The 56,164-nt window shown below is 72.8% G+C and carries 53 protein-coding genes and 2 tRNA genes (1 of these 55 cut by a window edge); 36 read left to right on the forward strand and 19 right to left on the reverse strand.

The annotated features are described in order from the left end of the window. The 5 genes from dnaA (at position 1) to ACQP2H_RS00025 (ending at position 6,607) form a co-directional block, all read left to right on the forward strand. The gene (gene dnaA / locus ACQP2H_RS00005; RefSeq protein ID WP_357532688.1) at positions 1-1,812 is read left to right on the forward strand and encodes a chromosomal replication initiator protein DnaA; all 1,812 of its coding nucleotides are present in this window, start codon (positions 1-3) and stop codon (positions 1,810-1,812) included. A 784-nt stretch (positions 1,813-2,596) separates the two neighbouring features. After that, positions 2,597-3,730 (forward strand): DNA polymerase III subunit beta, encoded by a 1,134-nt coding sequence (dnaN, locus tag ACQP2H_RS00010; RefSeq protein ID WP_208565178.1) that lies wholly within the window; start codon positions 2,597-2,599, stop codon positions 3,728-3,730. A gap of 41 nt (positions 3,731-3,771) precedes the next feature. Further along, the gene (gnd, locus tag ACQP2H_RS00015; protein ID WP_208565179.1) at positions 3,772-4,644 is read left to right on the forward strand and encodes a phosphogluconate dehydrogenase (NAD(+)-dependent, decarboxylating); all 873 of its coding nucleotides are present in this window, start codon (positions 3,772-3,774) and stop codon (positions 4,642-4,644) included. Between the two features lie 16 nt (positions 4,645-4,660). Next, positions 4,661-5,794, forward strand: coding sequence for a DNA replication/repair protein RecF (recF, locus tag ACQP2H_RS00020; protein ID WP_219465394.1), 1,134 nt, complete (start codon positions 4,661-4,663; stop codon positions 5,792-5,794). A gap of 285 nt (positions 5,795-6,079) precedes the next feature. After that, positions 6,080-6,607, forward strand: a complete 528-nt coding sequence (locus tag ACQP2H_RS00025; RefSeq protein WP_219465396.1) for a DUF721 domain-containing protein — start codon at positions 6,080-6,082, stop codon at positions 6,605-6,607. Between the two features lie 31 nt (positions 6,608-6,638). Here the strand turns inward: ACQP2H_RS00025 and ACQP2H_RS00030 are convergent, their stop codons facing one another. Continuing rightward, entirely contained in the window at positions 6,639-6,866 is a 228-nt protein-coding gene (locus tag ACQP2H_RS00030) for a hypothetical protein (RefSeq protein WP_208565181.1), read from the reverse strand. A 91-nt stretch (positions 6,867-6,957) separates the two neighbouring features. Between ACQP2H_RS00030 and ACQP2H_RS00035 the strand changes: the two genes are divergently transcribed. Next, the gene (locus ACQP2H_RS00035; RefSeq protein ID WP_372443949.1) at positions 6,958-7,449 is read left to right on the forward strand and encodes a MarR family winged helix-turn-helix transcriptional regulator; all 492 of its coding nucleotides are present in this window, start codon (positions 6,958-6,960) and stop codon (positions 7,447-7,449) included. 52 nt (positions 7,450-7,501) lie between these two features. On the opposite strand, the gene ACQP2H_RS00040 is transcribed toward ACQP2H_RS00035, so the two are convergent. Next, positions 7,502-8,086: a hypothetical protein gene (locus ACQP2H_RS00040; protein WP_219465400.1), complete on the reverse strand. Its 585-nt coding sequence runs from the start codon at positions 8,084-8,086 to the stop codon at positions 7,502-7,504. 529 nt (positions 8,087-8,615) lie between these two features. On the opposite strand from ACQP2H_RS00040, the gene gyrB reads away from it, so the two are divergent. The 6 genes from gyrB to ACQP2H_RS00070 all read left to right on the forward strand — a co-directional run bounded on the left by gyrB (position 8,616) and on the right by ACQP2H_RS00070 (position 16,036). Further along, positions 8,616-10,562: a DNA topoisomerase (ATP-hydrolyzing) subunit B gene (gene gyrB, locus ACQP2H_RS00045; RefSeq protein ID WP_219465402.1), complete on the forward strand. Its 1,947-nt coding sequence runs from the start codon at positions 8,616-8,618 to the stop codon at positions 10,560-10,562. Positions 10,563-10,683: 121 nt separating this feature from the next. Then, on the forward strand, positions 10,684-14,466 hold the full coding sequence (gyrA, locus tag ACQP2H_RS00050) for an intein-containing DNA gyrase subunit A (RefSeq protein WP_433230278.1): 3,783 nt from the start codon (positions 10,684-10,686) through the stop codon (positions 14,464-14,466). 4 nt (positions 14,467-14,470) lie between these two features. Further along, positions 14,471-15,379 carry a DUF3566 domain-containing protein gene (locus tag ACQP2H_RS00055; protein WP_208565186.1) on the forward strand — a complete coding sequence of 303 codons (909 nt, stop codon included), beginning with the start codon at positions 14,471-14,473 and terminating at the stop codon, positions 15,377-15,379. 287 nt (positions 15,380-15,666) lie between these two features. Next, positions 15,667-15,740 (forward strand) — tRNA-Ile (locus tag ACQP2H_RS00060). A gap of 49 nt (positions 15,741-15,789) precedes the next feature. Further along, positions 15,790-15,918 (forward strand): DLW-39 family protein, encoded by a 129-nt coding sequence (locus tag ACQP2H_RS00065; RefSeq protein WP_218108253.1) that lies wholly within the window; start codon positions 15,790-15,792, stop codon positions 15,916-15,918. A gap of 42 nt (positions 15,919-15,960) precedes the next feature. Then, positions 15,961-16,036, forward strand: a tRNA-Ala gene (locus tag ACQP2H_RS00070). Between the two features lie 224 nt (positions 16,037-16,260). On the opposite strand, the gene ACQP2H_RS00075 is transcribed toward ACQP2H_RS00070, so the two are convergent. Genes ACQP2H_RS00075 through ACQP2H_RS00090 form a run of 4 tightly spaced genes read right to left on the reverse strand, consistent with a single transcriptional unit; the run spans position 16,261 to position 17,911 of the window. Then, positions 16,261-16,761 (reverse strand): hypothetical protein, encoded by a 501-nt coding sequence (locus ACQP2H_RS00075; RefSeq protein WP_357532694.1) that lies wholly within the window; start codon positions 16,759-16,761, stop codon positions 16,261-16,263. Further along, positions 16,758-17,348, reverse strand: coding sequence for a CDP-alcohol phosphatidyltransferase family protein (locus tag ACQP2H_RS00080; protein WP_433230282.1), 591 nt, complete (start codon positions 17,346-17,348; stop codon positions 16,758-16,760). The genes ACQP2H_RS00075 and ACQP2H_RS00080 overlap by 4 nt, the downstream gene beginning before the upstream one ends. Next, positions 17,345-17,569 carry a hypothetical protein gene (locus ACQP2H_RS00085; RefSeq protein ID WP_219465406.1) on the reverse strand — a complete coding sequence of 75 codons (225 nt, stop codon included), beginning with the start codon at positions 17,567-17,569 and terminating at the stop codon, positions 17,345-17,347. Before ACQP2H_RS00085 ends, ACQP2H_RS00080 begins: the two co-directional genes overlap by 4 nt. Next, on the reverse strand, positions 17,570-17,911 hold the full coding sequence (locus ACQP2H_RS00090; RefSeq protein ID WP_219465407.1) for an ArsR/SmtB family transcription factor: 342 nt from the start codon (positions 17,909-17,911) through the stop codon (positions 17,570-17,572). It lies immediately after the preceding gene. 117 nt (positions 17,912-18,028) lie between these two features. Between ACQP2H_RS00090 and ACQP2H_RS00095 the strand changes: the two genes are divergently transcribed. After that, positions 18,029-18,364: a DUF952 domain-containing protein gene (locus ACQP2H_RS00095; RefSeq protein WP_433230286.1), complete on the forward strand. Its 336-nt coding sequence runs from the start codon at positions 18,029-18,031 to the stop codon at positions 18,362-18,364. 237 nt (positions 18,365-18,601) lie between these two features. Here ACQP2H_RS00095 and ACQP2H_RS00100 read toward each other — a convergent pair whose 3' ends face one another. Beyond that, positions 18,602-19,363 carry an HAD family hydrolase gene (locus ACQP2H_RS00100; protein WP_433230288.1) on the reverse strand — a complete coding sequence of 254 codons (762 nt, stop codon included), beginning with the start codon at positions 19,361-19,363 and terminating at the stop codon, positions 18,602-18,604. Positions 19,364-19,679: 316 nt separating this feature from the next. Here ACQP2H_RS00100 and ACQP2H_RS00105 point away from each other — a divergent pair, with 316 nt between their 5' ends. Continuing rightward, entirely contained in the window at positions 19,680-20,645 is a 966-nt protein-coding gene (locus ACQP2H_RS00105) for an L-threonylcarbamoyladenylate synthase (RefSeq protein WP_433233766.1), read from the forward strand. 222 nt (positions 20,646-20,867) lie between these two features. Here the strand turns inward: ACQP2H_RS00105 and ACQP2H_RS00110 are convergent, their stop codons facing one another. After that, entirely contained in the window at positions 20,868-25,271 is a 4,404-nt protein-coding gene (locus ACQP2H_RS00110) for an HAD-IC family P-type ATPase (protein ID WP_433230290.1), read from the reverse strand. Between the two features lie 200 nt (positions 25,272-25,471). Between ACQP2H_RS00110 and ACQP2H_RS00115 the strand changes: the two genes are divergently transcribed. The 6 genes from ACQP2H_RS00115 to ACQP2H_RS00140 all read left to right on the forward strand — a co-directional run bounded on the left by ACQP2H_RS00115 (position 25,472) and on the right by ACQP2H_RS00140 (position 29,693). After that, the gene (locus ACQP2H_RS00115) at positions 25,472-25,732 is read left to right on the forward strand and encodes a hypothetical protein (RefSeq protein WP_091249246.1); all 261 of its coding nucleotides are present in this window, start codon (positions 25,472-25,474) and stop codon (positions 25,730-25,732) included. Positions 25,733-25,821: 89 nt separating this feature from the next. Further along, positions 25,822-27,192: an MFS transporter gene (locus ACQP2H_RS00120; protein WP_433230293.1), complete on the forward strand. Its 1,371-nt coding sequence runs from the start codon at positions 25,822-25,824 to the stop codon at positions 27,190-27,192. 50 nt (positions 27,193-27,242) lie between these two features. Then, entirely contained in the window at positions 27,243-27,884 is a 642-nt protein-coding gene (locus ACQP2H_RS00125; RefSeq protein ID WP_433230295.1) for a GAP family protein, read from the forward strand. A 103-nt stretch (positions 27,885-27,987) separates the two neighbouring features. After that, positions 27,988-28,794: an SDR family oxidoreductase gene (locus ACQP2H_RS00130; protein WP_357532706.1), complete on the forward strand. Its 807-nt coding sequence runs from the start codon at positions 27,988-27,990 to the stop codon at positions 28,792-28,794. Positions 28,795-28,831: 37 nt separating this feature from the next. Further along, on the forward strand, positions 28,832-29,026 hold the full coding sequence (locus tag ACQP2H_RS00135) for a hypothetical protein (RefSeq protein ID WP_208565192.1): 195 nt from the start codon (positions 28,832-28,834) through the stop codon (positions 29,024-29,026). 118 nt (positions 29,027-29,144) lie between these two features. Next, complete coding sequence (locus ACQP2H_RS00140) at positions 29,145-29,693, forward strand: YbaK/EbsC family protein (RefSeq protein ID WP_433230298.1); 549 nt, start codon at positions 29,145-29,147, stop codon at positions 29,691-29,693. 262 nt (positions 29,694-29,955) lie between these two features. On the opposite strand, the gene ACQP2H_RS00145 is transcribed toward ACQP2H_RS00140, so the two are convergent. The 4 genes from ACQP2H_RS00145 to proS all read right to left on the reverse strand — a co-directional run bounded on the left by ACQP2H_RS00145 (position 29,956) and on the right by proS (position 33,491). Further along, positions 29,956-30,588: a DsbA family oxidoreductase gene (locus tag ACQP2H_RS00145; protein WP_433230301.1), complete on the reverse strand. Its 633-nt coding sequence runs from the start codon at positions 30,586-30,588 to the stop codon at positions 29,956-29,958. A 20-nt stretch (positions 30,589-30,608) separates the two neighbouring features. Beyond that, positions 30,609-31,034, reverse strand: a complete 426-nt coding sequence (locus ACQP2H_RS00150) for a SufE family protein (protein WP_219465416.1) — start codon at positions 31,032-31,034, stop codon at positions 30,609-30,611. Between the two features lie 138 nt (positions 31,035-31,172). Further along, positions 31,173-31,592 carry a CBS domain-containing protein gene (locus ACQP2H_RS00155; protein WP_328341649.1) on the reverse strand — a complete coding sequence of 140 codons (420 nt, stop codon included), beginning with the start codon at positions 31,590-31,592 and terminating at the stop codon, positions 31,173-31,175. A gap of 63 nt (positions 31,593-31,655) precedes the next feature. After that, positions 31,656-33,491 carry a proline--tRNA ligase gene (gene proS / locus ACQP2H_RS00160; RefSeq protein WP_433230303.1) on the reverse strand — a complete coding sequence of 612 codons (1,836 nt, stop codon included), beginning with the start codon at positions 33,489-33,491 and terminating at the stop codon, positions 31,656-31,658. A 213-nt stretch (positions 33,492-33,704) separates the two neighbouring features. On the opposite strand from proS, the gene ACQP2H_RS00165 reads away from it, so the two are divergent. Beyond that, positions 33,705-34,439 carry a class I SAM-dependent methyltransferase gene (locus tag ACQP2H_RS00165; RefSeq protein WP_433230305.1) on the forward strand — a complete coding sequence of 245 codons (735 nt, stop codon included), beginning with the start codon at positions 33,705-33,707 and terminating at the stop codon, positions 34,437-34,439. A gap of 47 nt (positions 34,440-34,486) precedes the next feature. Here ACQP2H_RS00165 and ACQP2H_RS00170 read toward each other — a convergent pair whose 3' ends face one another. Continuing rightward, positions 34,487-34,681 carry a DUF397 domain-containing protein gene (locus ACQP2H_RS00170; RefSeq protein ID WP_433230307.1) on the reverse strand — a complete coding sequence of 65 codons (195 nt, stop codon included), beginning with the start codon at positions 34,679-34,681 and terminating at the stop codon, positions 34,487-34,489. Next, a complete protein-coding gene (locus tag ACQP2H_RS00175) occupies positions 34,672-35,475 on the reverse strand; it encodes a helix-turn-helix domain-containing protein (RefSeq protein ID WP_091249281.1) in 804 nt (267 codons plus the stop codon). The genes ACQP2H_RS00170 and ACQP2H_RS00175 overlap by 10 nt, the downstream gene beginning before the upstream one ends. Positions 35,476-35,695: 220 nt before the next feature. On the opposite strand from ACQP2H_RS00175, the gene ACQP2H_RS00180 reads away from it, so the two are divergent. From ACQP2H_RS00180 to ACQP2H_RS00195, 4 genes are all read left to right on the forward strand, one after another. Next, positions 35,696-36,040 (forward strand): hypothetical protein, encoded by a 345-nt coding sequence (locus ACQP2H_RS00180; protein ID WP_433230309.1) that lies wholly within the window; start codon positions 35,696-35,698, stop codon positions 36,038-36,040. Positions 36,041-36,181: 141 nt separating this feature from the next. Then, a complete protein-coding gene (locus ACQP2H_RS00185; protein WP_363672344.1) occupies positions 36,182-36,952 on the forward strand; it encodes an SGNH/GDSL hydrolase family protein in 771 nt (256 codons plus the stop codon). Positions 36,953-36,954: 2 nt separating this feature from the next. Next, positions 36,955-37,542 (forward strand): imidazolonepropionase-like domain-containing protein, encoded by a 588-nt coding sequence (locus ACQP2H_RS00190; RefSeq protein ID WP_433230313.1) that lies wholly within the window; start codon positions 36,955-36,957, stop codon positions 37,540-37,542. Positions 37,543-37,719: 177 nt separating this feature from the next. Further along, complete coding sequence (locus tag ACQP2H_RS00195) at positions 37,720-38,622, forward strand: sulfurtransferase (RefSeq protein WP_433230316.1); 903 nt, start codon at positions 37,720-37,722, stop codon at positions 38,620-38,622. A gap of 124 nt (positions 38,623-38,746) precedes the next feature. Here the strand turns inward: ACQP2H_RS00195 and ACQP2H_RS00200 are convergent, their stop codons facing one another. Then, complete coding sequence (locus ACQP2H_RS00200) at positions 38,747-39,301, reverse strand: TetR family transcriptional regulator (protein ID WP_219465423.1); 555 nt, start codon at positions 39,299-39,301, stop codon at positions 38,747-38,749. A 101-nt stretch (positions 39,302-39,402) separates the two neighbouring features. Between ACQP2H_RS00200 and ACQP2H_RS00205 the strand changes: the two genes are divergently transcribed. Together ACQP2H_RS00205 and ACQP2H_RS00210 are read left to right on the forward strand one after the other, a co-directional pair. Beyond that, positions 39,403-40,581, forward strand: coding sequence for an FAD-dependent oxidoreductase (locus ACQP2H_RS00205; RefSeq protein WP_363817839.1), 1,179 nt, complete (start codon positions 39,403-39,405; stop codon positions 40,579-40,581). 94 nt (positions 40,582-40,675) lie between these two features. Beyond that, positions 40,676-42,307 carry a hypothetical protein gene (locus ACQP2H_RS00210; protein WP_433230320.1) on the forward strand — a complete coding sequence of 544 codons (1,632 nt, stop codon included), beginning with the start codon at positions 40,676-40,678 and terminating at the stop codon, positions 42,305-42,307. Here ACQP2H_RS00210 and ACQP2H_RS00215 read toward each other — a convergent pair. Next, the gene (locus ACQP2H_RS00215; protein ID WP_363672329.1) at positions 42,279-42,689 is read right to left on the reverse strand and encodes a DUF7144 family membrane protein; all 411 of its coding nucleotides are present in this window, start codon (positions 42,687-42,689) and stop codon (positions 42,279-42,281) included. The two genes, ACQP2H_RS00210 and ACQP2H_RS00215, sit on opposite strands and share 29 nt — an antisense overlap. A gap of 159 nt (positions 42,690-42,848) precedes the next feature. Between ACQP2H_RS00215 and ACQP2H_RS00220 the strand changes: the two genes are divergently transcribed. Together ACQP2H_RS00220 and ACQP2H_RS00225 are read left to right on the forward strand one after the other, a co-directional pair. After that, positions 42,849-43,463 carry a TetR/AcrR family transcriptional regulator gene (locus ACQP2H_RS00220; RefSeq protein WP_091253311.1) on the forward strand — a complete coding sequence of 205 codons (615 nt, stop codon included), beginning with the start codon at positions 42,849-42,851 and terminating at the stop codon, positions 43,461-43,463. A 141-nt stretch (positions 43,464-43,604) separates the two neighbouring features. Next, the gene (locus ACQP2H_RS00225) at positions 43,605-44,942 is read left to right on the forward strand and encodes an acetyl-CoA carboxylase biotin carboxylase subunit (protein WP_433230323.1); all 1,338 of its coding nucleotides are present in this window, start codon (positions 43,605-43,607) and stop codon (positions 44,940-44,942) included. A gap of 35 nt (positions 44,943-44,977) precedes the next feature. On the opposite strand, the gene ACQP2H_RS00230 is transcribed toward ACQP2H_RS00225, so the two are convergent. Beyond that, a complete protein-coding gene (locus ACQP2H_RS00230) occupies positions 44,978-45,856 on the reverse strand; it encodes a hypothetical protein (RefSeq protein ID WP_357532722.1) in 879 nt (292 codons plus the stop codon). Positions 45,857-46,326: 470 nt separating this feature from the next. Here ACQP2H_RS00230 and ACQP2H_RS00235 point away from each other — a divergent pair, with 470 nt between their 5' ends. After that, positions 46,327-46,461, forward strand: coding sequence for a hypothetical protein (locus ACQP2H_RS00235; RefSeq protein ID WP_433230327.1), 135 nt, complete (start codon positions 46,327-46,329; stop codon positions 46,459-46,461). Positions 46,462-46,616: 155 nt separating this feature from the next. Further along, a complete protein-coding gene (locus tag ACQP2H_RS00240) occupies positions 46,617-47,534 on the forward strand; it encodes a hydroxymethylglutaryl-CoA lyase (protein ID WP_433230329.1) in 918 nt (305 codons plus the stop codon). Positions 47,535-47,616: 82 nt separating this feature from the next. Here ACQP2H_RS00240 and ACQP2H_RS00245 read toward each other — a convergent pair whose 3' ends face one another. Continuing rightward, entirely contained in the window at positions 47,617-48,186 is a 570-nt protein-coding gene (locus tag ACQP2H_RS00245) for a snapalysin family zinc-dependent metalloprotease (RefSeq protein ID WP_219465429.1), read from the reverse strand. A gap of 205 nt (positions 48,187-48,391) precedes the next feature. Between ACQP2H_RS00245 and ACQP2H_RS00250 the strand changes: the two genes are divergently transcribed. The 3 genes from ACQP2H_RS00250 to ACQP2H_RS00260 all read left to right on the forward strand — a co-directional run bounded on the left by ACQP2H_RS00250 (position 48,392) and on the right by ACQP2H_RS00260 (position 53,990). After that, entirely contained in the window at positions 48,392-49,924 is a 1,533-nt protein-coding gene (locus tag ACQP2H_RS00250; RefSeq protein WP_219465431.1) for an acyl-CoA carboxylase subunit beta, read from the forward strand. A gap of 168 nt (positions 49,925-50,092) precedes the next feature. Beyond that, positions 50,093-51,241, forward strand: coding sequence for an acyl-CoA dehydrogenase family protein (locus tag ACQP2H_RS00255; protein ID WP_208565213.1), 1,149 nt, complete (start codon positions 50,093-50,095; stop codon positions 51,239-51,241). 124 nt (positions 51,242-51,365) lie between these two features. Further along, complete coding sequence (locus ACQP2H_RS00260; protein WP_219465434.1) at positions 51,366-53,990, forward strand: ATP-binding protein; 2,625 nt, start codon at positions 51,366-51,368, stop codon at positions 53,988-53,990. 255 nt (positions 53,991-54,245) lie between these two features. Here the strand turns inward: ACQP2H_RS00260 and ACQP2H_RS00265 are convergent, their stop codons facing one another. Continuing rightward, positions 54,246-54,752: a MarR family winged helix-turn-helix transcriptional regulator gene (locus tag ACQP2H_RS00265; RefSeq protein WP_219465435.1), complete on the reverse strand. Its 507-nt coding sequence runs from the start codon at positions 54,750-54,752 to the stop codon at positions 54,246-54,248. A gap of 101 nt (positions 54,753-54,853) precedes the next feature. On the opposite strand from ACQP2H_RS00265, the gene ACQP2H_RS00270 reads away from it, so the two are divergent. Both ACQP2H_RS00270 and ACQP2H_RS00275 read left to right on the forward strand, forming a co-directional pair. After that, complete coding sequence (locus ACQP2H_RS00270) at positions 54,854-55,432, forward strand: YceI family protein (RefSeq protein WP_208565216.1); 579 nt, start codon at positions 54,854-54,856, stop codon at positions 55,430-55,432. A 237-nt stretch (positions 55,433-55,669) separates the two neighbouring features. Beyond that, on the forward strand, positions 55,670-56,164 hold the 5' portion of the coding sequence (locus tag ACQP2H_RS00275) for a glutamate--cysteine ligase (protein ID WP_219465436.1). Its footprint extends 984 nt past the window's final position; the window shows 495 of its 1,479 coding nt (coding positions 1-495); it begins with the start codon at positions 55,670-55,672; the stop codon falls past the right edge of the window.

Below are 56,164 nucleotides of genomic sequence, written 5' to 3' on the forward strand. Positions count from 1 at the left end.
GTGGCCGGAACGATCGACCTTGCCGCGGTGTGGACCGCGGCGACGGACGAACTCGCCGACGAGATCATCTCCGCCCAGCAGCGGGCCTACCTCAGGCTGACCCGGTTGCGGGCGATCGTCGAGGACACCGCGCTGCTCTCCGTGCCGGACGCCTTCACCCGGGACGTCATCGAGTCGCGGCTGCGACCGGCCATCACCGAGGCGCTCACCCGACGGCTGGGCCGGCCGATACAGGTCGCGGTGACCGTGCGGATCGCCGAGGACGCCGCCGGACGGCCCGCCGGCACCGTCTACCGCAGCGGACCGGAGGCCGCCGTCGTGGCGGAGCCCGGTCCGGCCGTGGACGACTATCCGGGGTTCCGGCCGTCGGCCTACGACGAACCCGAACCGTCGTACCCCCGGGAGGCCGGGCCACCGCCGGAGCAGCCCGGGGTCCGGTCGCCCGCCGGGCAACCGGAGCCGGACGGCCACCGCCCGGCCCGGGTTCCGGCCAGCCGCGACGGTGGTCAGGACACGCTGTTCGGCGTCGGCTTCGCCGAACCGGCGCGGATGGACCGCCCCGCCCCCGAGCGGCGCGGTTTCGAGGAACGTCACCGCGCCGAGCCCGACACCGACCCGCGCGGCTACGAGCCCGCCTACCGGGACCAGGGGCGGCCGCCGCGTGACCAGCAGGGTCCGCGCGGCCCGGCCCGCGACGGCGTCACCGACAGCGGGCCCGGTCGGGCCGGCACCGACCACCGACCCGGTGGCGGTGACCGACGCCCCGGCGGTACGGAGGGCAGCGGCAACCGGCTCAACCCGAAGTACATGTTCGAGACGTTCGTCATCGGCTCGTCCAACCGGTTCGCCCACGCGGCGAGCGTCGCGGTGGCCGAGTCACCGGCCAAGGCGTACAACCCGCTGTTCATCTACGGCAGCTCGGGGCTGGGCAAGACGCACCTGCTGCACGCGATCGGGCACTACGCCCAGACGCTCGGCAACGCCCGCTCGGTCCGGTACGTCTCGACCGAGGAGTTCACCAACGACTTCATCAACTCCCTGCGGGACGACAAGACCAGTGCGTTCCAGCGCCGCTACCGCGACGTCGACATCCTGCTGATCGACGACATCCAGTTCCTGGAGAACCGTGAGCGGACCCAGGAGGAGTTCTTCCACACCTTCAACACCCTGCACAACGCCAACAAGCAGATCGTGATCACCTCCGACCGTTCGCCGAAGCAGCTGGCGACGTTGGAGGACCGGCTGCGGACCCGGTTCGAGTGGGGGCTGCTCGCCGACATCCAGCCGCCCGACCTGGAGACCCGGATCGCGATCCTGCAGAAGAAGGCCGCCCAGGAGCGGCTGTACGCCCCGCCGGACGTGCTGGAGTTCATCGCCTCCCGGGTGTCGAACTCGATCCGGGAACTGGAGGGGGCGCTGATCCGGGTCACCGCGTTCGCCAGCCTCACCCGGTCCACCGTCGAGCTGTCGTTGGCCGAGGAGGTGCTGCGGGACTTCATCCCCGACGGCGCCGGCCCGGAGATCACCGCCGACCAGATCATGGTTTCCACCTCGGAGTACTTCGGGGTGAGCCTGGAGGACCTGCGCGGGCATTCACGCTCCCGGGTGCTGGTCAACGCCCGTCAGGTGGCCATGTACCTGTGTCGGGAGCTGACCGACCTCTCACTGCCCCGGATCGGGCAGGCGTTCGGCGGCCGGGACCACACCACCGTCATGCACGCCGACCGGAAGATCCGCCAGCAGATGGCGGAGCGGCGCTCGCTCTACAACCAGATCGCCGAGCTGACCAACCGGATCAAGCAGAACACCTGAGACGTACGCCACTTTCCACCCGTCGTCGACGCCCGGCCGAGCATCTCGGCCGGGCGTCTTCGTGTCGGCGCACGGCCCCGGTGGTCCCGTCCGCCCCGGGTCGCCGGGGCGCGTCCTGTGGATGAGTCGTCACCTTCGTCCACAGGACGGCCCGGTTGTCCACACCCCCTGTTCCACAACCGGTGGATAACCACGCTCCGTCCCGAGCCGGTTACCCACAGACTGTGGATAAACCCTGGGGACGGTGCTGTGGACGGCTGGGGACAACCGGGTCGTCCTCCACAGCCGACGGTGGGCCTGTGGGCAACCTGTTGAAGGTTCTGGGGACGGGCCGGCTCCGGGCCGACGCCGTCGTCCACAGCACTGGGGGTAAACCCGGTGGATAACCGGTGGACAACCGGTGGACGACGGTGGACAACGGTGGGGACATCCGGTGCCTGTGGACGACCGACCGGGTTTTCCCCCCGGTTCTCCACAGCGAACCCACCGGTGGATAACGGGTCTGACCTGCGACGACGCGAGTTACCCACAGTTTGCACAGGTGCGATGAAGACGATGAGTTATCTCTTCTAAAGAATCAAAAACCAATCATCACCGTTGGACTTCCTGTGGATCGGGCCGCAGCACTGCCGTCGGCAGTCGCCCCGGCACCGGAAGCACGGGGTCGGGCGCACAGCCGATGCCCACGCGCCCTAAGGTGCGATGGGTACCCGCACGGTCGGGCGGGGCGGTGGGCAGCGGTCGGCATGAGAGAGTTGTCGCTGACGTCGACGCGGAGGCATTGATGAAGTTCCGAGTGGAGCGCGACGCGCTCGCCGAAGCGGTGGCGTGGACCGCGAAGAGCCTGCCCAGCCGGCCGTCCGTACCGGTGCTCGCCGGGGTGATGCTGCGGGTCACCGACGGCAACCTCCAGGTCTCCGGCTTCGACTACGAGGTCTCCAGCCAGGTGACCGTCGAGGTGCAGGGGGACGCCGACGGCGCCGCCCTGGTCTCCGGCCGGCTGCTCGCCGAGATCACCAAGGCGCTCCCGGCCAAGCCGGTCGACATCGCCGCCGTCGGTGCCCACCTGGAGCTGGTCTGTGGCAGCGCCCGGTTCACCCTGCCGACCATGCCGGTGGAGGACTACCCCGCCCTGCCGGAGATGCCGGAGAGCGCGGGCACCGTCGAGGCCGCCGCGTTCGCCGCCGCCGTCGCCCAGGTGGCCATCGCGGCCGGCCGGGACGAGACGCTGCCGATGATGACCGGCGTCCGGCTGGAACTGTCCGGTGGCACCCTGGCGATGCTCGCCACCGACCGCTACCGGCTCGCCCTGCGCGAGATGGAGTGGAACCCGGACGACCCGGAGATCAGCATCAACGCCCTGGTGCCCGCCCGCACCCTGAACGACACCGCGAAGGCGCTCGGCCCGCTCGGCGGCCCGGTGACCATGGCGCTGTCCCAGGGCGCCGCCGGCGAGGGCATGATCGGCTTCTCCGGCGGCACCCGCCGGACCACCAGCCGGCTGCTCGACGGGGCCAACTACCCGCCGGTCCGCTCGCTCTTCCCGGCCACCAGCAACGCCGAGGCACGGGTCCCGGTCAGCACCCTGATCGAGGTGGTCAAGCGGGTCGCCCTGGTCGCCGAGCGGACCACCCCGGTGCTGCTCAGCTTCAGCAGCGACGGCCTGGTGGTCGAGGCCGGCGGCACCGAGGAGGCGCGGGCCAGTGAGGCGATGGAGGCCACCTTCACCGGCGAGCCGTTGACCATCGGCTTCAACCCGCAGTACCTGATCGACGGCCTGGCCAACCTGGGGGCCCAGTACGCCCTGCTGCGGTTCGTCGACGCGTTCAAGCCGGCGGTGATTTCGCCCGCAGGCGAGGATGGCGAGGTCATCCCTGGGTACCGGTACCTCATCATGCCGATCCGCGTGTCCCGCTGACCGCGCACCGGCACCACCCAGACGCACGGAGGTAGGGGCAGATGCAGCTCGGCCTGGTAGGACTCGGCCGGATGGGCGGCAACATGCGCGAGCGGTTGCGCGCCGCCGGTCAGGAGGTCGTCGGCTACGACCGCAACGCCGACCGCAGTGACGTCGCGAGCCTCGCCGAGCTGGCCGACAAGCTGGAGTCGCCCCGCGCGGTCTGGGTGATGGTCCCCGCCGCCGTCACCGACGCCACGATCGACGCGCTCGCCGAGGTGCTGGGCGACGGCGACATCATCATCGACGGCGGCAACTCGCGGTTCAGCGACGACGCCCCCCGGGCCGAACGGCTGGCCGCCCGCGGCATCGGCTACGTCGACGTCGGCGTCTCCGGCGGTGTCTGGGGCAACGTGAACGGCTACGCCCTGATGGTCGGCGGCGCGCAGGAGCACGTCGACCACCTGATGCCGATCTTCGAGGCGTTGAAGCCGGCCGGCGACCACGGCTTCGTGCACGCCGGTCCGGTCGGTGCCGGCCACTACGCCAAGATGGTGCACAACGGCATCGAGTACGGCCTGATGCACGCCTACGCCGAGGGTTTCGAGCTGCTGTCCGCCGCCGAGATGGTGACGAACGTGCCGGGCATCATCAAGTCGTGGCGGGAGGGGACCGTCGTGCAGTCCTGGCTGCTCGACCTGCTGGACCGGGCGTTGGACGAGGACCCGGACCTGGCCACCCTGACCGGCTACACCGACGACACCGGTGAGGGTCGCTGGACGGTCGACGAGGCGATCCGGTTGGCCGTCCCGCTGAACGTCATCACCGCCGCCCTGTTCGCCCGGTTCTCCTCCCGGCAGGACGACTCGCCCGCGATGAAGGCGGTCGCCGCGCTGCGCCAGCAGTTCGGCGGGCACGCCGTGCACAAGCGCTGAGCGGCATCCACAGGCTGTGTACGTCCGCCGGCTCGAACTGGTCGACTTCCGCTCGTACGAGCGGGTCGGCGTCGACCTGGAGCCGGGGCCGAACGTCCTGACCGGGGCGAACGGCGTCGGCAAGACCAACCTGGCGGAGGCGCTGGGCTACGTGGCGACCCTGGACTCGCACCGGGTCGCCACCGACGCCCCGCTGGTCCGGCTGGGCGCCACCTCGGCGGTGATCCGCTGCGCGGTGGTGCACGACGGCCGGGAACTCCTGATCGAGCTGGAGATCGTCCCCGGTAAGGCCAACCGGGCCCGGCTGGGGCGCTCCCCGGCCCGGCGGGCCCGGGACGTGATCGGCGCGTTGCGGCTGGTGCTGTTCGCCCCGGAGGACCTGGAACTCGTCCGGGGTGACCCGGCGGAACGCCGCCGCTACCTCGACGACCTGCTGGTGCTCCGGCAGCCCCGGTACGCGGGGGTGCGCGCCGACTACGAACGGGTGGTCAAGCAGCGCAACGCCCTGCTCCGCACGGCGTACCTGGCCCGTAAGACGGGCGGGTCGCGCGGCGGTGACCTGTCGACCCTGGCGGTCTGGGACGCCCACCTGGCGCAGCACGGGGCCGAGTTGCTCGCCGGCCGGCTGGAACTGGTCGCCGCGCTCACCCCGCACGTGGCGAAGGCGTACGACGCGGTGGCGGCGGGGGCGGGGGCGGCGGGGATCGCGTACCGGCCGTCGGTGGAGCTGACCGGGGTGGGCACCGACCGGCAGGTGCTGGCCGAGGCGTTGACCGCCGCGCTGGCGGAGTCCCGGTCGGCCGAGATCGAACGGGGCACCACCCTGGTCGGGCCGCACCGCGACGACCTCGTGCTCACCCTCGGCCCGCTGCCCGCCAAGGGGTACGCCAGCCACGGCGAGTCCTGGTCGTACGCGCTGGCCCTGCGGCTGGCCGGGTACGACCTGCTGCGCGCCGACGGGATCGAACCGGTGCTGGTGCTCGACGACGTCTTCGCCGAGCTGGACGCGGGTCGCCGGGAACGGCTGGCCGAACTGGTCGGTGGGGCCGGTCAGCTGCTGGTGACCTGTGCGGTGGACGACGACGTCCCGGTGGCCCTGCGCGGCGCCCGGTACGCGGTGGGCGACGGGACGGTCCGCCGTGTCGACTGAGCCGGAGCAACCCGCCGGGCCCCGGAAGGCGACCGGCGGCCAGGGGCGCACCGCCCCGGGCGGGGCACGCGGTGCGCGTACCGCCGGGGGGACCGGTGGGGGTGCGGACGGCGCGCGGGCCCGCTCGGCCGGAACCGGCGCGGACGCCGGTGCCGGTGGGGTGCGGACACCGCCTCCCGGGGCGGCGCCGGGGCCGGTGGTGGTGGACGGGCCGGTGGTGGTGCGGGCACCGCTGGACCGTCGGGTACCGGCTCGTCCGACGCCGGGGCGGGCGGTGGTGCCGGGGTGGCGGAGGCGGGTGCGGCGCAGGCGACCGGGCCGGAGCTGGCGCGGGCGGTGCTGGACGCGGCGAAGGCCCGGCGGGAGTCGGCGGCCCGTAACCGCCGCCCGGGGGTCACCGGTGCTGCCGACGGGGCCGGCCGGCGGCTGCGCGGCTATTCGGGGCCGGGACCGGACCCGCGTGACCCGCAACCGCTTGGTGCGGTGCTGGAGCGGCTGATGAAGGCGCGCGGCTGGCAGCAACCGGCCGCCGAGGCGACCGTCTTCGGTGCCTGGGAGAAGGTCGTCGGGGCGGAGATCGCCCAGCACAGCCGCCCGGTCAAGCTGGAGGACGGCGAGTTGACCGTGGAGGCCCGGTCGACGGCGTGGGCCACCCAGCTGCGCTTGCTGGCCGGGTCGCTGCTCAAGCGGATCGCCGGGGAGGTCGGCCACAACGTGGTGCGCAAGCTGCACATCCACGGGCCGGCGGCACCGTCCTGGTCACGGGGGCCGCGTCGGGTACGCGGTCGGGGGCCGCGCGACACCTACGGCTGAGGCTCACCCCTCACCGCTCGGGGCTCACTGCTCACCGCTCGGCGCGACGGGCCTCCCGCTCGGCGCGTTTGCGTTCCCGCTGCTCGCGGCTCCACTGCTTGCGTCGTTCCAGGTCGGCTTTCCAGGCGTCGCGGGCCTGGCGGGAGCCGCCCTGCACCGCGCCGGCCACCTCCGGCGGGCCGGCCAGGTTCTTGAAGGCCCAGGCGAGGAGTCGACCGCCCTCGCCCGGGGCCTTCGTCACCGGCTTGTCCTCGCTCATCGGCACCGACCCCCCTGCTGACGATTGGTGTGCAAACCATTGGTACACCAATCGTTGGTAGCATCGCAACGGCGACGAGGAGGTGCACGTGGTGGACGGCCCACCCGACGGGGATCCGCTGGCGTTGGAGGAGCAGGTCTGCTTCGCGCTCTCCGTCGCCGCGCGCGGCGTCGTCGCGGTCTACCGGCCGCTCCTGGAACCGATGGGGCTGACCCACCCGCAATATCTGGTCATGCTGGCGCTCTGGCAGCACGCGCCGCTGTCGGTACGCGAGCTGAGCCGGCTGCTCCAGCTCGACCCCGGCACCCTGTCGCCACTGCTCAAGCGCCTGGAGGCGGCCGGCTATCTCCGCCGTGAGCGGGACCCCGCCGACGAACGCAGCCTCGCGGTCTCGCTCACCGGGAGCGGGCGGGCGCTGCGGGCCCGTGCCGAGCAGATCCCCCCGGCCGTCGTCGCCCGGCTCGGGTTGCCGCTGGCCGAACTACGCGACCTGCACGGCGCGCTGACCCGGGTGATCGCCGCCGCCAACGGCGCGGTGACGGCCGGGCCACCACCTGCCGGGCCGGCGACGCCGGACAGCTAGCCGCCGCGCACCGCCCGGCCAGCCGGGGTCAGCCGCCACCGTGCGGGTGCGGTCAGGGCTGCGGGCCGGGCCGGCGACCGGGCTCGGCGTCGGCGTAGACCGCGAAGCCCCGGTCGGCGCAGCGCCGGTAGAAGGCGGCCAGGACGCCCAGCTCGGCACAGGTGAAGTCCCACTGCGGCGGGTCACCGTTCTCGTCGCGCAGCCGGTCGAGCCGGCTGCCCAGCCAGCGCAGCTGCTGCTCGGCGAGACGCCCGTCACCGAGCAGCGCGCGGAGCACGTCGCTGACCGACTCGAAGGTCACCGTCTCGCCGTGCGGCCGGTGCTGGACGACGAACTTCTCCACCCCGCCGGCGATCCAGGAGCAACCGTCCGGATCGATCACCGGGTCCTCGTCCTCGGCGGCGGCGTCGGTGGCGTAGAGCACATTCTCCAGCCCGAGGATCAGGTCGACCAGCTCGGTGTAGGCGGTGGCCCGGACCGTGCCGGTCTTGGCGATGTGCTCGGCGAGCGCGGCGGTCGGCGCGGAGATCCGGGGGATGTCCACGACCTCGCCGAAGTCGACGAACTCGGCCGGCGCGACCGGGTCGTAGAAGCGGCCGGTCCGCGGCCAGTGCACCGCGACATTGTCCAGCCCCATCTGGTGTCACCTTTCGAGAGCACGGGTCGGGTCGATCGGGTCCATCGTCCCGGTTGCGGGTGGAAAAGATCAAGACGGGCAACTTTGCCGCGCGCCGCAAAGCTACGGTACGGCCACCGTCGGACGCGACCCCCGCCCCGCCCGGCAGGGCGGCCGATTCCGTGGCGGCGGCCACGGAGGTGGGGCCGGGGCGTGTAGGGGGAGTCGCGGACAGCGAGATTCGGCCGGCTACGAGGGTCTCAGCCGCCTTCCAGGGGTGCCGAGTGGCGGTTCTGTCGTGTGCGCACAGTAAGATTGACGGTGAGACGACGACCTGACGCGGTGCGACGGACAGGGGCCCTCACCGGCCCTTGATCAACGTCCCGGGTCGGGTCTGGCCGATCGCGATCCGCGGGCAACCGCGGCGACCGGCGCGCACGATCCGCGACCGCCCTGCGGGGCCGCCGCCCGTGTGCGCCGACGTCGTGTCCTGTCCGCCGAACCCGCGCACCCGCGCCCCGGCGCGGGCGGTGCGAGAAAGTGGCCGAGGGTGGCAGCGCAGGACAAGCAGGAGTACGGCGCAGAGTCGATCACCGTCCTCGAAGGGCTGGAGGCGGTCCGCAAGCGGCCCGGCATGTACATCGGGTCCACCGGCGAGCGTGGCCTGCACCACCTGGTGTGGGAGGTCGTGGACAACGCGGTCGACGAGGCGCTCGCCGGTCACTGCGACACCATCGACGTGGTGCTGCTCGCCGACGGCGGGGTCCGGGTCACCGACAACGGCCGTGGCTTCCCGGTCGACCTGCACCCCAAGCTCAAGAAGCCGGGTGTCGAGGTCGCGCTGACCGTGCTGCACGCGGGCGGCAAGTTCGACGGCAAGGCGTACGCGGTCTCCGGTGGTCTGCACGGCGTCGGCGTCTCCGTGGTGAACGCCCTCTCCACCCGGATGGCCGTCGAGATCCACAAGTCCGGCTTCGTCTGGCGGCAGAAATACCACAACTCCAAGCCCGACGCGCTGGAGAAGGGCGAGACCACCGACCGCACCGGCTCGGCGGTCTCCTTCTGGCCGGACCCGGACGTCTTCGAGACGACCGACTTCGACTTCCAGACCATCTACCGCCGGCTCCAGGAGATGGCCTTCCTCAACCGGGCCCTCTCCATCCACCTGCTCGACGAGCGGGTCGCCGAGGGCGAGGAGGGCAAGCCCCGCGAGGTCACCTTCTACTACGAGGGCGGCATCGCGGACTTCGTCCGGCACCTCAACGCCTCCAAGAACCCGATGCACAAGACGGTGGTCGAGTTCGCCGCCGAAGAAGAAGGCATGTCGGTCGAGATCGCCATGCAGTGGAACGAGTCGTACGGCGAGTCGGTCTACACCTTCGCCAACACGATCAACACGCACGAGGGTGGCACCCACGAGGAGGGCTTCCGGGCCGCGCTGACCAGCGTGGTCAACCGCTACGGCGCGGACAAGAAGCTGCTCAAGGGCGACGAGAAGCTCTCCGGCGAGGACATCCGCGAGGGCCTTGCCGCGATCATCTCGGTCAAGCTGGCCAACCCGCAGTTCGAGGGCCAGACCAAGACCAAGCTGGGCAACACCCCGGTCAAGAGCTTCGTGCAGCGGGTCTGCAACGACCGGCTGGTCGACTGGTTCGACCGGAACCCGGCGGAGGCCAAGACGATCATCCAGAAGGCGTCCCAGGCGGCCCGGGCCCGGATCGCCGCCCAGCAGGCGCGCAAGCTGGCCCGGCGCAAGTCGCTGCTGGAGTCGGGCTCGATGCCGGGCAAGCTGGCCGACTGCCAGTCCACCGACCCGCGCGAGTCCGAGGTGTTCATCGTCGAGGGCGACTCGGCCGGCGGCTCGGCCAAGCAGGGGCGCGACCCGCGTACCCAGGCGATCCTGCCGATCCGCGGCAAGATCCTCAACGTGGAGAAGGCCCGGATCGACCGGGTGCTCAAGAACAACGAGGTCCAGGCGCTGATCACCGCGCTGGGCACCGGCATCCACGACGACTTCGACATGGAGAAGCTGCGGTACCACAAGGTGGTGCTGATGGCCGACGCCGACGTCGACGGCCAGCACATCCAGACCCTCCTGCTCACCCTGCTGTTCCGCTTCATGCGTCCGCTGGTCGAGCTGGGTCACGTCTACCTGGCCGCCCCGCCGCTCTACAAGATCAAGTGGAACAAGAAGGGCGACGACGCCCAGTACGCGTACTCCGACCGGGAACGCGACGGGCTGATCGCGCTGCGCCAGCAGAAGAAGCCCAACGCCAAGCCGGACGACATCCAGCGGTTCAAGGGTCTCGGCGAGATGAACTATCCCGAGCTGTGGGAGACCACGATGAACCCGGCCACCCGGACCCTGCGTCAGGTCACCCTCGACGACGCCGCCACCGCCGACGAGCTGTTCAGCGTGCTGATGGGTGAGGACGTCGAGGCCCGCCGCTCGTTCATCCAGCGCAACGCCAAGGACGTGCGGTTCCTCGACATCTGACGGGCCGGCCGGCCGGTGCCGCACCGGCCGGCCGCCGTCCACCGGGTTATCCACAGCCTGGCCGGTTTCCACAGCGTTATCCACAGCACGAACACGACTCTGAGTCTGATAAGGGTTAACAGTGACCGATACTCCCGAGTCCACCCCGAACGAGCCGGAGACCCCCGAGACACCACTCGCGGCGGTCGTCCAGCACGACCGGATCGAGCCGGTCGGGCTCGAGGTCGAGATGCAGCGCTCGTACCTCGACTACGCGATGAGCGTGATCGTCGGGCGGGCACTGCCGGACGTCCGGGACGGGCTCAAGCCGGTCCACCGCAAGATCCTCTACGCCATGTACGACTCGGGTTACCGGCCGGACCGGGGCTACGTGAAGTGCTCCCGGGTCGTCGGCGACGTGATGGGGCAGTTCCACCCGCACGGCGACTCGGCCATCTATGACGCGCTGGTCCGGATGGCCCAGCCCTGGGCGCTGCGCTACCCCCTGGTCGACGGCAACGGCAACTTCGGCTCGCCCGGAAATGATCCGGCTGCGGCCATGAGATATTGTCTGACCGCAGATGTCCGGATTCGTACCACCGGCGGCAGCGTCCGGATCGGCGATGTGGTGCCGGACGCCGCGCCGAGCAGCGAGACCGACGTCGACCTGAAGGTCCGCGACCGCAACGGCGACCTGGTAGGTGCGTCGAAATTCTTCCACTCCGGCGAGCACCCGACGCTGCGGCTGCGCACCCGCGAGGGGTACGAGCTGACCGGCACCCACAACCACCCGGTGCTCTGCCTGGTGGACGTGGCCGGGGTGCCGACCCTGCTCTGGAAGCTGCTCGCCGAGATCTCCCCGGGCGACCGGGTGGTGCTCCAACGGACGGTGCCGGACGAGATCGGCTACCCGATGCTGGAGCACGTCGAGGCGGCCGTTCTGGCCGGTGCCTTCGTGTCGGAAGGCTGGGTCTCGCCGGCCCGCGCGGGCTTCAACAACGTGGACCGGGACTTCTTCCTGCGCGTCGTTGCCGCCTACGACCTGGCCGTCGGTGGCCCCCGGTACGTCAGCGAGCGGGTGATCGCCTCGGGCAGCACCCTGCACGAGCTGGACGTCCAGGACCTGTCGGCGTTGCGCGCCAGCATCCTCGGCGAGCTGGTCGGTGCGCGTAGCGCCGCGAAGTTCGTGCCCGAGTTCGTCTGGCAGGGGCCGGCCGCGATCAAGCGGGCGTTCCTCCAGGCGCTCTTCGAGGGCGACGGGTCGTCCTCGCTGCTGCCCCGCAACACCATCCAGGTCTCGTACTCGACCCGCAGCGAGCGGTTGGCCCGCGAGGTCCAGCAGCTGCTGCTGGAGTTCGGCGTCGTCAGCCGCCAGTGCCGGTACGACGACGGCGAGATCAAGGTGGTGGTGACCAACCGCCGCGACGCCCGGATCTTCGCCGCCCACGTCGGCTTCCTCGGCCGCAAGCAGGCCAAGCTGGAGTCCGAGCTGGCCTCGGTGCCGGCGAGCAGCACGGCGTTGTCCAGCGACCACGTGCCGCTGGTGGGCGACTTCATCCGGGAGTACGGCGCGACCCGCTGGACCGAGCGGGACTGGCTGCGCCGGCACAACGTCGACCGGATCGAGCGTTGGGAGCGGGACCGCGACGAGATCGCCGCCCGGATCACCAACACCGAGGTGCTCGACGTGGTCGAGCCGTTGGTCGACGGGCGGTTCTACTACGCCGAGGTGGCCGAGGTCGCCGATGCGGGTGTGCAGCCGGTCTACAGCGTCCGGGTGGACACCGAGGACCACTCCTTCGTCTCCGACGGTTTCGTCAGCCACAACACCGAATGCAAGCTCGACCCGCTGGCGATGGAGATGCTGCGGGACATCGACGAGGACACCGTCGACCTCCAGGACAACTACGACGGCCGGGCCAAGGAGCCCACCATCCTGCCGTCGCGCATCCCCAACCTGCTGGTCAACGGCTCCGAGGGCATCGCGGTCGGGATGGCCACCAAGATCCCGCCGCACAACCTGCGCGAGATCGGCGCGGCGGTGCAGTGGTGCCTGGAGAACCCGGAGGCCGACGAGGCGACCACGCTCGAAGCGCTGCTGGAGATCGTCAAGGGTCCGGACTTCCCCACCCACGGGTTGATCGTCGGTCAGTCCGCCATCCAGGACGCGTACCGGACCGGTCGCGGGTCCATCCGGATGCGCGCGGTGGTGGAGGTCGAGGAGGACAAGCGGGGCCGGCCGGCGCTCGTCGTCAGCGAGCTGCCCTACCAGGTCAACCCGGACAACCTCGCCGAGCGGATCGCCGAGCTGATCAAGGAGGGCAAGCTCGCCGGCATCGCCGACATCCGGGACGAGTCCTCCGGGCGTACCGGCATGCGGATCGTGCTGGTGCTCAAGCGCGACGCGGTCGCCAAGGTGGTGCTGAACAACCTCTACAAGCACACCCAGCTCCAGGAGACCTTCGGCGCCAACATGCTGGCCCTGGTCGACGGGGTGCCGCGCACGCTCAACCTGGCCCAGTTCCTCCGCTACTACGTCGAGCACCAGATCGAGGTGATCCGGCGGCGGACCGCGTTCCGGCTGCGCAAGGCTGAGGAGCGGGCGCACATCCTGCGCGGTCTGTCCAAGGCGCTGGACGCGCTGGACGAGGTGATCGCCCTGATCCGGCGCTCGCCCACCGTCGACGACGCCCGGCAGGGCCTGATCCGGCTGCTGGAGATCGACGAGATCCAGGCGACCGCGATCCTGGACATGCAGCTGCGCCGGCTGGCCGCCCTGGAACGGCAGCGGATCCTGGACGACCTGGCCAAGCTGGAAATCGAGATCGCCGACCTCAAGGACATCCTCGCCAAGCCGGAGCGGCAGCGGAAGATCGTCTCCGAGGAGCTGAGCGAGATCGTCGCGAAGTGGGGCGACGAGCGGCGTACGAAGATCATCCCGTTCGACGGCGAGGTCTCGATGGAGGACCTGATCGCCCGTGAGGACGTGGTGGTGACCATCACCCGCACCGGGTACGCCAAGCGCACCAAGGTCGACCTCTACCGCTCCCAGCGGCGCGGCGGCAAGGGCGTGAGCGGCGCGACCCTGCGGCAGGACGACATTGTCAGCCACTTCTTCGTATGCTCCACGCACGACTGGATTTTGTTCTTCACCAACAAGGGCCGCGTGTACCGGGCCAAGGCGTACGAGTTGCCCGAGGCCAGTAGGGTGGCCAAGGGCCAACACGTGGCCAACCTGCTCGCCTTCCAGCCGGACGAGCAGATCGCGCAGATCATCGAAATCCCGAACTACCAGGTGGCCCCCTACCTGGTACTGGCCACGAGAAACGGCCTGGTGAAGAAGACCCGACTCGAGGAGTTCGACTCCAACCGGTCCGGCGGCGTCATCGCGATCAACCTGCGCGATGAGGACGAGCTGGTCGGTGCCGTCCTCGCGGCGCCGGAGCAGGACCTGCTGCTCGTTTCCAAGAAGGCTCAGGCGATCCGGTTCAACGCCTCCGACGAGGCGTTGCGCCCGATGGGCCGGGCCACCTCGGGTGTGATCGGCATGCGCTTCACCGACGACGACGTCCTGCTGGCCATGGAGGTCGTCCGGGAGGGCCTGGACGTCCTGGTGGCCACGAACGGGGGATACGCGAAACGTACCCCCATCGAGGAATACCCCGTCCAGGGTCGGGGAGGTAAGGGCGTGTTGACTGCGAAGATCACCGAGCGCCGCGGTGGTCTGGTCGGCGCGGTCGTGATCGACCCGGACGACGAGCTGTTCGCGATCACCAGCAACGGCGGCGTCATCCGGACTCCGGTGAAGCCTGTACGCCGTACCCGTGACCGGAACACAATGGGGGTCAAGCTGATGGACCTCCCGGACGGCGTGACTATCGTGGCGATTGCTCGCAATGCCGACGAGCCTGACGAACAGGACTAGTTGAATGACGGAGACACAGGCGAAGTCGGGGAACAAGGGGACCTCGGCCACCCCGGTCGACGAGGAGGCCGCCAAGAGCGGCACAACCCCTGCCGGCCGCGCCGCGGTGGGCCGGGCGACCGTCCCCGCCGACGCGCCTGCCCCGAAGTTCACCCGGGCACCCGGCATGGCACCGCCGCCGGACAAGCCGGGTGAGGACTCGGGGACGACCGAGCAACCCCAGCCGACGGGCACCGACGCGCCGTCCTCCGCCACCCAGCCGGTGGCCACCACGGCCAGGTCGAGCAACACGACACAGCCGATCTCACTGGGGGCAGCCGCCTCCCCGTCCACGACCGGCACCCAGCCGAAGATCGGCGGCGGGTTCCGGCCGTCCCCGGACACCGGGCGTACCGGCGCGGGCGGGGGCGCGGGTAACACCCGGCCGGCCAACGGCGGTGGGCTGCCACCGGGCCTCGGTGGCCCGGCGGCCGTCGGAGCCGCCCGGGTGGGTGACGCGGTACGCGCCGCGCGTACCTCGGTCAGTTCCGCTGCCTCCCGGGGGCCGCGCCGCGCCCGGCTGAACCTCAAGCGGATCGACCCGTGGTCCGTGATGAAGTTCGCCTTCGCGGTCTCCGTCGTCCTGTTCATCGTGGTGGTCGTGGCGACCTCGGTGCTCTATCTCGCGCTGGACGCGATGGGTGTCTTCCAGAGCGTCAACGACAGCTTGACCGACCTGGTCAGCGCGAGCGGTGGGCAGGGCGCCGACGGTGGCTTCCAGATCACCGCCAAGGGCGTCATCCTCACCTCCGCCCTGATCGGGCTGGTCAACGTGGTGCTGTTCACCGCGCTGGCCACCCTCGGCGCGTTCGTCTACAACGTCTGTGCCGACCTGGTCGGCGGGATCGAGTTGACGCTCGCCGAACGCGACTGATTCGACCCGACGCCGGGGTGCCGCCTACCGCGGTCACCCCGGCGTCGTGCTTTCCCACCCACCCGCCCACCACCAGCCGTCCCCGCCCTCGCTCCTGGGGATGCGGCGGTGTGGGAGCCGCTCCGCTACCGCTGTGGCGGGGTTGGAGTGGAGCTCCGATCGCCCGACCGGGGTAAACGGCTCGCCCCGATCAGGGGTGGCCGGTACGGTCGGGAAGGCGCGGGAGCGTCGGCCACCCCGATTTGGGAGCGGACGATGCGATGGGTTAACCTTGCTCGTCGCTACGCGGGGCTATAGCTCAGTCGGTTAGAGCGCAGAGCTGATAACTCTGAGGTCGCTGGTTCGATTCCAGCTAGCCCCACCGCACACAGTTCCGGCGAGCAGTCGAGTCGAGCGCGAGGGGTCGCCCCATGTTCAAGAAGCTGCTGTTCCTGGTCGGCATCATCGGTGTCGCCGCCGTGGTGGCCAAGAAGGTCAAGGCTTCCAACGACGAGCGCGCCCTCTGGCACGAGGCGACCACCTCGCCCGACCTGCGCTGACCGGCCCGGCTCCGGCCAGCACCCGGCGGCCCGGCCCGCCCGGGGGCCCTAGCTCAACTGGCAGAGCACTGCCTTTGCAAGGCAGGGGTTAGGGGTTCGAGTCCCCTGGGCTCCACCAGCACCACCCTTGACCGGGCTTCTCGTCCCGTGGAGATCAACGGGCACCTGGTGGGCACAGATCAGGATTGATCTTGAGTCGTTCTGGAACCTGCCACCCGGTTTCCGGCGGCGCCGACCACGCCCTTCGGACGTTCCCGCTTCGTCACCGGTGCACCGCTGCCCGACCGGCGGCCGAGCCGCCAGTCCACGGCGGAGACGACCGTGGTGGGCCGGTCCGCGTGCTCAGTAACCGGCGAGCCGCGGCATCAGCGCGATCGCCACGAAGCGGATCGTGCGGCCCAGCAGGCACGTCGCCGCGAACGCGACCGGACGCAGGGGCGTGCGTCCCAGGTAGACGCTGGTGGCCAGTAACGGCGGAAACCCGGTGACCGCGCTGACCAACAGCATGCCGGTGGCCTGGCGGGGACGCTCCATCACCTCGACGAGTCGTGCGCCGGCCGCCTTCGGGCGCGCGAGCATCGTCCCCCACCGGCCCGGCGGTCTCGGTGTGCCGGGCGTGTGCCTGGTGAGTCGGCGTCGCAGCCAGGGTGAGTGGATCGCGCCGCGCGTACCGAGAAAGATCAGTAATTTTCCGGTGGTCTGACCGGCTGCGGCGGCGACGCCGAGCGCCACGGGCGGCGTGCCGGTCGTGGCCACCGCCGCCATCAGATAGGGCTCGGCCGGGGTGAACGGCAGGAACGCCGACAGCAGCCCGACGGCCGCAGCCGCCAGAACGGCGATCATGGCTGGGTGGACGGTGGGCCGACCGGCAGATTGGCGGCGGACACCAGCGAGACGACCTTCACCACGGCGACGCCGAGGGCGAAGGTGACGGCGACGGCGGCCGGCGCGAAGATCGCCAGCAGCACCACCGCGGCGGTGTTCAGCGCCTTCGCCGGCGGAGACCAGTTCCACCGGTAGATGCGCCGGTCGACGCAGCCGAAGTAGTTCGGGCTCAGCAGGGGCCAGCGCAGGAACATCAGGCTCAGCAGCTGATCGACGACCATGAACTGGACGAGGAACACCGCGATCGGCAGCGCGGTGTCGGGCCGCAGCACGACGAGTGCCGCAGCGCAGGCCGACGTGCAGGCCCGGTCGGCGACTATGTCGAAGACCGCGCCGGCGCGGGTCTCCTGCCCCAGGGCGCGGGCGGCGACACCGTCGAGGATGTCACCGATCCAGTAGACCAGGTACGCGGCGACGAGCAGGTGGGCGTCGCGGTGGGTCAGCGCCGCCACCGCGAGCCCGAAGGAGCCGGCCGTGCGTACGGCGGTGACGGCGTTGGGGACGTTGACCAGAGTGACCGGCGGTGCGAGCCCGAGCGCCGTCATTCGGCGTCTTTGAGGATGCGTTGCAGGTCGACGGTCCGGCGGTGCAGATCGGCCAGTTGCGTGCTCATCTCGGCGAGCAGCCGAGACGTTTCGGCGGCCTGCTCGGCGTACTGCCGCTGCAGTTCGCTCGACACCTCGGTCCGCTTGCGGACGCCCGCATACCAGACGACGGAGATGAGCACGGCGGCGACGACGATCAGGAAGACCGAGGCGGCGTCCATCTAACTGGTTCCCTTCGGTGGGGAGTCGCCGTCTCCGGCGTTGCTCAGGGTCGCGGCGGCAGCCGCCACCACGTCGGGCGTGAGCTGGAGCGAGAACGGTGTGACCTCGTAGTACTTGAGCGCCTTGCCGTCATCGGACAACTCCAGGTGGGCGGTGACCAGGCCGGCCCGCTCCAATTTCTTGAGGTGCACCTGGAGCAGCGCACGGCTGATGCCCAGGTCGCGGGCGAGCTGTGAGACGTAGGAACGGCCGCCGGTCAACGCGGCGAGCACGCGGAGTCGGTGCGGACTGGCCAACGTGGCGAGAATCTCGACCAGCCGATCGCCGGTCAAGTTTCCCATAGTTCATCTTGGCTCATGCCAACTATTATTTGCATGAGCCAAGGCGGGCTGTCAACCCCGGGGTGGGCTGCCGGGAGCGGTGGCTGCGGATCACTCCGACGTCTGCCACCCTGAGCTGTGCTGATTTACAAGATCCTGCTGCCCGCCGAGTGGGCCGGATTCGAGGCCGCCGGCCGCTTCGACGGCTCGCCGCTCGACCACAGCAGCGGTTTCATCCACTGCTCCTCGCGTGAGCAGGTGGCCGCGACCGCGCTGCGGTTCTTCGCGCAGGAGCCGACGCTCGTGATCGCCGCTCTCGACACCCGACTGCTCGGTGCGGCGGTGCGCTGGGAGGACGCCCCCGACGGTGGGCCCTTCCCGCACGTCTACGCGGCACTGCCGATCGACGCCGTGGTCACCGTCCACCAGGTGGCGGGGGCGTCGTCGGTGGACGACGCGATACCGCAGGCCTAGCTTGGTGATCGGGCCACCGGAGCGTGGCTCCGGGCAGGATCGGCAGCCAACCCGGTCGACCACCGTTGCACCCTGCGCCGCAACACTGCCCGACGGGCCGAGGTGGACCGACGGCGACCCGGTGGTGAAGCTCCTGCCACCGTTCGATGGCGACACCAGTCGATGGCGACGGCTGACCCCGCCAGAACGGGTGGTGCTCCCGGCCACCCGGCACCTCCATGATGCGGGCCGACGTCCTCAGTCGACGGAGCTCCGGGCCTGACGCAACAGCGCGAGCAGACCGTGGCCGTCCTCGATCCGGGCGTCAGGGACGACGGCGGGGTGCGGGGGTTCCCGGTCGGTGCGCGGGGAACGCATCAGGATCGCCGCTCCCGCGCCGGCCCGGCGGGCACCCTCGACGTCCCGGCCGAGAGTGTCGCCGACGAACCAGCAGCGGTCGATCGGCACCCCGACGGCGTCTGCCGCCAGCAGCGCCAGTCGCGGGTTGGGCTTCCGGGGGCCAGCCTCGTCGCTGTAGAACTGGGCGGCGAACGAACCGGCGAGCCCGACAGCGGCGAGGAAGTCCCGGTGCGCGGCACCGCAGAGGGTGTTGCTCACCACGGCCAGCGGAAGGCCCGCCGCGGTGGCCGCCCGGAGCGCCTCGGGGATCCCCGGGCGCACCGCCCAGTCCGCCCGCCACGTCCAGGCGTACGACAGGGGGGTCGCCTCACGGTCGACGGCGTCGCGGGCCGGTCCGGGCCACGAGCCGGTGACGAACTCCGCCCAGACCCGGGAGTGGGACAGCTCCACCGGGTCGGCTGTCCGGCCCGCGCCGTCACGCCAGGCCGAGTAGCGTCGTGCGCCTTCGGTCAGGTCGGCGGCGATCTGCTGGTCCGCCACCGCGCCACCGACGAGCTGGGACAGCCGCCGGACAAGTTCCGGTGGGGCGGGTGGCTGCGGAGGCGCGTCGGCCAGGACGCCACCGAAGTCCAGCAGGAGGGCGCGCGGCGAGCGGAGCATGCCCGCAATTCTCCCCCGACGAGACCGAAGGCGCGGAACGGACCGATCGGCACCCGACCTCTGGCGGCGCGGCAACGGGGGCAGTCGTGACCGACCACGCGGTCGCCGAGCTACGCGCCGCCGACATCGGCTGGGCGTAGGAGGAGACGACCTGCTGTCCGCCGGCGCGGAGCTGCGCGGTGACCCCACCCTGGCGCTCGCCTGCCGTCGCGGACGTCACCCGGGACGACCCTCGCGGGGACGACCGCCACCCGCACCGGGCCAGGCCGGGGCGGCAGGCTAGCGTCGGGGTGTGACCACTGGCGCTCCCCGTGTCCTGCCCGCCGCGCACGGCATCGCCGAGGCCGCCGAGGTGCTGCGGGCCGGCGGCCTGGTGGCCTTCCCCACCGAAACGGTCTACGGGCTCGGCGCGAACGCGCTGGACGCCCGGGCCGCAGCGCGGATCTTCGAAGCGAAGGCCCGGCCCAGCTTCGATCCGCTGATCACCCACCTGGCTGACGCCACCGACCTGCCGGCGCTCGTCGGCGCGCTGCCCCCCACCGTCGCGGCGCTGGCCGAGCGGTTCTGGCCGGGACCGCTCACCCTGATCGTGGACCGGCCGGCCGTGATCCCGCCGATCGTCACCTCCGGTCTCGACACGATGGCCGTACGGGTGCCCGACGAGGCGTCCGCCCGCGCGTTGATCCGGGCCGCCGGAGTGCCCGTGGCCGCGCCGAGCGCCAACCGGTTCGGGCAGCTCAGCCCCACCCGCGCCGAACACGTCGTCCGAGGGCTCGGTGCGGCGGTCGACGTGGTGCTCGACGGCGGCCCCACCCGGTGCGGAATCGAGTCGACCATCGTGGACGCGCGTGGCCCCCACCCGGTGGTGCTGCGGCTCGGGGCGCTCGCCATCGAGGAACTCGTCGCGGCGGTCGGCCCGGTGACCGTCCGGCAGGGCAGCTCCGGGCAGCTGGTCGCCCCGGGTACGTTGGCCGCGCACTATGCGCCGCGTACCCCGTTGCGGGTGGTGGCGGGCGCGGTGCCGGCACCGGCCGACGGGGTTCGACGGGGCTTCCTGGCCTTCCGGGAGGGCCCGGCGGCCGGTTACGCGGCGGTTGAGGTGCTGTCACCCGCCGGTGACGTGACCGAGGCGGCCGCCCGGCTCTTCGACGCGCTGCACCGGCTGGACGCGGCCGGGGTGACCGAGATCCTCGCCGAACCGGCCCCCGACGAGGGGGTCGGCCGGGCGATCAACGACCGGTTGGGCCGCGCCGCCGCCACCTGGTCCCCACCCGCACCCTGACCCCGGGCACATCCCCACGGCCAGCCGCGCACAACAAGCATGTAGTGGTCATTCGGCTGGCGGCGAGCCGCGCAACAACAAGGAAGTAGTGGTCATTCGGCCGCAGGATGCCACTACATCATGGTTCGAGCACGATCTTGCGGCGGCGGCGGGCGGTGGCGGCGGGCGGCGGGCAGCGGTGGTGGCGGGCGGCGGTGGTGGCGGGCGGTGGCGGCGGCGGGCTCAGCGGGTGGGCGGGCCCGGCAGGCGCTCCACCAGGCGGGTCAGCGCGCCGTTGGCGAAGGTCGCGCCGAGCGCCGAACCGGCGGCGATGCCCCAGCCCACCGGGCCGAGCGGGGTGCAGCCGAAGAACTGGCTCACCCCGGGGGTCTGCACCACGGCCGCGAGTACCCCGACCGAGGCGGCGGTCGACGCGAGCACCGTAGGGCTGGTGCCCCCGGCGAGGACGGTCTGCCCCAGTTGGGTGCCGACCAGCGAGACCAGGGCCACCGTGCCGGCCCGCCGTTCCCGGCCGGTCCACCGGGCCACCGTCCAGCCGGCGGTCGCCCCGAGGGTGGTTGCGGCGGCGCGGAGCCCGATCTCGCGGGTCATGGTGCCGCCGAGGGAGGCGTCCGGTCCTTCGCGGAGCAACCCGTCGGCGTGGTCGGCGTCGGGGGGCCGGACCGCGATGGCCAGTGCGGGTGCCAGGTCGGTGAGCAGGTTGACCAGGAGCAACTGCCGGCCGTTGAGCGCCGACCGGCCGGTGACGGCGGCGCTGAGTACGCTGAACGCGATCTCGCCGAGGTTGCCGCCGACCAGGATGCTCAGCGCGTGGCGTACCGACGACCACATGGCCCGCCCCTCGACCAGGGTGGCGATGATGGTCTCCAACCGGTCGTCGGTGACCACCAGGTCGGCGGCGGCACGGGCGGCCGGGGTGCCCCGTTGGCCGAGGGCGATGCCCACGTCGGCCAGCCGGATCGCCGGGGCGTCGTTGGCGCCGTCACCGGTCATCGCCACGGTACGCCCGCACTTCTGCAACGCCTGGATGATCCGTACCTTGTGCGCCGGGGTGCACCGGGCCACCACGTCGGTACGGCCCAGCCGCTCACCCAGCGCCGCGTCGTCCAACTCGTCCAGCTCGGTGGCGGTGACCACCCGTTGGCCGTCGGTTTCCGGGCTGATGGCCGACGCGATCGCCTCGGCGGTGGCCGGATGGTCCCCGGTGATCATGATGGTGTGCACGCCGGCCTGCCGGATCCGGCGGACCGCCGGGGCGGCGCTCTCGCGTACCCCGTCGGCGAGGGCGAGGAAACCGACGAAGACCAGCCCGCGCACCTCGTCGTCGGTGACCGCCTCGGCACCGGCCCGGCACTCCGCCACGGCGAGGATCCGGTGACCCGCCCCGGCCCGGTCGGCGAGCGCGGTGTGCAGCCGATCCCGGCGTGCGGCGTCCAGCGGCTCGTCCCGCCCGCCCGGCAGCCGCCACGCACCACAGCGGGGCAGCACCGTCTCCGGGGCACCCTTCACGCTGAGCAGCAGCCCGTCGGTGGTCCGGCCGACGGTGGCGTGGTAACCCCGGGACGGCTCGAACGGCAACCCGCCGACCGCCGCCCAGCCGGACGCGCCGGTCTGCTCGGTCACCCCGGCCTGCCGTGCGCCGTACCGGACCGCCCGGTCGGTGTGCTGCGGCAACACCTGCGGATCGTCCGCGTACGGGGTGGCGCGTAGCCCGGCGGCGAGGACCCGGCGCAACCCGTCGTCGAGGCCGGGCAGATCGGCGAACCGGCCGTCGTCGCCGACCCCGGCGAGCAGCAGCCTGCCCTCGGTGAGGGTGCCGGTCTTGTCGAAGCAGAGCACGTCCACCCGGCCCAGCGCCTCGATGGTGCGCGGGTTGCGGACCAGCGCGCCGTGCTCGGCCAGTCGTCGCGCGGCGGCCAGCTGCGCCGCGCTGACCAGGAACGGCAGCCCCTCCGGCACCGACGCCACGGCCAGGTTCGCGGCGGTCGCCGCCGTCTGCCGCAGCGGTACGCCCCGCAGCAGTCCCGCCCCGGCCACCGCGATCGCCGACGCGGCGGCCAACGGGATCGCCGAGCGGGTGATGGTGCCGAGCCGGGCCTCCACACCGCTCTCCGGCGGGGACTGCCGGGCCAGCGCGAGACTCCGCCCGGACTCGGTCCGCGCACCGGTCGCCACCACCACGGCGGTGCCGTGTCCGGCGGCGATGGTGGTGCCCTCGTAGAGCATCGAGGCCCGGTCGGCAAGGGCGGTGGCGACCACCGGAGCAGCCCCCTTGGTCACCGGCAACGACTCGCCGGTCAGTGACGACTCGTCGGCCTCCAACCCGTCGGCGGTGAGCACCCGGCAGTCGGCCGGCACCGCGTCCCCCGGGCCGAGGGTCACCACGTCACCGGGGACCAGTTCCTCGGCGGCGGCCACCCGTTCGGCCCCGTCCCGCAGCACCCGTGCGGTGACCGCCGAGCGGGACAGCAACTCGGCGAGCGCCCGGTCGGTGTTGCGCTGGTGCACCGCCCCGACCAGCGCCGATCCGCCGACCACGCCGCCGACCAGGGCCGCGTCGACCAGTGAGCCGAACGCCGCGGAGAGGACCGCGCCGGCGGCCAGCACCGGTGTGAGCGGGTTGGCCAGCTCGTCGACGAAGGCCCGGAACAGGCTGACGGGGCCGGCCGCCGCGTCCGGGTCGGCGCGGTGCCGGTGCTGCGCCTCGGCGTCGGTCAGCCCGTCCGGGGTGGTGTCCAGCTGGCGCAGCACGGCCGACACCGGCATCAGGTGCCAGGCGGTGGTGGCCGACTCCGGGGCCCCGGCCGGGTCGGGCAGCCGGCGGGCCCGCCACACGCCGTTGGCGAAGGCCAGCGCCGCCGCGCCGTTGACGGCGGCGAGGCTGCGGCCGGGCAGCTGCGGCACCGCGGCGGTGAACGCCCCCAACGCGCCGAGCCCGGTGCCGGCCATGGCGAGGCGGATGTTCTGCCCGGTCATCCGCCGGGCCACCCCGGCCGCCTCGATCAGCAGCGCCGGAATCCGCAGGTCGGTGCCGACGAGCAGGTGGGCGCCCCACGGCGGCAGGTCCTCGGCAGCGGCCACCCCGAGCCCGCAGTCGGCTGCGGCAAGCGCCGTCCGGTCGCCGGAGACCAGCATCACCACCGCGCCGTCGCGTTGCAGGGCACGTACGGACTCGACGAGCCGGTCCCCACCGGGCAGCACCGCGTCGGCGAAGCCGTACCGCTGCGGGTCGTCACCGGCGACCACCAGCCGCAGGCCGGCGTGCCGGGCGGCGGTGGGTAGCGCATCGACGCCGGGAGCCGGTTCGGGTGCGACCCGGACGACGGCGGTGAGGCTGCCGTGGTGGACGAGGCCGAGCAGCGGGCCGCCAGCCGTGCGCAGCCGTGCGCTGTCGGGGGTGTCCCCCGGGTCGACGGCGTCGAGGTCGGCCAGGGGGCCGAGCCGCCAACCGTCCGCCTCGTGGACGGCGTCGGGCTGCTCGGGGTCGAACAGGGCGAACGCCCGACCGGCCACCTCCCCGGTGTCGGTGCCGGGCAGCGGAGCCAGGTCGGCGAGGACACCACGGTCCGATCCGAGCACGGCCGCGTCCAGCACCACCGTGTCGATCCGGTCGAGTTCCCGCAGCACACTGCGGTCCATCGCGATCACGCCACGCCGGGCCAGCACCCGGCCGAGCTGGGCGGCGTACCCTTCGCGGCCACTGCCGGGGGCCTTGGGTAGCGCGGCGAGCCCCAGTGCGGCGGCCCGCTTCGGCCCGGCGACGGGCCACGCGGCGGCCCCGGCGGCGACACCGGTGGCGAGCATCGTCGAGACGTACCGTTCGACGGGGCCGTCGGGGCGGGGGCAGGGCCGCCGGACCCCGGGTGAGCGGGCCACGGCACGCTCCGGGTCGCCGGTCAGCCCCGGCTCGGCCCGGGTCCAGGCGGCGAGTTGGGCGCGCGCCTCACCCCACTGCACGATCCGCTGCGCGCCGTCGAGGACGATGCCGGCCCAACCACCGGTCAGGCCCTGCACGACCGCCTCGGCGAGCGGGAAGAGCACCTCGGCGCGTGGGTCGGCACGCAACCCCCGGCCGGCGAGGTCGTGCAGCCTGGGGTGCAGGTCGACGGCGGTGAGCAGGCCGGCCACCTCCCCCGGCACCGGGGTGAACGGCAGGATCCGGGTGGCGGCGGAGATGGTCAGGCCCAGCGCGTCGGAGGCGAGCGCACCGAGGGTCCGGGGGGTACGCGGCCCGTCCTCCGGCGGATGCGGGGGCGGGATCTCCGGGTCCGGCTCGTGCGGGCAGATCCGTTCGACCCGGGCCACCGTGTCGATCAGGTCGCGCAGTTTCGGTTTCGGTTCCCCGACGGCCACCACCACCCGGCCGGACGGGGCGTTCACCCGGGCCCAGGCCACCCCGGGGAGCCGTTGCAGCGCCGCCTCGACCTGCCGGGCCAGCCGGTCGCCGCCGTCCTGGCAGACGCCGTGCACCTCGATGTGGTGCCGGCCGTCGCGGGACCACACCCGGCGGCGGGTCAGCCCGGCCACCCGGGCCAGCCGTCCGACGGTACGGGACGCGCCGCCGAGCAGCGGGGGCACCGGCACCGACGGGAGGACCCGGCCGGCGACCCGGCCCAGCGTGGTCATCGAGGCGTACGGCCGATGCGTCGGCCCCGCCCACTGCCGCCGTACGCCATCGCGCCTCCCGCGTTCGTCAGGCGGCCTGGCTTCCCGGTAGGGCGTCCGTTATGCCCTCGGGGCGGGGGAAGTTTCCGCCGGTGGCGGGGCATGGACGGCGGTGCCGGTGGAATCCGGCTGACGATCCGACGAGTCGGCAGGAGGCCGGGATGAGCACGATCACGCGTCACCTCAGTGGCAGTCACGAGATGGTCCGCGCATACACCCGACGGGTGGAGGTGCCGATGCTGGGCGAGGTGGCGGTGCCCCCGCCCGACAAGATCGCCTACTACGCCGGGTTGGGGGTGCTCGCCGCGCTCCAGGTCATCGAGTGGCCGCTCGCCCTGGTGATCACCGCCGGTCACCTGCTCGCCGACCAGCACCTGTCGGGACTGGCCAAGGGGCTCGGGGAGGCCCTGGAGTCGGCGTGACGAGACCGGGCTCACCCTTGACCTGAACCAGGGTGCAGGTCGCAGGCTGGGTCCATGCCTGACGTACCGCCCCGGGCCGGGGTCCTTCGGTGACCGCCACCCTCGCCCCGGCGGCCCGCCTCTACGATCCCCGGCTGCGGGCCATGACGGTGGGCAGCGTCGCCCTGGTGTCCCTGCTCGCCTTCGAGGCGTTGGCGGTGGGCACCGCGATGCCCACGGTGGCCCGCGCGCTGGACGGGCTGGGCCTCTACGCGCTCGCCTTCGGCGGTTCGTTCGCCGCCGGGGTGCTGGCCATGGTGCTCTCCGGCATCTGGTGCGACGTCCGGGGACCACGCGCCCCGATGTGGGGCGGGGTGGGACTGTTCGTCGTCGGGTTACTCGTCGCCGGGAGCGCCGACGCGATGGGCACCCTGGTGGTCGGTCGGGCGGTGCAGGGCTTCGGGTCCGGGCTGCTCTCCGTCGCGCTGTACGTGGTGGTCGGGCAGGCGTACCCGGAGCAGCTGCGGCGGCGGGTCTTCGCGGCGTTCGCGGCGGCGTGGGTCATCCCTTCGCTGGTCGGGCCGGCGGTGGCCGGGTTGATCGTGGAACACCTGGGCTGGCGGTGGGTCTTCCTCGCGGTGCCGGTGGTGGCGTTGCCGGCGGTGCTGCTGGTCGAGTCGGGACTGCGCACGCTCGCCCGGCCGACGCCGGCCGGGCCACCGGCGGGCGCGGCGGCCCGGATCGGCTGGGCGGCCGGCGCGGGGGTGAGCGCCGCGCTGCTGCACCACGGGGGGCAGCAGCGCGGCGTGCCCGCCGTGATCCTGGTGGTGGTGGCCCTCACCGGCCTGGGGGTCTGCGCGCCCCGGCTGCTCCCGGCGGGGTTCCTGCGGGCCGCCCGGGGCCTGCCCACGGTGGTGGGGCTGCGCGGGTTGGCGGCGGCGGCGTTCGCCGGTGCGGAGGTGGTCATCCCGCTGATGCTGTCCCGGCAGCGGGGTTTCTCGCCGACCGCCGCCGGCCTGGTGCTGACCGTCGGCGCGCTGTCCTGGTCGGTGGGTTCCTGGCTCCAGGGTCGGTTGCCGGCGCCGCGCTCCTCGGCGACCCTGCCCCGGCTCGGCCTGGCCTGCGTGGCGGCGGGCACGGCCACGGTCACCCTGGCCGTGTGGCCGGCCGTGCCGGTGGCGGTCGGGGTGGCCGGGTGGGCGGTGGCGGGCCTGGGGATGGGTCTGGCGTACCCGTCGCTGTCGGTGTTGACCCTGGCCCTGTCGGCCCCCGACGAGCAGGGGCGCAACAGTTCGTCGTTGCAACTGGCCGACTCGCTGTTCACCGCCACGGTGCTGGCGTTGACCGGTGCGGTGCTCGCCGCCGGGACGACGCCCGGCCCGGCCGGGTACGCGGGGACGCTCGCCGTGGCGGTGGGCTGTGCCCTGCTCGGCGCGGTGCTCGCCGGCCGGGTGGTGCCGGGCCGGGTGCGGGCCGCCTGATCCCTCGAATCCCGCCTGGTCGACCGGGGTGACCGGGAGGATGGTGGGCGATGAACTTCCTGACGATCCTGCCGATGGCCGTGGTGATGGTGGCCGGTACGCAGTTGGTGGCGGCGGTCTTCCTCGCCTCCGGCGACCGGCCCCGCCGGGCTTCGCTGGGGTTCCTGGCCGGCGCGGCGATCGTGGTGGTTGCCGGGACGACCCTCGTCTGGCTGGTCTTCCGGGTCGTCAAGGGCGCAGCCGGCGGTGGTGGGGGTGGCCGCCGCCAGGTCGAGACGGTCATCGACTGGGTGGTGCTGGGGCTGCTGGTGGTGTTGGCGGTGGTGGTGTTCGTCCGGCGGCACTCCTCCGGCGAGCCGACGTGGATGGGTCACCTCCAGCACGCCGGATTCGGGTACGCGCTCCGGCTGGGCCTCCTGCTCTTCGTGGTGATGCCCTCCGACGACCTGACGATGGTGACGGTGGGGGCGACCGCCGCCCGGCACGGCCTGCCGTGGTGGCACCTGGTGCCGTTCATGCTGCTGACCCTGCTGTTGCTCGCCCTGCCGCTGCTGGCGTTGCTGCTGCTCGGTGCCCGGGCGGACCGGGTGCTGCCCCGGATGCGCGACTGGGCGGCCCAGCACTCGTGGATCATCAGCGAGGCGGTGGTGGTGTTCTTCCTCGCGTTGACCGTGGTCGACCTGCTCACCTGAGGGCCGGGACGCGCCGGGCCGGTCGGGGCGGTGTCACGTTCCGGGTGGTCGGTCCGTCAGCTGGTCGGCCGTCGGGTGCTCTTCCCGTCGGGTCGGTTCGTCGGTGGTCGTGGAGGGGGACGGGATGCGGGTGCTGGTGACGGGTGCCGGCGGGACGTTGGGGCGGGCGGTGCTGCCCCGGTTGCGTAGCGACGGCTTCACGGTACGGGCGACGAGCCGGCGGCCCCGGCACGATCCGACGACGGACTGGGTGGTCGCCGACCTGGCCACCGGGGCCGGGTTGGCCGAGGCGGTCGCCGGGGTGGACGCGGTGCTGCACCTGGCGTCCCGGCCGGGTGGCGGCGCCCCGACCCACCGGGTGGACGTGCTGGGCACCCGCCGGTTGGCCCTGGCCGCCGGTCACGCGGGCGTGGCCCATCTGCTGTACGTCTCGATCGTCGGCGTGGATCGGGTGCCGATCCCGTACTACCGGCAGAAGCTGGCGGCGGAGCAGGTGGTGGCGGCCGGGCCGGTGCCGTGGACGGTGCTGCGGGCCACCCAGTTCCCGGTGTTCCTGGACCGGCTGTTGCGGGCGGCGAGCCGGCTCGGGCCGGTGCTGGGGGATCCGGCGGTGCTGGCCCAGCCGGTCGACCAGCACGAGGTGGCCGCCCGGCTCGCGGAGCTGCTCGCCACCGGCCCGCTCGCCGGTGTGCAGGAGTACGGCGGCCCACAGGTCCTCCGCTTCGACGACGCGGTACGGGCCTGGCGGGTGGCCCGGGGGTCCCGTCGTCCGCTGCTGCCGGTGCGCCTGCCGGGGCGGCTGGGTCGGGAGTTGCGGGCGGGTGGGCTGACCACGAGCGCCGTCCCGACCGGCCGTCGGACCTGGGCCGATCACCTGGCCGACACGTACGGGCGACCCGACCGAAGATGAGCCGGACACGGGTTCACGTCCTGCCTACCGTGACGCCATGCTGGTCTTCGTCGTCACGGTGCTGCTCTACGTCTTCGGTCTGGTCTTCCTGTACGGGGTGATCCGCCTCGCCGTGCGGCACGGCATGGAGGATCTGGAGGCCCGCCGGCCACAGGCGCTGCGGGCCGGTCGGTCGGCGACGGCCGACGACCGGGCGTTCCTGCGGGAGAACTCCTTCCTGGGTGGCAACTGACCCGTCGCGCCCTCCCGCCGGCTGCCGCGCGTCGTCGTCTCCCGCGCACTGTGGGCGTGGCCCGATGCGTGGCCTGGTGGGGCGGCCTGTGGGGTGGGGTGCGAGGATCGCTGCCGTGATGGGAACGTTGCAGACCGAGCCCGCCCGGACCCGACCCGACCTGCTGGCCACGCCGGTGGCCGCCGCCCTGGCGCAGTGGTCGGCGGACGCGCCCGTCGACGTCGACGACGTCCTGGTCGCGCCGATCGACGCCACGCTGGCCGACACGGCGGCCTTCTGTGCCGCGTACGAGGTGGGGCTGGACGTGTCGGCGAACTGTGTGGTGATCGCCGGCAAGCGGGAGGGCGAGATCCGGTACGCCGCGTGCGTGGTGCTCGCCACCACCCGGGCCGACGTCAACGGGGTGGTCCGCCGGGCGCTGGACGTCCGCAAGGCGAGCTTCGCCCCGATGGCCGACGCGGTCGAGGCGACCGGGATGGAGTACGGCGGGATCACCCCGATCGGGCTGCCGGAATCGTGGCCGATCCTGGTCGACGCCCGGGTGATCGCCACCCCGCACGTGATCATCGGCTCCGGCGTACGGCACAGCAAGATCGCCCTCCCCGGGCCGGCGCTCGGCGCACTGCCGGGCGCGCGGGTGGTGGAGGGCCTGGCCCGACCCGCCTAGCCAATCACGATCATCGATGTTGTTGCACGTGAAACATCATGATCGTCGATGTCTGACGGGGGTCGCTGCGCGCTGCGCCAGCCCAGCCCGCCCCGCCTGGTCCCGTCCAGCCCGGCCGACCCAGCCCGGCCGACCCAGCCCGGCCGACCCGGCCCGGCCCGGTCGCCCTGCGTGCGCCGGGCCGGGCCGGGAGCGGGGACGCGTCAGCGGGTCGCGGCCCGCGTCAGCAGCTCGCCCTCGGTGAGAGTGCGGTCTTGCGGTGTCAGTCGGCCGATTCGCGCTGGGCGACCTCGGTCAGCGCGGCGAGCAGGGTCTCCGGCTCCTGCGCTCCGGTGACGCCGTACTTGCCGGCGAGCACGAAGGTCGGCACGCTGCTCACCCCGAGTTGGTGGGCGGCGGCCAGGTCGGCGGCCACCTCGCGTCGGCCCGCGTGCGAAACCAGGTGTTCGCGCGTCTCCGTCTCGTCCAGCCCGACGGAGACCGCCAGCGCGACCAGCGCCTCGGGTGAGCCGACATCGACCCCGTCGGTGAAGTGCGCCCGGTAGAGCGCCTCGACCACGTCACCCGCCCGGCCGTGCCCGTCGGCGAAGCGGACCAACCGGTGCGCGTCGAAGGTGTTGGCGCTCACCGCCCGGTCGAAGTTCAGCGTCAGCCCCACCTCGGCGGCCACCTGGGTCACCTGCCCGGCCATCGACTGGGCCCGCTCCTGGCCGCCGAACTTCGCGGCCAGCGCGTCCAGCAGCGGCTGCGGCGCGGTCACCGGCGTCGGGTCCAGCTGGAACGGCCGGTACCGGACGGTCACCTCGCCGTCGTACGACGCCAGGGCCTGTTCGAAGCGGCGCTTGCCGATGTAGCACCAGGGGCAGACCACGTCGGCGTAGATCTCGATCTCCATGATCGGAGACAACCCCCAGCTCAGCCAGCTTGTTCCCGCACCTGCCGCTTGAGTCGGGCCAGGATCGCGGTGCCGCCGCGCACCCGCAACGGGCTGATCACCTGGGCCAGGCCCATCCGCTGGTAGAGGTCGTCCGGCACGTCCAGCACCTGCGTGGCGCTCGCCCCGGCCAGCCCTTCGGCGAGGATGCCGGCGAAGGCCCGGGTGGTGGGCGCCTCCGGCGGGCAGTCGAACAGGGTGGTCACCGTGCGGTCCGGGTTGACCTCGGCACGCAGGAAGAACGCCGTCTGACACTCGGGGACCTGCTCCAGGTCGTCGCGATCCACCCCGGCCGGCAGCGGCGGGATCACGTCGGCGTACTCCAGCAGCATCTCCAGCACCACGTCGCGGGGGGCGTCGGCGAACTCCCCGACGATCTCGGCCAGCCTCGTCGGCATCTCGGACATCCCGCCAGGCTACCGCCGCACCCGGCGCGGGTCTGCCACCAGACTGCCGTACCGCCCGGGTGCGGGCTGGAAAGAGCCGGGACGAGGGAGTGCCGGGCGGGCGACCACACCGGTCGTGGGTCGCCCACCCCGGGCGGGTCAGTTGTTCGGTGCGCCCTCGCTGATGTCGGCGAGCGCCGAGCTGGGGTCGAGCTGCATCGCCAGGTCGCCCAGGGAGACGATGCCGACGAGCTTGCGTTCGTTGTCGCAGACCAGGATGCGTCGGATGTTGCGCTCGCGCATCAACGCCACCGCCTCGCCGGCCGTGGCGTGCTGCTCGATCATCACCACCTCCCGGGTGGTGATCGAGCCGATCGAGGTGCTGGCCGGGTCGCTGCACTCGGCGACCGCCCGCACCACGATGTCCCGGTCGGTCAGCAGGCCCGCCAGCGTGGAGCCGTCGGTGACGACCACGTCCCCGATGTCGGCCTCCTTCATCACCCTGGCCGCTTCGTCCAGGGTGGTCTCCGCCGACAGGTAGACCACCTGCTTCGTCATCACGTCACTGACCCGGTACATGAGAGCCCTCCGCACAACAAACACCCTTGGACGATCCCACTTCGATACCCTGTGGCGCGTCCGCTACACCCCGTTGCCGCGAACCCGACGCAGAAGCTGGTCGACCAGGCCGTCCCAGGTGACCTCCTCGTGCACGCCGGTGGCCCGCTCACGCAGCTCGACGTACCCCTCGGGAAGTCGGCGGCCGACGACGACGGCGCGGGGGATGCCGATCAGCTCGGCGTCGGTGAACTTCACCCCGACGGAGGCGTTGGCCCGGTCGTCGACGAGCACCCGCAGGCCGGCGGCCGACAGCCGACCGCCGAGGTCGAGCGCCGCGTCGAGCTGCGGCCCCTTCCCGGCCACCACCAGGTGTACGTCGCACGGCGCGACCGCCGCCGGCCAGACCAACCCCCGTTCGTCGTGGTGCTGTTCGGCGATCGCGGCGACCGCCCGGGACACCCCGATGCCGTAACAGCCCATGGTGGGCCGGACCGGTTTGCCCGCCGCGCCCAGCACGTCGAGGGCGAACACGTCGGTGAACCGGCGGCCGAGCTGGAAGATGTGCCCGATCTCGATGCCCCGCCGCATGGTCAGCTCGCCGCCGCCGCCGCCGTTGCTGCTGCCGCTGCTGCCGCCGCCGTTGCTGCCGCCGTCGCCGGCTCCGGTGGTCCCGGTGGTGCCGCAGGCGGGGCAGGGGTCACCCGGGCGCACCTCGGCGGCCTCGATGGTGCCGTCGGGCGCGAAGTCCCGTCCGCAGACCACGTCGGTGGCGTGCCGCCCCGGCTCGTTGGCCCCGGTCAGCCAGGCGGTGCCGGTGACCACCCGGGGGTCGACCAGGTAGCGGAGGCCGAGCCCGGCCAGCACCTGCGGCCCGAGGTAGCCCCGGACCAGCCCGGGGTGGGCGGCCCAGTCGTCGAAGACCGTCACGGCGGCCGGGTGCAGCGCTGCCGCGACCCGCTTGAGGTCCACCTCCCGGTCGCCGGGCAGCCCGATCACCAGCACCTCGGCTGCTTCCGCGCCGGGCCGGCGTACGGTCAGCACCACGTTCTTCAGGGTGTCGGCGGCGGTCCAGTCGTGCCGCCCGGCGAGTTTCCGGTCGTTGGCGAGCGCCACCAGGGCGGCGATGGTCGGGGTCTGCGGGGTGTCGTGCACCTCGGCGGGTAGGTGCGAATCCGGGTCACCGGCGGGCGGGGCGGGGGTCGTCACCGCCTCGGTGTTCGCCGCGTAGTCGCAGGCCGTGCAGCCGACGTAGGTGTCCTCACCGACCGGTGTGGTGGCCAGGAACTCCTCCGAGGCCGACCCGCCCATCGCCCCGGAGACCGCCTGCACCACCGTGTGGTCCAGCCCCAACCGGTCGAAGACCCGCCGGTACGCGGCCCGGTGCCGGGCGTACGACTCGCGCAGGCCCTCGTCGTCCAGGTCGAACGAGTAGGCGTCCTTCATCAGGAACTCCCGTCCGCGCAGCAGCCCGGCCCGGGGTCGGGCCTCGTCGCGGAACTTCGTCTGGATCTGGAAGATCGTCAGCGGGAAGTCCCGGTAGGACGAAACCAGGTCCTTGACCAGCAGCGTCGCCATCTCCTCGTGCGTCGGGGCGAGCAGGTGCTCGGCGCCCCGTCGGTCGGCGAGGGTGAAGATGTCGTCGCCGTACTCCGCCCACCGGCCGCTGGTCCGGTACGGCTCCGCCGGCAGCAGCGCCGGGAAGTGCACCTCCTGGTCGCCGATCGCGGCCAACTCCGACCGGACGATCTCGGTGACCCGGTCCAGCACCAGTTTGCCCAGCGGCAGCCAGGCGTACCCGCCCGGGGCGACGCGACGGATGTAACCGGCGCGCAGCAGGAGCCGGTGGCTCGGCACCTCCGCGTCCGCCGGGTCCTCGCGCAGGGTCCGCAGCAGGGTGGTCGACGTACGAAGCAGCATCCGGGCAGCCTAGAACCCGCCCACCCTCCCGGCGACCCGTTTCGCACCGCCCGCCCCTGTCGCGTTGATCAAGAGGTTTGCGTCAGATTTTCAGCTCGTAGGCCCACAAACTTCTTGATCACCAACGATGGGAGCCGGCGGGCGGGGGCGGGCGGGGTGGGGGCGGGGGGAAATCGGTGGACAGGGGGGGTGGGGGGTGGTGATTGTCGGTGTATGCGGCAGGAGGAGATCTGGGACGGGGAGGCTGCCCGGCGGTACGACACGCCGGGCAGCGGGATGTTCGCCCCTGAGGTGCTGGGGCCCACGGTGGACCGGCTCGCTGCGCTCGCGGGTGACGGGCCGGCGCTGGAGTTCGCGATCGGCACCGGCCGGGTGGCCGTCCCGCTCACCGCCCGAGGGGTACCGGTCACCGGCATCGAGCTGTCCGCCCCGATGATCGCGCAGCTCCGGACCAAGGTGGACGCGCAGACCATCCCGGTGGTCGCCGGAGACATGGCCACCGCCGTCGCCCCCGGCGAATACTCACTGGTCTATCTGGTCTACAACACGATCGCCAACCTGCTCAGCCAGGCCGAGCAGGTGGCGTGCTTCCGCAACGCCGCCCGCCACCTCGGCGACGGTGGCCGGTTCGTCGTCGAGCTGTGGGTGCCCGAGCTGCGCAAACTCCCACCCGGGCAGCAGGCCGTCGTCTGGCACTCCGAACCCGGCTACCTCGGCCTGGACACCTACGACGTGCTGGCGCAGCACGTGGTGTCGCACCACTTCAGGTTCGCCGACGGCCGGCAGGCGGAGCTGTTCCGTACCCCGCACCGCTACATCTGGCCTGCCGAGCTGGACCTGATGGCGCAGCTCGCCGGGTTCGCCCTGGAGAGCCGGCACGCGGACTGGACCGGCGGCGAGTTCACCGCCGAATCCCGCTCCCACGTCTCCGTCTACCGCCTGGCCTAGCCGCCGGCCTCCGACGCAGCCGGCTGCCCTCGTCGGGCCGGGACGGGTCAGTGGGTGCCGACACCGTTGCCGGTGGCGGTGACGAACGACCGCCAGGCCTGGCGGTCGAAGGTGAGGACGGGACCGGTCGGGTCCTTGCTGTCGCGCACCCCGACGACGCCGGGCAGGTCGTCGGCGACCTCGACGCACTCGCCGTTGCCGCTGCGGGTGGACTTGCGCCAGGTGGCACCGGTCAGCTCCATGACGTCATCACTTCCTTCATCAGCAGTGCCGACTGGTTGTGGGGCAGGGCCTCGCTGCGGACGCTCTCCCACCGCGAGATCAGGATAGTCAGCTCCCCGTCCTTGTCGATCGTGGTGCCATTGAGCTGGTTCTCCAGATGACCGACCCAACCGCTGTCGTTGCCGAGCGCCAGCGTGAACGGGCCGGCGAGACCCACGTGGGTGCTGACCTCGGCGGGTATCACGTGGACACTGACGTTCGGCTGGTCGACGCACTCCAGAAGGTGGGCGATCTGCTGGACCATCAGGCCCCGGAAGCTCTCGTCTGCGCGCCGGAGCACCGCCTCCTCGACCACCGCGATCAGCTTCGGCGGCTGCGAACGACTGAGCACGCTCTGCCGGTCCAGCCGGACCGCGAGCCGCCGCTCCACCTCGTCGTCACTGAGCATGTCGTCGGCCCGGATCACCGCACGGGCGTAGTTCTCCGTCTGCAACAGACCCGGGACGAGCGTCGGGTGGTAACACCAGAGCTGCTGTGCCTGGCGTTCGGCCTCCAGCCAGGGCCGGAACCAGTTCGGTTGCGAGTAGCGCTCGGCCAGCCTGAGCAGTGAGGTGAGCAGCCCGCCGGTCGTCAGGACCTCGTCCGCCCGTTTCAGGAACAGCCGGTCGAACGGGCGTTGGCCAAGCTCGATGGCGGAGATCTGGGAGCCGGAGAAGTGGACCAGCTTGCCGAACTCCTCCTGGCTCAGCTCCGCGTGCAGCCGCAGTCTGCGCAGTTGTGCCCGGATCAGCTCGGCGGTCGGTTCACTTTCCACACGTCCTCCACGGTTGTCCCGGCCGCCTCCCCGGTCTGACCGGACGGCCCTCGCCGTCGACCCGACTTCGCCCAGGCCGGCGCCGATGCCTTCCGAGAGTAGTGGTGTCATCACCAGAATGTCGCCAGCGGGTCGCCTTCCGTCCGGCCCGCTGCGGGGCCGCCCGTGACCCCCCGTGCAGGGGCGGCCCCATCCCCACCACCACAGGAGGTCGAGACCGGTGAACTCCCGTTCGTTTCCAGTGCCACGCCTCGGCCCGTATGCCGACCGGCCGCGCGCCCACCCGCCGGGCGGCCGGCCGCACCTGCCGCTGCGACCGCTGTGGGTGTGCCGGGCCTGCGGCGGCCCGTGGCCGTGCGCCGAGGCCCGGCTACTGCTCCGCATCGAGTACGACGCACACCTCGTCGACCTGGCCGTCTATCTGTCCGGGCTCTATCACGAGGCGAGCCACGACCTGTTCCGGCTGAACCCGCAGGACGGGCCGACACCGCGTGACCTGTTCGAGCGCTTCGTCGCCTGGGCCCCCTACCGCCGGCGACCGGCCACCCCGCCCCCGCCGGGCTGAGCGGTCCGGGGTGGACCGGGTGGCGGCCTGGGCGGGCTGCGGTCGATGACCTGCGCCACGTTGGGGCGGTGGGCGGCGGCAGGCGAAGGCTGGCCGGTGACAGACTGGTCGCCGCAGTCAACGAGGGCATGAGGGGGCGGCGTGCGCTGGCAGAGCTTCGTGGCGGTCGGGGACAGCTTCACCGAGGGCATGGACGACGCCTACCCGGACGGCACCTACCGGGGCTGGGCGGACCTGGTGGCGACCCGGCTGGCTGCCGAGGCCGGGCCGGACTTCGGCTACGCCAACCTGGCCATCCGGGGCCGGCTCTTCCCGAGTGTCGTCGCCGAGCAGGTGCCCGCCGCGCTCGCCATGAAGCCCGACCTGGTCAGCTTCGCGGCCGGCGGCAACGACGTGCTGCGCCGTACCTTCGACCCGGACGCGCTGGCCACCCGGTTCGACGCCGTGGTGGGCCGGCTGCGGTCCGGGGGTGCCGACGTGATCCTCTTCCGGTTCGCCGACGTGCTGGCCCGGCTGCCCGGCCAGCGCCTCGTCTCACCCCGGATCGCGCTGGTCAACCGGATCATCGGCGAGATCGCCGAGCGGCACGGCGCGATCCTGATCGACCTGTTCTCCGACGACACGTTCCGGCTCAACCCGATGCTCTGGAGCCCCGACCGGTTGCACCTGTCCGCCGCCGGGCACCGGCGGGTCGCCGGCCAGGTGCTGACCGCGCTCGGGGTGGGCTGCGACGAGGAGTGGCTGATGGTGCCGGAGCACCCGGCCGCCACCCCCTGGCTCGCCGCCCGCGCCGCCGACCTGAGCTGGGTCGGCCGGCACCTGGCCCCGTGGATCACCCGTCGGCTCACCGGCCGGTCCTCCGGCGACACGGTCACCGCGAAGCGCCCGATTCTCGGCCCGCTGGCCGACTGACCGTGCGTACCCTGCACACCGCCCCCCTGCTGCGCCTCACCCACGACAACGAGCCGCCGCCGGACCAGCCGGCCCCGGGCGACGACGACGCGCTGTCGGACCAGCCGGCGTCGGGGGACGACGTGCTGTCGGGCCCGGCGGTGCCGGTCTCTGGCGGGCCGCTGCCGGCCCAGCCGGCCCCGGGCGACGGTGGGCCGCTGTCGGGCTGGGCGGTGCTGGTCGACGGTGCCCGGATCGAGGCGGTCGGCCCGACCGGGGAGCTGACGCAGGCGTACCCGATGGTGCGGGTGCGGCGGTGGCCCGGGACCCTCGGGCCGGCGCTGGTGCACGACGGGCCGCTGCCACCGGCGGCCAGCCCGCGCGAGCGGGTGCACGCGCTGCTGCAGTCGGGCGTCGGCGCGCTGCTCGCCGCGCACCTCACCGACCCGGCGGTACGCGCGGCGGCGGCCCGCAACGACGTCGCCGTCCTCGACGCGGTACGACCCCCCGCCCTCGCTGTCGGCGGCCGGGCCGATCTGGCCGTCTTCGCCGACGACGGCCGCTGCCTCGCCACCGTCGTCGCCGGCCGCCTGGTCCACCGCCGCGCCTGACCGGGCGGGTCGGTGGAGCGCGACGCGATCCTGACCGGCTCCTCGGGGATCGTCTGCCCGGCCCGCTCGACGGGTGCGTCGGCCGGTGGGGCACGGTCGCGTCCGGGCGGGTCGGCCGACGCCGGTCCGGTCCCGTTGGGCGGTCGACGCCCCGGATTCCGGCGTAACTTGGGGCTCATGTCTGTGCCGAGCGATCCGAATCCCCGCCTCCAGTCGTACGCCGACCCGCAGCGGCTGGTCACCACCGAGTGGTTGGCCGAGCACCTCGGCGACGAGGGTCTCGTCGTGGTCGAATCCGACGAGGACGTGCTGCTCTATGACACCGGTCACCTCCCTGGTGCCGTCAAGGTCGACTGGCACACCGAGCTGAACGACCAGGTCACCCGGGACTACCTGGACGCGGAGAGCTTCGCCGAGCTGTGCGCGGCCAAGGGCATCGGCCGGGGCGACACGATCGTCTTCTACGGCGACAACTTCAACTGGTGGGCCGCGTACGCGCTGTGGGTGTTCACCCTGTTCGGTCATGCCGACGTCCGGCTGCTCGACGGTGGCCGGCAGAAGTGGATCGCCGAGGGGCGCGAGCTGACCCGGGACAAGGTGGCCCGGCCGCGTGCCGACTATCCGGTGCCGCAGCGCAACGACGCGCCGGTCCGGGCGTACCGGGAGCAGGTGATGGCGCACGTGGCGGCGGGCCGGCCGCTGGTCGACGTCCGTTCGCCGGGCGAGTACACCGGCGAGATGCTGCACATGCCGGACTACCCGCAGGAGGGTGCGCTGCGCGGCGGGCACATCCCGGGTGCGGTGAGCAAGCCGTGGAAGTCCGCCGCGAACGACGACGGCACCTTCAAGTCGGCCGACGAGCTGCGGGCCATCTACACCGACCAGCTCGGGTTGAGCCCGGCCGACGACGTGGTGGCGTACTGCCGGATCGGTGAACGGTCCAGCCACACCTGGTTCGTCCTGCACCACCTGTTGGGCTTCCCGCAGGTGCGCAACTACGACGGCTCGTGGACCGAGTGGGGCAACCTGGTCCGGGCCCCCGTGGTCCGGGGCGACCAGCCCGGCGGCCTGGCCGGCTGACCAGCCCACCCGCCGGCTTCGGTCGCGCCGGCTTCGGCCGCAACGGGGTGGATGGTGCGGTATTCCGGTCCCGGGACACCGCGACATCCGCCCCGTTGCGTCACGCCCGTCGGCGGGCCGGGGGTCAGGTGGGGGCGCGGAGGTAGCGGTGGACGGTGGGGGCCAGCCAGGTGACCAGGTCGGCCGACGGCATGTCGACGACCGGGGGCAGGCGCAGCACGTACCGGGTCAGCGCCAGGCCGAGCATCTGGCTGGCGACCAGACCGGCCCGCCGGGGCGCCTGCGCCGGATCGGGTACGACGGCGGCCACCGCCGCGCCGAGCTGGTCGGTGAAGACCGCCCGCATCCGGTCGGCCGCACCCTGGTTGGTGGCGGCGGTACGCAGCAGCGCGACCAGCGTCCCGTCGCCCTCCCAGCGGTCGAGGAAGTGCCGGACCAGTACCTCACCGAGCTGGTCGGTGGGCTGGTCGGTGAGGTCCGGCAGCCGCAGGTCGAACTCGGCAGCCGCCGCGAACAACCCCTCCTTGCTGCCGTAGTAGCGCATCACCATGGACGGGTCGATCCTGGCGTCGGCGGCGATGGCCCGGATGGTGGCCCGCTCGTACCCGTCGGCGGCGAACCGCTGCCGGGCTGCGGTCAGGATCGCGGCCCGGGTGGCGTCCGATCGGCGGGCGGTCATGTCCCCGACTCTATGCCAACAGGCGTTGACCTCCGGGGCTCACCCGGCCTACCTTTTGCCAACAAGTGTTGGCAAACGTTCGTTGGCAACGGAGGTGGGAGATGCTGCCCGCGCAGACCGACGTCCTGGTGGTGGGAGCCGGCCCGACCGGACTGACCGTCGCGGCCACCCTCGCCCGACAGGGCGTCGAGGTGACCGTGGTCGACCGGGCGTCCGCGCCGCCGGTAACCTCCCGGGCCGCCGTCGTGCACGCGTACACGCTGGAGGTGTTGGACCGGATCGGCGTCACCGTGCCGCTGGTGGCCCGAGGGCTGCGGGCGGCGCGCTTCACCGTGCGGGACCGCGACCGGGTGCTGCTCACCCTCGGCTTCGGGGACCTGCCGTCGAGGTACCCGTACGCGCTGCTGGTCTCCCAGTCGGTGACCGAGGCGGTGCTCACCGACCGGCTGGCCGCCCTCGGCGGGCAGGTGCTCCGGCCGTACCAGCTCACCGGCCTGGACCACGACGGTGAGGGGGTGGTCGCCGGCTTCGCCGACGGGACGAGCGTGCGGGCCCGCTGGGTGGTCGGCGCGGACGGCATGCACAGCACCGTGCGTGAACTGGCCGGCATCGGCTTCGGTGGGCCGGCCGACGCGGGCGAGTCGTTCCTGCTCGCCGATGTCCGGGTGAGCAGCGTGCTCCCCCGCGACGAGGTCGCGCTCTTCCTCGCCCGGCCGGGTCCGCTGGTCTGGGCACCCTTGCCGGACGGCGTGGTCCGGCTGGTCGCCGCCGTCGCCGACGCGCCCCGCGACCCGGACGCCGCCCGACTCCAGGCGCTCCTCGACGAACGCGGCCCGACCCGGCGGCCGGACCGGCTGACCGACGTGCTCTGGAGTTCCCGGTTCCGCGTCCACCACCGGATCGCCGACCACTACCGGCGCGGCCGGGTGCTGCTCGCCGGCGACGCCGCGCACGTGCACAGCCCGGCCGGCGGGCAGGGGATGAACCTCGGCATCTGCGACGCGGTCGTCCTCGGTGCCGCCCTCGGCGACGTCCTCGCCGGCCACCCCGACACTGTGCTGGACGACTACGCCGCCACCCGTCGGCCGCTCGCCGAGGAGGTCGTCGGCTTCGCCGCCCGGCTGACCCGGCTCGCCACCCTGCCGCCCGCCGGCCGTCCGCTGCGGGACCTGGCGTTGCGCGCGGTGTCCGGGGTGCCGCCGGTGCGCCGCCGGATCGCGCTGCGGCTCGCCGGCCTCCAGCAGCGCGCGACGACCCTCCGGCAGAGGGACGAGCGGTGAGCCGGTCGGCGGTAGTTCGGCGGTAAACCCGACACGCGGTCGTCGGGCAGGGGAACCTGCTAGGGGAGCCCCGGTTACCTGGTGAGGAGAGGGCGTGCGTAGACCGCGACCCCGCCTGCTGGCGCTGTGCGCCCTGGCCGCCGTGCCACCGGCGATCGAGGCGGTGCTGCTGGTCCACTTCGGCTTCGTCGCTGCCGAAGGGCTGTCCTCCCAGGTCACCGCCGTCTGGCCGTACGACAGCTATCACGATCTGCGCTGGCTGTACGTCTATCACGACTCGTGGCCCGGGTTCCTGGTCGGGCTGCTGCTGCTGATCGTGTTCCGTGGGCTGCTCACCACCGGGCTGGTCGCGCTCGCCTGGCCCGCCGAGGCGGCCCGACCCGGCCTGCGCTGGCTGCTCGGGCGCAACCTCGCGCTGTCCGCGGTGGTCACCGTGCTGGTCTCGCCGTGGGCGCTGATCTCGGTGGCGGCCTCGGTGGTCGCGCTCTCCTGGGTGCTGCTGGCCTCACTGCTGCCGATGTTCCTGCTCGCCCCGTTCCTGCAACGGGCTGCCGTGGTCGAGCCCTGGTGGCGCGGGTTGCCGTCGATCGCCCTGGTCGGCTGGTCGCTGCTGAACTTCGTGGTGATCACCGTGGCCGGCGCGCTCTGCTGGAGCGTCCCCGGCTGGTGGACGGTGCCGGTCGCGGCGCTCGCCGGGATCGCCAACGGGCTGCTCTGGGAACGCACCGTGCACGTCGCCGTGTTGACCCCCCGGGTGCGCTGGGCCCGGGTGCCGGCCACCCCGATCGCCGTCCTGCTGGCCCTCGCCGTCCCGCTGGCGATTCCCCTGCTGGTGCAGATCGTCCCGACCGGAGTGACGATCGAGCAGGTGGTGCTCGGTCAGCGGCTGCCGGCGGACGTCCGGCACGCGGTGATCGTCCTCGCCGGGCACAGCTCCGCCTATGACGGCACCCCGCCCGTCGATGCGAACGTGGAACGGTTTTCCTACCGGGGGCTGGCCGGGGACGGCCGGCCGTTGCCCTACCGGCCGGGGGACACCGTCCGGTCGCTGGAGAGCGGGGCCGCGCTGTTGGAGACCCAGGTGGACCGGCTGCACCGGCGTACCGGTCGGCCGGTCGCCCTGATCGGGGAGAGCGAGGGGGCGATGCTGGCCCGCACCTACCTCGCGCAGCGACCGCACGCGGCGGTGGACATCCTGGTCATGTTCAGCCCGTTGATCAACGCGGGGCGGGCCTACTATCCGCCGCCCGGGACGCCCCACGGCTGGGGGCTGGTCACCGGCTGGCAACTGCGTGCCCTGTTCGGGGTGGTCGACGTGTTCGGCGGGACCGGCACCGGCCCGGACGAACCGTTCATCCGGTCCCTGCTGGACAACGCGCCGTTCTACCGCAACCAGTTGATGTGTCCGGTGCCGGGCGTCCGGATGATGGCCTTCCTGCCGACCACCACGGCCACCGAGGCCCCACCCGGCGACTACACCGGCATCCCGGTCTTCCAGACGCCCGGGGTGCACGGCGGGCTGCTGGGTCGGTCGCTGGTCCAGGACCGTCTGATCCACTTCCTCGCCGGGGTGCCGGAGAGCCGGAAACGTCAGGAGTATCCGCTGCTCCAGCAGCTCGGAGCGGGCTGGCAGGCGCCCCCGCTGGCGATCCGGATCAATCCGGCCTGGAACGACAGACGTCAGCCGGACCCGTCCTTCACCGGGAGGGTCTGTCAGCCGGCCTGACCCGGGTGCCACGGCGGTGCCGGACGGCCAGCCGCACGGCCGCCAGGGTCAGCCCCACCACGATCAACGCCTCGATCGGGTGGTACGGCGCGAACAGCAGGTGGACGACGACGACCGCCACCCCGACCACCAGGGCGGCCGTGATCCACCGGCCCCGACTGAGCGCGATGACCAGGCCGGTCAGCACCAGCAGCACCCCGCTCGCCACGTGCAGCCAGGCCCAACCGGTCAGGTCGTAGAAGACCAGCCCGTCGGCGTGCAGCGAGGCGTACACGTCGCCGCTGCCGGCGTCGCCGATCCCGGCCAGCAGGTCGAAGATCCCGGCACCGACCAGCAGGCCCCCGGCGAGCAGCAGCGACCGGTCCGGCAGCCGTACCGTCATCGCGCCCTCCCTCCGGCATGTCTTCCCTTCCAGGCTAGGGGCGGTGGGCCGTGCCGTCCGGCGATCAACGTCGGTGCGCGCGACCGGGCACTGTCCGCCTGGTGAACCGGCGGGTAACCGAGGGCACCCGGTGTCCGCCCCGAGGTCTACGCTTGCCTGGTGACTGTGGGGCAGCAGGCAAGAGGCAGCGCAGGCAGCGCGGGCCGGCGCCGGTCGAGGCGCGACGAGATCCTGGAGATCGCGGTCGGGCTCTTCGCCGCCCGGGGCTACCACGGGGTCTCCATGGACGACATCGGTGCGGCGGCCGGGGTGACCGGCCCGGCCCTCTACCACCACTTCGCCGGCAAGGAGGCGATGCTGGCCGCCGCGCTGATCCCGGTCAGCGAGGGCCTGCTCGACGGCGGCCGGGACCGGGCCGCCGGCCGCCCCGGCGACCCCCGTGGCGCGCTGGAGTCGCTGATCGACTTCCACGTCGACTTCGCGTTGGCCAACCCGGCCGTGATCGCCCTGCACCTGCACGAGCTGGACCGTCTCCCGGAGGAGCCGCGCCGCCGCATCCGCAAGCTCCAGCGGCTGTACGTCGAGGAGTGGGTGACCGTGCTGACCGCCCTGCACCCCGGGCTGCCCGACGGTGAGGCGCGGGTGCTGGCGCACGCCGCGTTCGGCCTGATGAACTCCACCCCGTTCCTCGGCGGCGAGGTCGACCGGCGGCGTCGGGCGGCACTGCTGCGGGCCGCCGCGCTGGCCGCCCTGCTGGCCGAGACCGACTCCTGACCGGAGCACCTGCCCCGCCCCGGGCCACCTCCCGACACTCCCGCCCGAGTCGTGACCGACGACCCGATCGTGGTTTCCTGGCATCCGTCCCCACCCCTGGACGTCGAGCAACCGTCCCCACCCCTGGACGCTGGAGGAAACATGATCGAGTCGCTGTTGGTCGCCAACCGGGGCGAGATCGCCCGCCGGATCATCCGTACCGCGAAGCGGCTCGGCATCCGTGCGATCGCGGTGCACTCGGAGGTCGACGCCGACCTGCCGTTCGTGGTCGAGGCCGACGAGGCGGTGTGCGTGGGACCGGCGAACCCGGCCCAGAGCTACCGCAACGTCGAGGCGATCCTCGCCGCCGCCGAGACCACCGGTGCGCAGGCGATCCACCCCGGTTACGGCTTCCTGTCGGAGAACGCCGACTTCGCCCGTACCGTGCAGGCCCGTGGGTTGATCTGGGTCGGGCCCGGCGCGGACGCGATCACCGCGATGGGTGACAAGATCAACGCGCGGAACCTGATGGCGGCCGCCGGGGTGCCGGTCGCGCCCGGCACCACCGAACCGGCCGCCGACCTGGCAGCGGCGGTCGCCGCCGGCACGGAGATCGGCTACCCGGTGATGGTCAAGGCCGCCGCCGGTGGTGGCGGGATGGGCATGCAGGTGGCCGCCGACGAGGCCGAGCTGCGCACCGGGTACGACAAGGTCCGCGCGTTCGCCGAGCGGATGTTCGGCGACGGCTCGGTGCTGATCGAACGCTACTTTCCCCGGGTGCGTCACGTCGAGGTGCAGATCTTCGGCCTGGCCGACGGCCGGGTGGTGGCACTCGGCGAGCGGGAATGCTCGGTGCAGCGGCGCAACCAGAAGCTGGTCGAGGAGTCCCCCTCCCCGGCGGTGTCACCGGAGCTGCGGGCCCGGTTCCTGGCCGCCGCCGTGCGGGCCGGCGAGGCGGTCGGCTACCGCAACGCGGGCACCGTCGAGTGCCTGCTCGACCCCGCCACGCAGGAGTTCTTCTTCCTGGAGATGAACACCCGGCTCCAGGTGGAGCACCCGGTGACCGAGCTGGTCTACGGCCTCGACCTGGTCGAGGAACAGCTGCGGGTGGCGGCCGGCCTGCCGCCGACCTTCGACCCGGACGCGCTGGCCCCGCGCGGGCACGCGATCGAGCTGCGGATCAACGCGGAGGACCCGTTGCGTTTCCTGCCCGGTCCCGGCGTCATCCGCACCTGGGTGGAGCCGACCGGTGCGGGGGTACGCGTCGACTCCGGCTACGTCGCCGGCAACACGGTCACCCCGTTCTACGACAGCCTGCTGGCCAAGCTCGTCGTCAGCGGGGCGGACCGGGCCGAGGCGATCGAGCGGGCCCGGACGGCGGTGGCCGACTTCGCGCTGGCCGGCCCGAAGAACAACCTGCCCTTCTTCACCGAGCTGTTGACCAACGAGGAGTTCGTCTCCGGCGACTACGACACGGGCATCGTCGGCCGGATGCGCTGACCGGCGGCGGGCCTGACCTGTCCGGCCCGGTCAGGTCAGGCCCGCCGGATGCCGCCCGGCGGGTACGGCAGGGGCGTCGGCCGGTGCGTCGGGGTGCCGACGACGTCGAGGCGGGGCGTCACCGGGTCGATCCGGGGTGCGCGGTGCCGGCCGGCCGGGGCGTCGTTGGTCGGGGCCGGGCCGGCGGGGAAGTGCCCCGGGTTGCGGTCCTTGCGGGCCAGCCCGTCGAGCAGGGCCGCCTCCCGTCCCGGCGGGTCCGCCGGGTGGTTGCCCCGATCGGGCAGCCGGTGCGGGTGACCCTTCGGGGCGGTCCGGTTCGCGGCCTTGAGGGTGGCGCGGAGCAGGTCGTTCTCGGCTTCCCGGGCGGCCAGCGTGCGCCGCAGCACGGCGTTCTCCGAGCGGAGCTGGGCGATGATCCGGCCGGCGTCGCCCGTGACGGCCGCCCCGTCGGGGGTGGTCGCCTGGTGCCCGGGGCGGTACGGTTCGGTCCGGGCGTCGGTCGGTCGGCGATCCGTCGGCGGCTCACCCCGGGCCGCCTCGTAGAGCCGCTCGAAACGGCTCAGGGTGGCCGCCCGGTCGGCAGCCGGGACGGTGCACTCGACCACCATCACCACGGTCTGCCACGGCGGGCCCTTCGTCTCGGTGGTGAAGTGCCGGGACAGCCGCTTGCGCCAGGTGTCCCGGTCCCGGCCCGGCCGGTTCCGGCAGATCCGTTCGGCCAGCCTGCTCCAGGTGTCGACCGTCCCGATCTCCGGGGCCCGTTCGACCAGGTCACGGACCGCCAGGGCGTACTCGGCCACCGCCGGCGACCCGTACCGGGCCGTGTAGCCGGCGGCCAGGTGCTCGCGTGGGACGAGCCAGTGCCGCTGGTGCCGGCCCCGGGCCGGGGACGGCGTGCTGGTGTGGGTGGCCATGGGCGGACCTTTCGTGCGGGGCTGTCTGACGCGGGAAGGTATTCGTACCCTCCATCCGCAAATCGTGAGCGTCCCGGCCTGTGTCCGTGGTCAGTTTCTGGCCGGGTGGTTGTCCGGGTAGCACCGGACGCCGTCCGGGTTGGACGGTCCCGGTCCCGAGCCGGCGGTCGGTGTCCCGTAACCGTCGTCGTACGGTCCACTTTGGCCGCCCACCCCGGGACTGCCCGGCCAGAACGGCGTACGGGCGTGGCCCGGCCCGTCGTTGGGCCCGTCGTGCGACCGGCTCCGCCGTCACACGCTCGCCGGCAGTCGGCCGGCACACGCACGGTGGAGCCGGACACGTCACCCGGCGGTGGAGACGCCATCGCCGGTCAGGTGGCCTGGGAGCGGAGAACATGGGAAGCGGAAGACTGACCGACGGCGCGCGCCCGCGCCCCGACCGTCGTCGGCTGGGCCGGAGCCTGCGGTCGATGTCACTGTTCGTCGAGGGCGCGGTGGCGATGGCCCTGGTCCTGGGCCGGGATGACGCGGCGGCCTCGGCGGGCGCGGTCGCGGCGGTGTTGCGCAGCGCCGCCGAGGTGGTGGAGGGGTCGTCGGGCCGGTGATCTCGGCCCGACAGCCGGGGTGGCGTGGCGGCGGTGGGCGGCGTGGTGGTTCCCTGGAGGGACCACCGGTCGTCCGGCGTCGCCGGTCGTCGTTCCCACGAGGGGCGGCGGCCCGGGACGACCCCCCGGCGACCCGATGTCACAGCGAGGTGACCATGAGTCAGATGCCAGCGGCGGTGTCGATCCGGGAGGTCGGGCCGCGCGACGGGCTCCAGAACGAGGAGCCGATCCCCACCGGGGCCAAGGTGCGGCTGCTCGACGCGCTCTCCGGCACCGGGGTCCGCCGGATCGAGGCGGTGTCGTTCGTGCACCCCAGGGCGATCCCGCAGATGGCCGACGCCGACGAGGTGTGGCGGCAGGCCGGGAAGGTCGACGGGGTGCGCTACTCGGCGCTGGTGCCCAACACCCGGGGTGCCGAGCGGGCCCTGGCCGCCGGTTTCACCGAGATCGAGGTGGTGGTCTCGGCCAGCGACACGCACAACCGGCGCAACGTCAACCGCTCCACCGACGAGTCGCTCGACGACATCGCCGAGCTGATCGACCTGCTGCACGGGGCGGGCGCGCGGGCCGAGGTGATCGTGGCGACCAGCTTCGGCTGCCCGTACGAGGGGGACGTCGATCCGGGGCGGGTCGCGGGGATCGTCGAGCGGGTGGTCCGCGACGGCGCCGACCGGGTCGCGTTCGGCGACACCACCGGCATGGGTACGCCCCGGCGGGTCCGCGAGCTGGTCACCGCCGTCCGCGACCGGGAGCCTGACGTGCCGGTGCTGCTGCACTTCCACAACACCCGGGGTACCGCGCTGGCGAACCTGCTGACCGCCCTGGAGTTGGGGATCACCGAGTTCGACGCCAGCGTCGGCGGCCTCGGTGGCTGCCCGTACGCGCCGGGGGCGAGCGGGAACCTGGCCACCGAGGAGGCGGTGCACATGCTGCACGACATGGGCATCGACACCGGCATCGACCTGGACGCCCTGATCGGGGTGGCGGAGTTGGCCGAGGAGCTGCTCGGCAAGCGGTTGCCGTCGGGGGTGCTGCGGGCCGGCCCGCGTACCCGGTTGACCGCCCGGCCCTGACCGGGTCGGCCGGGACGGATCGGCCCGACGACGCGGGAGGGGCCGGCGTGGTGCCGGCCCCTCCGTCGGGTCGCTTCGCGGGTCAGCCCACGCTGAGCAGGCCCGGCCAGCTGTCCTTGAAGACCTGGCTGCCGGTGCTGCTGCGGCGGTCGTTGGCGCTGAGGGTGCCGGCGAACAGGCTGCTGACCCGGTTCGCCTCGGTGGTGCTCGGGTACGGGTTGGTGCAGCTGGTGCCGGCGCTGCCGCCCGACATCAGGATCGAGCAGTTGCCGTTGTAGTTGTCGGGCAGGCCGAGGATGTGCCCGATCTCGTGGGTCATGATGCGCAGCGGGCTGTACTGGGCGGCCTGCTGGGTGTCGATGTAGACCCGCCCGTTGCCGAGGCTGGTGCGCTGGGCGTACGAGCCGCCGCCGGTGATCTGGTAGATCCGCAGGTTGGTGCCGCAGTTCGCGGTGAGCGTCAGGTTGGTGGTGGCGTTGTTCCAGATCGAGGCGGCCTGGTTGGCGATGCCCGCGTAGCTGGGCGCCTGGCTGGTGTTGTAGCAGATGGTCATCGCGGCGGAGGCGGGCGCGGGGTTGGCGACCGTGAGGCCGAGGGTCGCCGTCGCCGTCGCCAGGGCGGCGACGGCGAGGCGCTTGATGCGTGAGTTCATGACTCACTCCAATCCGGAGGGGGTGTCTGGAGCGTAGTCACATCGATAGTTGAGTATCAATATCCAGAGCGGAAGTCGGTCGGGTGGTCGGGCGGGGGCCGGATGCGCTAGCCTAACGATCGTTCAGGCTGGTCGGCGCGTCCACGACGCCGACGGCGCGTGTGGCGGTCGGGCGCGTCCACGGGGCGCGGGCGAGGGGGTCGGCGTGACGCTCGACGGTGCGGCACTGGAGCAGCTGCGCAAGCGCGCCCGCTCCGGCGGGGCCGACAAATACCATGCGGCGAACGCCGGCAAGGGCAAGCTCTTCGCCCGGGAGCGGGTCGCCATCCTGGTCGACGAGGGCTCGTTCGTCGAGGACGGCCTCTATGCCAACGCGCTGGCCGAGGGGCTGCCCGCCGACGGCGTGGTCACCGGCACCGCCACCATCGACGGCCGGCCGGTCTGCCTGATGGCCAACGACTCCACGGTCAAGGCCGGCAGCTGGGGCGCGCGCACCGTCGAGAAGATCATCCGGATCATCGAGCGGGCCTACTCGACAGGCGTGCCGATGGTCTACCTGGTCGACTCGGCCGGCGCCCGGATCACCGACCAGGTCGACCTCTTCCCCGGCCCCCGCGGCGCCGGCAAGATCTTCTGGAACCAGGTCCGCGCCTCCGGGGCGATCCCGCAGGTCTGCGCGTTGTTCGGGCCGAGCGCCGCCGGTGGGGCGTACATCCCGGCGTTCTGCGACGTGGTGGCCATGGTCGAGGGCAACGCCAGCATGTACCTCGGCTCCGACCGGATGGTCGAGATGGTCACCGGGGAGAAGACCACCCTGGAAGCGATGGGTGGGGCCCGGGTGCACTGCGCCGAGTCCGGCGTCGGGCACTTCCTGTGCAAGACCGAGGCCGACGCGCTCGACGTGGTGCGGGACTACCTGTCCTACCTGCCGTCGAACTGGCAGCAGCAACCGCCGGCCGCGCCGGCCGTCGCCGCGCCCGCCAAGGCCGACCTGGCCGCGCTGGTGCCGGCCAGCGAGCGGCAGGCGTTCGACATGCGTCGGTACGTCAAGGGCCTGCTCGACGACGGCTCGTTCTTCGAGATCCAGGCACTCTGGGCCAGGGAGCTGACCATCGGGTTCGGCCGGCTGAACGGCGAGGTCGTCGGCGTGGTCGGCAACAACTCGATGTTCAAGGGCGGGGTGCTCTTCGTCGACTCGGCCGACAAGGCGACCCGGTTCGTGCAGCTCTGCGACGCGTTCAACGTGCCGCTGCTGTTCCTGAGCGACGTGCCCGGGTTCATGGTCGGCAGCGTGGTGGAGAAGCAGGGCATCATCCGGCACGGGGCCAAGATGATCACCGCGATCTCCGAGGCGACCGTACCCAAGATCTGTGTGGTGGTGCGCAAGGCGTACGGCGCGGGCCTGTACGCGATGGCCGGCCCCGGCTTCGAGCCGGACGCGACGATCGCCCTGCCCACCGCGAAGATCGCGGTGATGGGTGCCGAGGCGGCCGTCAACGCCGTCTACGCCAACAAGATCGCCGCGATCCCCGACGAGGCCGAGCGGGCCGCGTTCGTCGCCGCCAGGCGGGCCGAGTACGAGCGGGACATCGACGTGGTACGGCTCGCCAGTGAGCTGGTGATCGACACGATCGTCGAACCGCACGAGCTGCGCGCCGAACTGGTCCGCCGGTTCACCGCCGCCCGCAGCAAGGACCGGCACTTCTCCCGCCGCCGGCACGGTGTCACCCCGGTCTGACCGACCGCCGCCGGTGACCCGCCTGACCGGTCGGCGCCGGACCGCCGCCCGGTCACTGCCCGCCGGGCCACCGCCACCACCGTCGACCGGGACCGACCGGTCGTCCAGCCGATCCGCCGTCCCCGGCGTCACGAGCGTCCGGGGGAGGCAGCCGCACAGGAGGAACCGATGGACTTCCGGCTCAGCGAGGAGCACGAGGCGCTGCGGGAGAGCGTGCGGGACTTCGCCCGCGACGCCGTCGCCCCGGTGATCGCCGAACACTACGAGCGGCACACCTTCCCGTACGAGATCGTCCGGCAGATGGGCAAGATGGGGCTGTTCGGTCTGCCCTTCCCCGAGGAGCACGGCGGCATGGGCGGCGACTACTTCGCGCTCTGCCTGGCCCTGGAGGAGCTGGCCCGGGTCGACTCCAGCGTGGCGATCACCCTGGAGGCGGCGGTCTCCCTCGGCGCGATGCCGATCCACCGGTTCGGCACCGACGAACAGAAGGCCCGGTGGCTGCCGAGGCTGCTCAGCGGCGAGGCACTCGCGGGGTTCGGGCTCACCGAGCCGGGCACCGGCTCGGACGCGGGCGGCACCCAGACGCGGGCCGTCCTGGACGGCGACGAGTGGGTGATCAACGGGTCGAAGGCGTTCATCACCAACTCGGGCACCGACATCACCGCCCTGGTCACCGTCACCGCGGTCACCGGCACCAACCCGGACGGCTCGAAGGAGCTGTCCACCATCATCGTGCCGTCGGGGACCCCCGGCTTCACCGTCGCGCCCGGGTACTCGAAGGTGGGGTGGAACGCCTCGGACACCCACGAGCTGACCTTCGACGACTGCCGGGTGCCGGCCGGGAACCTGCTCGGCGCGCGGGGTCGGGGCTTCGCCCAGTTCCTGCGGATCCTCGACGAGGGGCGGATCGCCATCGCAGCCCTGGCCGTCGGCCTCGCCCAGGGCTGCGTCGACGAGTCGGTGAAGTACGCGAAGGAGCGCCAGGCGTTCGGCCAGCCGATCGGCAACTACCAGGCCATCCAGTTCAAGATCGCCGACATGGAGCTGAAGGCGCACACCGCCCGGCTGGCCTACTACGACGCCGCCGCGCGGATGCTCGCCGGTGAGCCGTTCAAGCGGCAGGCGGCGATCGCCAAGCTGCACGCCAGCACCGTCGCGGTGGACAACGCCCGGGAGGCCACCCAGATCCACGGCGGCTACGGCTTCATGAACGAGTACCCGGTGGCCCGGTTCTGGCGGGACTCCAAGATCCTGGAGATCGGGGAGGGCACCTCCGAGGTGCAGCGGATGATCATCGCCCGCGACCTGGGCATGTGACCGTACCGCCCGGGCGGGTGGGGCACCGCGCGGCGACAGCGGTTTGTCGGGTATCCGCAGCCCTTCGTCAGTAGGCCGACGAAGGGCTGCCCGGCGTCGTATCCCGACCGTACCCTTCCTGCCCATGACCCCGGATCATGATCACTCGCCCGGCGTGGGTGGTCGTACCCCGATCGGGGAGCTGGTGCGGTCCCACCGCCTGGCCGCCGGTCTCACCCAGGTCGACCTGGCGCAGCGGGCCGGGGTCGGCGTGCGGACGGTCCGTGACCTGGAACGCGGCCGGTCGCACCGGCCGCAACGCACCACCACCGAGCTGATCGCCGGGGCGCTCGGCCTGACCGGCCAGGCGCGGGCCGGCTTCCTGGCCAGCGCCCGTGGCCAGGCCCTCCCCGCCCCGACCGCCCCGGGTGGCGGCGGCCCGCCGCACCGACCGGTCGTCGGCACCGTCCTGCGGGACCTCGACCTGCCGGGTACGCCGATGGCGCTCCCCCCGGCGGTCGAGCTGATCGGCCGGGAACGGGAGCTGACCGAGCTGACCGGGCTGCTCACCGGCGACGGCTGGCCCCCGGTGCTGAGCCTGGTCGGCCTGGCCGGGGTGGGCAAGACCGCGCTCGCCCTGGCCGTGGCGCACGCGGTGGCGCACGCCCACCCCGGCGGGGTGGCCGGCGTGCTGGTCGGCACCGGCTCCGACGGCAACGACGTGCTCTCCGCGGCCTGCGCGGTGCTCGGCGCGGCCCGGCTCGCCGAGTTGGCCGCCCGGCTCCGGGGCCGCCCGGCGCTGCTGCTGGTCGACGCGGTCGAGCGGGCCCCCGACCCGGTGGCCGAGGTGCTGCACCTGCTCGTCGCGGCGGTACCCACCCTGCGGGTGGTGGTGACCGGACGACACCCGGTCGGCCTCCCCGGTGAACTCGTCCGCCCGGTGGCCCCGCTGGAGGTGCCCCCGGCCGACGTGGTCGACCCGGACGAGCTGGCCCGCTGGCCGGCGGCGGCCCTGTTCACCACCCGACTGACCCGGGTCCGCCCCGAACCGCCCGGCCCCGACGAGCTGCCCGCCCTCACCGCGCTGGTGCGTCGGCTCGACGGCCTGCCGTTGGCGATCGAGCTGATGGCGGCCCGTGGGCGGATCCTCGACCTGCCCGAACTGCTCGACCGGTACGGCGACCGGGTGCTCGACCTGGCCGGCCCGGAACTCGGCGGGCGGGGTTGGGAGGCCGCGCCGTCGGGTCGGGCCGGCGAACCGGCCCGCACGACGGTGGCGGTGACCCTGCGGGAGGCGGTGGCCACCAGCTACCGGCTGCTCGACGACGGGGAACAGGCCGCCCTGCGTCGACTCTCGGTCTTCGCCAACCGGTGGTCGGTGGAGCTGGCCGAGGAACTGCTCGCCGACGACGTCGACCCGGATCCGGCGACGGTGGTCGATCCGGTGCCCCTGCTCGACCGGCTGGTCGAGTTGGGCCTGCTCAGCGTCCGGGGTGCCGGGTCGCTGCGGTTCCGCCTGCTCGACGCGGTCCGCGAGTACGCCGTCGAGCAGGCCGCTGGCCGGGGGGAGTTGACCGCCGTACGACGCCGGCACGCGGTGGTGATCACCCGGCTGGTGACCCGTACCGCGCCGGATCTGGTCGGCGCGCGACAGCCCACAGCCGCCCGCCGGCTCGACGAGGCGACCGGGGACATCGGCGCGGCACTGGCCCACGCCGCCGGGGACGACCCGGTCACCGCGCTGCGGTTGGCGGCCCGACTGACCCGCTGGTGGCGGATGCGGGGGCGGGACGTCAGCGGTCGGCAGTGGCTGCGGCGGCTGCTCGCGGACCCGCGTACCGCCGATGCCGATCCGGTCCTGCGGGCGTGGGCGCTGCTCGGGGTGGCCCGGCTCGCCGCCGAGCACGGCGCTGCGGCACAGGAACTGCCCGCCGCCCGCGCCGCGCTCGTGGTGCTCGCCGGCCGGGCCGACGTGGCCGGTGAACTGACGGCACGGATCGTGCTCGGCACCCTGCTGGTCGCCACCGGGGGCTACGACGAGGCGGCCGAACAGGCGCACGCGGTGCTGACCCTGGCCACCCGGCACGGCCGGACCCGGGACATGGCCGTCGCCCAGCACCATCTGACCTGGCACGAGATCCGCCTCGGTGACCTGCCGGCCGCCCGACGTCGACTTGCCGCGGTGGACCGGCTGGCGGCCCAGTGCGGGGAGCCCCGGCTGCGCCTGCTGGCCCGCGCCGACCTGGCCGAGGTGGCCCGGTTGGAGGGCCGGCACGGCGACGCGGTGGAGCAGGGTCGGCGGGTGGTCGCCGCGTTGGTCGGGGTGGGGGACCCGGGGCACCGACGGCGGGTGCTCGGCACGGTGGGCCTGGCGCTGGCCCGGTCTGGCCGGGTGGACGAGGCGGCCGAGGTCCTGGCCGAGCTGCGCTGCGACGGTCGTCCGGGGCCGTCCGGGACCCGGACGGCGGCGGAAGCGGGGACGGTGGTGGGTCGTCCGGCCGGGGGTGGGCCGGTCCGGGCGGAGGAGGGGGTGTGCGCGTTGATCGAGGGCACGGTGGCGCTGCACCGGGGGGACCGGGAGCTGGCTGCGGAGTGGTTCGCGGTGGCGGTCGCCGCCGGGGAGCTCGGTCAGGACCGACGGGACGTGATCGAGGCGCTGGTCGGGCTGGCCGCGAGCACCGGTTCCGCCGAGGTGCGGCAGCGGTTGGCGCAGGTGTGCCGGCGCAGCGGCATCCGGCTGCTGCCGGAGGAGGAGAACCTGCTGGCCTAGGTGCGGGAAAGCCCGTCGGTCGAGGCGCGGGAACGCCCGTCGGTCGAGGCGCGGGGGTGGCGCGAGCGAACAAGCCCCCTGGTCAAACCCCTCGCTCAATCGCTCGCGCCGGCACCCCCCGGTGCTCCCCCCGCGTGATGAAGGCTAGCCAGCCGGGACATCCGATTTGTGGGGATCGGCGAGTGTGCGTCCGGTGGGTCGAACGGGTTCTGCCGCTTTTTCTGCCGGTGGGTCGGCCGGGCCCCTGCCGGCGGGTCAGCAGGCGGACGTCGGCTCGTCGGTGGGTGCCTGGTCGGTGCTGCCGGCGGTCGCCCCCGGGTGGACGGCGTCGCGTACCCGGCGCAGCCCGTCCAGCATCGCGGCCAGGGTCTCGGGTTCGAGCTGGCCGGTGAACCACTGCTCGATGATCCGCAGGTGACCCGGCAGGGTCTCGTCCAGCCGCTGCATGCCGGCCGGCGTGACCACCGCGTACGAGCTGCGCCGGTCGGACGGGCAGGCGCGACGGCGCAGCAGCCCGTCGCGTTCCATCCGGTCCACCACCCGGGTGACGCCGCTGGTGGACAGGGAGGTCTGGGCGGCGAGGTCGGTCATCCGCAGCTGGTTGCCCGGGGAGCGGGCCAGGCGCATCAGCACCTCGAACTCGACTGCGGAGACGTCGTGTTCCTCGTACTGCGCGGTGAACCGGGCGGTGAGCCCGGCGTGCGCCTCGACCAGGAGGCCGACGGCGGTGATCCGGGGGTCGTCGAACACGTTTTCGTTCACCAGGCCATCCTAACAGTGCTTGACACGGGGAATATTGTTGCGGCTATAGTTGCTCAGGCAGTCGTTGGGCTACTAAACAATCTTCCCCGGAGGGCAGTTACATGACCAGCACCGAGTCGGTTACCCGCGACTGGGACGGCCTGACCATTCCCGCCGCCGGCACCTACCTGCTGGACGCCGCGCACAAGCGGGTGGGCTTCGTCGCCCGGCACATGATGGTCAGCAAGGTACGCGGCGAGTTCGCCGACGCGACCGCCACCATCACCGTCGCCGAGGACCCGTTGCAGTCCGCGGTCACCGCCACCATCCAGGCGGCCAGCATCAACACCGCCCAGGCGGACCGGGACGGCCACCTGCGCAGCCCCGAGTTCCTCGACGTCGAGCAGTTCCCGACGCTGGAGTACCGCAGCACCGCCGTGAAGTCCCACGACGGCAACGAGTTCGTCCTGCTCGGTGACCTGACCATCAAGGGTGTCACCCGTCAGGTCGAGCTGGAGGTCGAGTTCGAGGGCGTCGGCCGCACCCCGTTCGGCACCGACGTGTTCGGCTTCACCGCCAGCACCGAGATCGACCGTGAGGAATTCGGCCTGACCTGGAACGTCGCCCTGGAGACCGGTGGCGTGCTGGTCGGCAAGAAGATCAAGATCGAGATCGAGGGCGAGGCCATCCGGCAGGCCTGAGCCACCCCGTCCTCGCGCCCCCGCTCTCCACGAGCGGGGGCGCGACGCGTACGGGTGTGGATTGTCACTGACCGGCGACGGCGCTCCCGGTGCCGGGGCGACGGCGGCGGGGTAGAGAAGGCGGCAAGCGCATACCCGGTGGGCACTGGCCCCGGCGCGTGGGCGCTCTTACCGTTGTGGTTCACACTGCGCACCGGGACGCTCACCGTCCCGGGCGTCTCACGCCGGGAGGAAACAATGGGTAGGGACGTCGAGCAGGGCGCCTTCTCCCGGGAGGACCGGATCCGCTACCGGCAGAAGGTACGGCGGTGCCTGGACGTCTTCGCGTTGATGCTCGACGACTTCGGCTTCGACGCCGACCGGCCGATGACCGGCCTGGAGATCGAACTCAACCTGATGGACCCGGACGCCGAACCGGCGATGCGCAACGACGAGATCCTCGCCGCGATCGCCGACCCGCTCTTCCAGACCGAGCTGGGACAGTTCAACCTGGAGCTGAACGCGGCACCCCGGCTGATCGAGGGGGCCGGGTTCGCCAACTACGAGACCGACCTGCGCAGCAGCCTGGACCGGGCCGACGAGCGGGCGGCCAAGTCGGACGCCCGGATCGTCATGGTCGGCATCCTGCCCACCCTGACCGAGCAGCACCTGGTGGCCGACAACCTCTCCACCAACGAGCGCTACCGGGTGCTCAACGACCAGATCGTCGGTGCCCGGGGCGAGGACATCGAG

Source organism: Micromonospora sp. CA-248260, assembly GCF_050942205.1.
In the GTDB taxonomy this organism is placed as follows: domain Bacteria; phylum Actinomycetota; class Actinomycetes; order Mycobacteriales; family Micromonosporaceae; genus Micromonospora; species Micromonospora antibiotica.

Coding starts and splice junctions, on each gene's coding strand:
- ACQP2H_RS00235 (WP_433230327.1), top strand. CDS start 46,327: ATGTCACTGTTCGTCGAGGGCGCGGTGGCGATGGCCCTGGTCCTGGGC.
- ACQP2H_RS00030 (WP_208565181.1), bottom strand. CDS start 6,866: ATGAGCGAGGACAAGCCGGTGACGAAGGCCCCGGGCGAGGGCGGTCGA.
- ACQP2H_RS00270 (WP_208565216.1), top strand. CDS start 54,854: ATGACCAGCACCGAGTCGGTTACCCGCGACTGGGACGGCCTGACCATT.
- ACQP2H_RS00150 (WP_219465416.1), bottom strand. CDS start 31,034: ATGTCCGAGATGCCGACGAGGCTGGCCGAGATCGTCGGGGAGTTCGCC.
- ACQP2H_RS00135 (WP_208565192.1), top strand. CDS start 28,832: ATGCTGGTCTTCGTCGTCACGGTGCTGCTCTACGTCTTCGGTCTGGTC.
- proS (WP_433230303.1), bottom strand. CDS start 33,491: ATGCTGCTTCGTACGTCGACCACCCTGCTGCGGACCCTGCGCGAGGAC.
- ACQP2H_RS00125 (WP_433230295.1), top strand. CDS start 27,243: ATGAACTTCCTGACGATCCTGCCGATGGCCGTGGTGATGGTGGCCGGT.
- gnd (WP_208565179.1), top strand. CDS start 3,772: ATGCAGCTCGGCCTGGTAGGACTCGGCCGGATGGGCGGCAACATGCGC.
- ACQP2H_RS00170 (WP_433230307.1), bottom strand. CDS start 34,681: ATGGAGCTGACCGGTGCCACCTGGCGCAAGTCCACCCGCAGCGGCAAC.
- ACQP2H_RS00240 (WP_433230329.1), top strand. CDS start 46,617: ATGAGTCAGATGCCAGCGGCGGTGTCGATCCGGGAGGTCGGGCCGCGC.
- ACQP2H_RS00205 (WP_363817839.1), top strand. CDS start 39,403: ATGCTGCCCGCGCAGACCGACGTCCTGGTGGTGGGAGCCGGCCCGACC.
- dnaN (WP_208565178.1), top strand. CDS start 2,597: ATGAAGTTCCGAGTGGAGCGCGACGCGCTCGCCGAAGCGGTGGCGTGG.
- ACQP2H_RS00260 (WP_219465434.1), top strand. CDS start 51,366: ATGACCCCGGATCATGATCACTCGCCCGGCGTGGGTGGTCGTACCCCG.
- ACQP2H_RS00075 (WP_357532694.1), bottom strand. CDS start 16,761: ATGATCGCCGTTCTGGCGGCTGCGGCCGTCGGGCTGCTGTCGGCGTTC.
- ACQP2H_RS00215 (WP_363672329.1), bottom strand. CDS start 42,689: ATGACGGTACGGCTGCCGGACCGGTCGCTGCTGCTCGCCGGGGGCCTG.
- ACQP2H_RS00040 (WP_219465400.1), bottom strand. CDS start 8,086: ATGGGGCTGGACAATGTCGCGGTGCACTGGCCGCGGACCGGCCGCTTC.
- ACQP2H_RS00100 (WP_433230288.1), bottom strand. CDS start 19,363: ATGCTCCGCTCGCCGCGCGCCCTCCTGCTGGACTTCGGTGGCGTCCTG.
- ACQP2H_RS00115 (WP_091249246.1), top strand. CDS start 25,472: ATGAGCACGATCACGCGTCACCTCAGTGGCAGTCACGAGATGGTCCGC.
- ACQP2H_RS00055 (WP_208565186.1), top strand. CDS start 14,471: ATGACGGAGACACAGGCGAAGTCGGGGAACAAGGGGACCTCGGCCACC.
- ACQP2H_RS00155 (WP_328341649.1), bottom strand. CDS start 31,592: ATGTACCGGGTCAGTGACGTGATGACGAAGCAGGTGGTCTACCTGTCG.
- ACQP2H_RS00195 (WP_433230316.1), top strand. CDS start 37,720: ATGTCTGTGCCGAGCGATCCGAATCCCCGCCTCCAGTCGTACGCCGAC.
- ACQP2H_RS00230 (WP_357532722.1), bottom strand. CDS start 45,856: ATGGCCACCCACACCAGCACGCCGTCCCCGGCCCGGGGCCGGCACCAG.
- ACQP2H_RS00140 (WP_433230298.1), top strand. CDS start 29,145: ATGGGAACGTTGCAGACCGAGCCCGCCCGGACCCGACCCGACCTGCTG.
- ACQP2H_RS00145 (WP_433230301.1), bottom strand. CDS start 30,588: ATGGAGATCGAGATCTACGCCGACGTGGTCTGCCCCTGGTGCTACATC.
- ACQP2H_RS00110 (WP_433230290.1), bottom strand. CDS start 25,271: ATGACCACGCTGGGCCGGGTCGCCGGCCGGGTCCTCCCGTCGGTGCCG.
- ACQP2H_RS00090 (WP_219465407.1), bottom strand. CDS start 17,911: ATGGGAAACTTGACCGGCGATCGGCTGGTCGAGATTCTCGCCACGTTG.
- ACQP2H_RS00200 (WP_219465423.1), bottom strand. CDS start 39,301: ATGACCGCCCGCCGATCGGACGCCACCCGGGCCGCGATCCTGACCGCA.
- ACQP2H_RS00225 (WP_433230323.1), top strand. CDS start 43,605: ATGATCGAGTCGCTGTTGGTCGCCAACCGGGGCGAGATCGCCCGCCGG.
- ACQP2H_RS00255 (WP_208565213.1), top strand. CDS start 50,093: ATGGACTTCCGGCTCAGCGAGGAGCACGAGGCGCTGCGGGAGAGCGTG.
- ACQP2H_RS00080 (WP_433230282.1), bottom strand. CDS start 17,348: ATGACGGCGCTCGGGCTCGCACCGCCGGTCACTCTGGTCAACGTCCCC.
- ACQP2H_RS00085 (WP_219465406.1), bottom strand. CDS start 17,569: ATGGACGCCGCCTCGGTCTTCCTGATCGTCGTCGCCGCCGTGCTCATC.
- ACQP2H_RS00165 (WP_433230305.1), top strand. CDS start 33,705: ATGCGGCAGGAGGAGATCTGGGACGGGGAGGCTGCCCGGCGGTACGAC.
- ACQP2H_RS00245 (WP_219465429.1), bottom strand. CDS start 48,186: ATGAACTCACGCATCAAGCGCCTCGCCGTCGCCGCCCTGGCGACGGCG.
- ACQP2H_RS00065 (WP_218108253.1), top strand. CDS start 15,790: ATGTTCAAGAAGCTGCTGTTCCTGGTCGGCATCATCGGTGTCGCCGCC.